Origin of the sequence: Paenarthrobacter sp. NEAU-H11, assembly GCF_050573415.1 — a bacterium.
In the GTDB taxonomy this organism is placed as follows: Bacteria; Actinomycetota; Actinomycetes; order Actinomycetales; family Micrococcaceae; genus Arthrobacter.
On sequence record NZ_JBNZGA010000008.1, the window covers coordinates 112,505 to 169,219 of the forward strand.

Below are 56,715 nucleotides of genomic sequence, written 5' to 3' on the forward strand. Positions count from 1 at the left end.
GAAGTAGGAGCTGAATTTTTCGCGTTCCAGGAACTCGCCAAGGGTCTGCTCAGGTGCGGCCAGTTCCGGGTTGACCGCGGAAACGGGTGTGGTCTCCAGGAGGGCCCGGGCCTTCCGGTAGAAGCGGGTGACCTCGAGCAGCATCAGCAGGTAACGGCCCCGCAGGAGGCTGGAGGGGCGGGCGATGATGCCGCGTCCGCCCCCGCGGGCCCCGGCGTACTCCAGGCCGCAGCCGTCGCACCGGATGGACATGCTCATTTCAGAATCCTGCGTCTCTACCCCCAGTTCGGCGAACAGCCGCAGCAGAGTGGGGTACGTCCGTTCATTGTGCACGATGAAGCCGGTATCGACGCCCAGGGAGGACCCGTCCGGCTGCGGCAGGTCATGCGTGTCCGCGTGCCCTCCCAGCCGGGAATCCGCTTCGAACAGCGTGACGTCGTCCTGCCGGTTGAGGACGTAGGCGGCAGTCAGGCCGGCCACGCCGCTGCCAATGACGGCCACCCGCCGTCGCCCGCCTCCGCTTACTGCTGGGTTAGGTGACAATGTATGCTCCTCTGCTGAACATTTGCCGCTGGGCTGGGTATGCAGAGGGCAATTCGGCACCAGGTGCCCCGCGGATGGGTGGGATGGGCGGCAGTTTTTTCGGCGGCCGCGGCGGAGTACTGTGGGCGGGTGGTAAACCCGGTACACCTGAAGACCCTCCTGGAGGTCACCCGGCTCGGTTCATTCGCAGCCGCAGCGGCAACCCTGGGCTACACGGCCTCGGCCGTCTCCCAGCAGATGTCCGCCCTGGAACGCGACACCGGCGTCGTCCTGTTCCAGCGCTCGGCGCGCCGCGTGGTGCCCACGGAAGCCGCCGTCGTCATGACCCGCCACGCTGCCAAGGTCCTCACGGACATTGAAGCCCTGATGGCCGCTGCTTCCAGGACGCAGGATTCAGCCAGCCAGGAACTAAGGCTGGGGATCTTTCCCAGCCTGGCCACCTATGTCCTGCCACGGATCCTGAAGAACCCGTCGTGGAAGAACCTGGGCATCGACCTGAAGGTGTCCGTGGCTGAACCCGGGCAGACCATCCAGGGGCTGCGCACCGGCGGTGACCTGGACCTCGCCGTCGTCTTTCAGGTTGGCCAGACCGGTTTTGCGTGGCCGAACACCATCAACCGGCAATGGATCGGCGACGACGACTTCCGGGTGGTGCTGCCCGCCGGATGGGGCTTCCGCTCCGATGCCAAGGTGGCGGCTGACCATCTCTCCGAGATGCCGTGGATCATGCACCACCCGGGCACCAGCGACGCCATGGTGATTGAGCGACTGTTCGCCGGCTGCAACCTGCATCCGCGGGTGGTGGCGCACAGTGACGATTTCCACGCGAGCCTGGAGATGGCCGCCGCGGGGCTGGGCGCGGCTTTGGTGCCGGAACTCGCGCTGCGGAACAAGCCGGCGGGCGTGGTGGTGCTGGACGTTCCCGAAATCCGGCTGGCCCGGAACGTCTTTGCGCTCCTGATCAATGAGCGGAAGACCGCCCGGGTCCAGCTGTTCGTCGACCTCCTGGCCGAGACGCTCGCCGGGATGCGCACCGCGGTGAATTAGGCCCGAACGCTGGAATGCACCGCTGTTCGGGTCTATGTTGAAACTATGAGCAAGGTAGCGAGCCGGCACTTTGGAGAGATTGAGCTCAACCACGGCAGGGATCACTTGATCGCCGCGAAGCATGAACTGCGCGGCCACCCGCTGGAACTCGACCTGAACGTGACCGCCCACGACCACTTCGACGAGGCCGCGCTGCACAAGGTGGACTACCGCCTGCGGTTCCTGCCCGAGCTCGTGGACGAGGTCCGGGACATGATCGCGGAAGAACTGGAGCAGGAAGGCACCAGCCCGCAGGAGTACCTGCACTTCCACTGCAACGCCCTCAAGGATGAGCACCTGCAGAAGGTCTTCGGGATATCAGACCGCAGCCAGCTCACCAACGAGGTGTTCCTGAAGGCCCTGAAACTCGGCCACGTGGGCATCTACCCCGGACAGCCCGAACGCTACTTCGTCCTGGACTTCACCCTGGGTGAGCATTTCACCGACGAGGTGCTGGTGGCCTCCGCCGACGAAGACGGCGTGGTGGACGACGAAATTGTGTGGGAGTCCTAGGTTTCGACGGGCTCGACCATCAAACAAAAGAACGACGTCGGCAGGTCACCTGAAGTGACCAGCCGACGTCGTTCTTTATGTACTTACTTCGCTGACTCCAGCAGGCCGGCGCGGACTGCCTGGGTTGCCTTGACCAGGTTGCGCAGGGACTCTTCGGTCTCGGCGTAGCCCCGGGTCTTCAGGCCGCAGTCCGGGTTGACCCAGAGCTGGCGGGACGGAACGTGCTTGACGGCGGTGGCCAGCAGTTCGGTGACTTCACCCTCACCCGGCACGCGCGGCGAGTGGATGTCATAGACGCCCGGGCCAACGCCGCGGCCGAAGCCGTGGGACTCGAGGTCGTGGACAACCTCCATGCGTGAGCGGGCTGCCTCGATGGAGGTTACGTCCGCGTCGAGGCCGTCGATCGCGTCGATGATCACGCCGAACTCCGAGTAGCAGAGGTGGGTGTGGATCTGGGTGGCGTCGGCTGCACCGGCCGTTGCCAGGCGGAAGGAATCCACGGACCACTTCAGGTAGTCCTCGTGGTCTGCCTTGCGCAGCGGCAGGAGCTCGCGCAGCGCGGGCTCGTCCACCTGGATGACCTTGATGCCGGCAGCTTCGAGGTCGGCGATTTCGTCGCGCAGGGCCAGGCCAACCTGGTTGGCGGTTTCGCGCAGCGGCTGGTCGTCGCGGACGAAGGACCAGGCGAGGATCGTGACCGGGCCGGTGAGCATGCCCTTCATCGGCTTGCTGGTCAGGGACTGTGCGTACTTGGCCCACTCCACCGTGATGGGCGCGCTGCGGGTGACGTCGCCCCAGAGGATGGACGGCCGGGTGCAGCGGGAGCCATAGGACTGGACCCAGCCGTGGACCGTGACGTCGAAGCCCTCAAGGTTCTCGGCGAAGTACTGCACCATGTCGTTGCGCTCGGGCTCGCCGTGCACCAGGACGTCGTAGCCCAGCTCTTCCTGGAGTTCAACGACGCGCTTGATCTCATCCTTCATGAGCTGTTCGTACTGCTCGTTGGTGAGGTCGCCCTTGTTGTTGCGGGCGCGGGCCGAACGGATCTCCGAGGTCTGCGGGAAGGAGCCGATGGTGGTGGTGGGCAGCGGCGGCAGGTGCAGCGCCTGTTCCTGGGCGGCCTCGCGGACCGGGTACTCCGAGCGGCTGAAGTCAGCGGCGGTGAGCGCCTCGGTGCGGGCACGGACGTCCGTGCGGCGGACCCCTGCGGCGGTGGCGCGGGAAGCAATCACGGCTGTTGCCTCGTCAATGGCGGCCTTCGCGGAAGCGGGGTCGGCCAGGTAGGACGCGAGGGTCCTGACCTCAACCGCCTTCTGGTCGGAGAACGCCAGCCAGCTGCGCAGCTGTTCGGAGAGCTGCGTCTCCTCGGCAACGTCATGCGGCACGTGCTGCGTGGAAGTGGAGGTGGAGACGGTGACCTTGCCTGCAGCTCCCTTCAGGGCGTCCAGCTTGGCAGCCGAAGCGGCGAGGTCGTTGCGCCAGATGTTGTGGCCGTCAACGACGCCGGCAACCAGGGTCTTGCTGCCCAGCCCGGCGAGTGCCGCGGCGGAAGGAACGGCGCCCTTGAAGACGTCAATGTGCAGGGCGTCGATGTTGGTGGCTGCGAGGGTGCCGAGCTGGCCGTCGAGCGAACCGTACGGGGTGGAGACGAGGATCTGCGGGCGGTTGGCTGCAGCGGTGAGGACCTCGTAGGCGCGGGCCACGGCTGCTTCGATTTCGACGGCCGGGGTGTCCTGGTCAACGACGAGTGCGGGTTCGTCCAGCTGGACCCAGCTGGCGCCGGCGGCGGCGAGCTTCTCAAGCAGCTGGACGTAGACGGGCAGGATGTCCTCGAGGCGGGACAGCGGCGCGAAACCGGCCGGGGCGCCGTCGGAAGCCTTGGACAGCAGCAGGTACGTGACCGGGCCAACGATGTACGGGCGGGTTTCGATGCCGTTGGCCAGGGCGAAGGCGAACTCGTCAACCTTCGCGGTGGAGGCCAGGCTGAACCCGGTCTCCGGGCCGATTTCCGGCACCAGGTAGTGGTAGTTGGTGTCGAACCACTTGGTCATTTCCAGCGGCTGCTGTTCCTTGTTGCCGCGGGCAAGGGTGAAGTAGCCGTCGATGTCCAGCTGTCCCTCGGCGTTGAGCAGCTTGCCGAAGCGGGCAGGCACGGCGCCGAGGTGAGCAGTGGTGTCCAGGACCTGGTCGTAGTAGGAGAAGGTGCCCGGCACGGCTGCGGCTTCCGTGAGGCCGAGTTCCTGCAGGCGCCTGGCGATGGACAGCTGAATGTCCTTGGCGGCGGTGTCCAGGGCGGCGGCGTCGATCTTGCCCGCCCAGTAGGCCTCGACGGCTTTCTTGAGCTCGCGGCGGCGGCCGATGCGGGGGTATCCCAGCAGGGAAGCAGCGGGAAAGGGCGTGGTGGCGTTGTTGATGTCAGTCATGGGAATCTCCTGGGGAGTTGGAATGTGTGCGGAAGGCCCGTTGGAGGGCGCACAGCTGAAGGGTGTTCAGCTAAAAAGCGTTCAGCTAAAAGACGTTGGGCTTTGGCGGGCTCAGCTGGCGAGCTGGCCGGCCACGGCTTCGCGGCGGCTGGAGCGGGTGCGCCGCGGGAGGGCCAGCTTGTCCAGCACGTCCAGGGCGCTTTGGTGTTCGTTGAAGGTGTAGAGGTGGATGCCCGGCGCTCCGGCTTCCAGGGCTGCGTTGGCAAGATCCACGGTGGCGCTGACGCCAATCCGCATGCGTTCCGCGTCGCTGTCCGCCGCGGCCATGCGTTCCAGCAGTTCGGGAGCTGGCTCCACGCCTGTCAGCTCGCCGAGCCGCTTCAGGCGCCGGAGGCTGGTGAGCGGCATGACACCGGGGATGATCGGGATGGTGACCCCGGCCCGGCGTGCCCTCGTCAGGAGGTCGGCATACTGCTCCGTGTGGAAGAAGACCTGCGTGATGGCGAAGTCCGCGCCGGACCGCTGCTTGGCGAGCAGCACCTCGACGTCGTGCGCTTCGCTCGGTGACTCCGGGTGCCGGGTGGGGTAGGCAGCGACGCCGACGGCGATCTTCCCGGCGCAGAGCAGGGCGGACCGGCGCTGTTCAACCCGGCGGATCAGTTCGATCAGGTCCTGCGCATAGCGCAGCGACCCTTCGGCCGGTTCGCCGCCGTCCCTGGGCAGGTCGCCGCGGAGGGCAAGGATGCCGCGCACGCCGGTATCCAGCAGCTCGCCGATGATTCCCGCAAGTTCCTGGGGCGTGTTGCCCACGCAGGTCAGGTGGGCCAGGGGCCGGAGCGTGGTTTCCAGGAGGAGGCGGTTGATGAGCTCGACGGCGGTATCCCGGTTGGAGCCGCTGGCACCGTAGGTGACGGAAACGTAGTCCGGTGCGGTGGTTTCCAGTTCCCTGATGGTGGTCCAGAGCGTTTCCGCGGCTGCCGGCGAACGTGGCGGGAACAGCTCGTAGGAAAGCGCCACCGGAGCGGCGTCGGAAAGATTCGGGTGCGTTTCAATAAGGCTTGGTGGCGACATTTGCGTCCTTGGCTTTGGGCCATTGACGGCTGCTGTCGGCAAATGCGACGGCGGGCCGGCAATGAATTGAGTTTGGGGAACACGGAAGGACTCCACGAGGACGCAGCCGCGGCTGGTACGCCCTGAAATGAAGTTGTCCGTGAGCAAATGTCAGGCCCACATGGGGGCACCCACACCCTCCACACGGAGGATCGCTGACACGTTACCGGGGTAACTTGTATAAGACTCTATGAGCGGCCGGGCACGTATTCAAGTTGGCCTCCGAATTAAGACTCAGTTTTACGCCCTCTTTTGGATCTTTACGGAATTTTGTTCGTTGCGCCCGGCGCTACCAGGGGCGCTCCGGGCCGGGCGCATATTCAGTGTCACTCAGGTATTCCTCCCGTTCGCGGCCGCTGTTGCGTTCGCGCTGGCCCTGCCGGGCGCTGTCCTCCAACTGCTGGAGCTGGCTCTGCAGCGGAGAATCCTGGCCGTCCTCACCGGGTGCCTCCTCCGCCGGTCCTGCGTCCGGGGCCGGCTTGTTGCCGGCGGCCGAGAGTTTTTGCTGCAGGCGTGCGTCAGCTCCCGCCAGCCGGTCCCCCGTCCCGCCGGGCTGTCCCTCGGAAAAGCATCTGTCCGGTGCTGCTTCCGCGGCTGCGAGTGCCTCCCTGAACAGGCCGGCCGCCGGTGCCGGTTCTCCTGCCTGCAGTTTTTCGTCGCCGAGGCGCTCGATGGCAAGGACCAGGTTCACCCTGATGACGCAGGCTTCGGCCGACTCGGACCGGGCCGGGGGAACAAGGTCCAGCGCTTCCTCGAAGCGGAGGCGCGCCGCGGCGAAATTGCCGTCAAGGACATCGGCATCCCCGGCGGCGAAGGGCGCCTTGTGGGGTTCGATGAGGTTTGCCGGCTGCAGGGCGTCCGCGGCGGCCCGGACGGATGCCGCGTCGGCGGCGTCGAAGGCGTCCGCTGCCCGGCCTCCCAGCAAGCCAAGGCTGAGCAGTTTGACGGCGATGCACACGGCCAGGACCACCGGCAAGGCGGACCACGCGAGGAGGCGGCGGCGCCGTGCCGGCCGGCTGCCCGCGTTGCGCTCGAGGGACGTCACCCGTCCTCCGCCTTTCCATCCTGGGATCGCCGGCCGGCCGAGGCCGGGACAAGGGCCCGCACTTCACGCAGCCGGCGAATAATCACGATGGCCTCCGCCAACCCCAGCACGAAGGCACCGGCCGCGAGGATCCAGTACAGCTCGGTCCGCCCCGCCAGGGATCCGTCACTGCCCGGGCGTTCGAGCGTGCCCCCGGATTCGGGCACCGCAGGGCGGGCATCCTGCATCATCGGCGCAACGGGGTCGCCGGACGACCGGTGGACATAGGGAACGCCCAGCTGCCCTGCGAGCTCCCGCAGCCGGGGCTCATCAATCCTGGACAGTGCATCCCGAGGCTGCGCCTCCCCGCCGGCACCGGCGGTGCTGTCCTGGACATAGGGGGCGTCCTCCCCTTCCGTGGAACCTCCGTGGTGCTCCTGCCCGGCGCTTTCCCGCCCGGTGTTTTCGCGCATCCTTCCGCCGCCTGGTGTGCCGTAGCCCAGCACTGCTCCCCCGGCCACCAGGCCATCCGCCAGGTCCAGGGCTTCCGGTTCCTTCGGGCTGGTGTGCTCGCCATCGCCAAGGTAGTAGACGAGCCGGGGCCGCTCAGGGTGGCTCTGCCGGGCTGCGGTGAGGCGTTCGGCCAGCACCTTCCGGGCTGCGGTGATGGTGCTTCCTTTGGCATAGGCCGTGACCTGCGGCTCCAGCACAGAGATGATGGTTTCCAGCGCCAGGGTATCGGTGGTCAGCGGCATCCGGACATGGGCTTTGGTGTCGAAGGTGATGACGGAAAAGCGGGCGCCGGGCAGTTCCTCGGCGATGGCCGCGATGTCCTGCCGCACTCCCTCCATCCTGGGTCCGGCGTTGCCGTAGTCCTCCGCGACCATGCTGGTGGTGGTGTCCACCACAAAAAACACGTTGAGGTCGGCGGTGGCTGCCTGGGCCGTGCCGCCCGGCAGTCCGGGCCGCAGCGCCGCGCCGAGGAGGAGCAGTACCAGTGCGCTTCGGGGCATCCAGGCGCGGACGTTGGCTTCCGCACTTCGCTCCGCAGCCGTCCGCACAGCAGTCCCCGCTCCCCGGTAAAGCCCCCATCCCAGGAACCCGAGGGCCGCCACCATGACGGGAAGCAGCAGCCACCAGGGAAGGATCGGTTGCAGGGTCATGGCCGCAACCGCCAGCCGGCGACGGCGAGGACCAGCCCGGAGAGGAGGGCCGCGGTGAGCGGCAGTCCCGGCTCGTCCGAGACGACCGCCCGCGGCGCGCCCTGAAGAGCCGACTTTTCCGTTTCCTCGACGCCCCGCACGACGCCCGGCACAGCTTCGGGGTTGTCCAGGGCGTAATAGGCACCGCCCGTGGATTCCGCCGCAGCCCGCAACTGCTCCCCTGGCTGATCCTTGCCTGGGCCGTAGTCAAGGTCACCCGGGTTCAGTGCATACAAGCGCACAGCCCTGTCCCTGGCAAGGGCGGCCGCTTCCCCGAGGGTCATGATGGGGTCTCCGGAGAGAAAATTGTCCGTTGCCAGGACCACTGACCGCGAGCGCGCCGGTTGGCCGGATGGGCGGTTGATGTCGGTGTCCCGGTTTCCGGCCTGTTCCGTCCCGCGGGGGAAGCTGGTGAGGCAGGACGCCAGGCCGTCGCCGATCAGGGAGGAGCCCCGGCCGCTCCACGTCCCGTCGAGGAATCCGGAACTGCCGGGTTTCCCGTTGAAGGCGTCCCGTGCGAGCTGCAGCTGCTCCCGGGCGTAGCCGTAGTCGTCGGTCAGCGGAAAAACCTGGATGGCCGTGCTGTCAAAAACGGTCAGGCCGATGCGTTCGCCGTCGAATTCGGCGGCCAGTTCCGAGAAGACGTCCACCACGGCGGCGTCGGCACTGCTCATGGAGCCCGAAACGTCGAGGCACAGCATGATGTCGCGGTTGTGCTGTTCCGGCCGGATGGTGGCCACCTCGGCGGGCCGTGCCGCCGCCACAGCCGTGGAAACCAGCAGGGACGCGCAGGCGAGCGCGGCCACTGCGAGCCAGCGGCGGTACCGCCGCACGGCTAACTGGTACTCCGGCAGCACGGTGAGCCGGTCCGCATGGGCCACCGGCCGGCGTCGTGCGTTGGCATTCCTGTCCGGCCGCAGGGCAGCCCATAGGGCAGCGCCGGCTGCCACGGCGGCCAGCGGCAGCAGCCACCACCACATCAGTTCCATGCCTGCACCGCCTTGCGTGCCGCGGCCGCGGAGCCAGCGACGGAGGGAAGGGGCTCGGGACCGAACTCGGCCGGATACAGCTGCCCGACGGCGGATGCGGCGGCCGGCAGCGGATGTTCCGCGAGGTCCTTCCGGGTCATGCGGGGCGCATCCACTCCGGTGGCGTCGCGGATGAATTTCCTCAGCAGGAGGCTGATTTCCTGGTGGGAGTCCCGGGCGCTCCGCTTTCCGGCGGCGGCGTCACGTTCCACGTCATCGATCCTCTGCAGGTACGCCGCCTTGAGTCCTGCCAGCTCCGTCAGGCGTGCAGGTCGGTGGCGGGCCTGCACGCCCAGTGGCTTGCGGGTGGCGGCAAACACGAACGCGTACCAGGCGGCAACCATCACCAGCAGTCCTGCACCGGCCCAGCCCCAGACGGGGGCATACTCCAGCGGTCCGTAGAACTCCGGTTCAGCCTGCACGTCGGTGCCTTTCCAGGAGGGCGAACAGGGCCGTCATCACGCCCCCGGTTCCGGCCACTTCGCCTTCCGTGATCCCGGCCTGGCGCAGCATGGCCCTGCGCCCGGCGTCCCGTTCTGCCACGGCGTTGGCATAGGCCGCGGCGACTGCCGGGTCCCGGGCAAGGTGCGCAAGAAGGGGGCGGGAACCGCTGACGCTGTAGGAATCAGGCAGGCCCTGCTCCGGCTGAAGGAGCGGGTCCCCAGGGGCCAGTCCTGCGTCCCGGACCGTGAGCCAGAGGACCTCGTGCTGGGCCCGAAGCCGGCGCAGCAACTGCCCCAAGGCCGGGCTGGCCGCAAGTTCGTCGGCAACGACGAACAGCAGGTTGCGCCCCTTCACCTTGCGCGCCACATGGTGGAGCTGGTCCTCGATCCTGCTGGGCGCAGCGTCCAAGGTAGCCGCCGAGTGCACCTGCCGCAGGAGGCGTTCCAGATGGGCCTCACCGCCTTTGGCGGGCAGTGACGTTGTGCCCCCGGAATCGCCGCACACCAGTCCCACCATGTCACCGTGCCGGTGGGCAAGGTACCCCATGACCCCCAGCGCCATCACAGCGATGTCCTTCTTGGTTTCCCCGCTGTAGGCTGCCGCGGCCATGTTGCGGCCCGAGTCCGTGACCAGGATGACGCTCTGCCGGCGGACCGCCACGTACCGTTTGATCAGCGGCGAGCCGTGCCGCGCCGACGCCTTCCAGTCGATGTCGCGGACTTCGTCGCCGGGAACGTAGGCACGGAGGTCATGGAAGTCCAGGCTGCGGCCGCGGAACACCGAGCCGTATTCGCCGTCGAGCATGCCGCGGGCCTTGCGGTGCGCGAAGATGGCCATGTTGGACTTCACCCGCTGCAGGAGGCTGGTCACGCCGGCCTAGGGGGTTTGGACGGCAGCGACGACGGCGTCAATCACCGTTTCCACCCGTACCTCTTCCGCCACAGCGTCAAAGTTCAGGATCAGGCGGTGGCGGAGGACCCGGTGGGCGAGCGTTCTGACGTCCTCTGGAATGACGTGATCCCTGCCGTTCAGCAGGGCGACGGCCCGCGCAGCCTGGCTGAAGGCGATGCTGGCCCGGGGGCTGGCACCGAACTCGATGAACCCGGCCAGCCGCGGGTCGATGTACTGCCCGGCGTTCCGGGTGACGAAGACCAGCCCCACGATGTAGTTGATGACGGCAGGGTCCACGTAGACGCGCCGGACGAGTTCCTGGACCGCCGTGACGGCCTCCAGCGAGGCTGCGGCGGGGGGCGCCTGCTCCGGCGTGTACACCCCCGCATCAATGCGCCGGATGATTTCCGCTTCCTCCGCCGGGGAGGGATAGTCCAGCACGTCCTTGAGCATAAACCGGTCCATCTGCGCCTCCGGCAACTGGTACGTGCCTTCCTGCTCGATGGGGTTCTGGGTGGCCAGGACAAGGAAGGGCGAGGGCAGCCGGTATTCCTGGCCGCCGATGGAGGTCTGGCGTTCCTGCATCGCTTCGAGCATGGCGCTCTGCGTTTTCGCGCTGGAACGGTTGATCTCGTCCAGGAGGACAATGTTGGCGTGCACCGGTCCCAGTTGGGTGATGAACGTGCCCTTGGCAGCGTCGTAAATCTGGGTTCCCACGATGTCGCTGGGCAGCAGGTCCGGGGTGCACTGGATCCGGCGGAACTCTGCGCTGACGGCTTCCGCCACCGTCTGCGCGGCGGTGGTCTTGGCAAGCCCGGGGACGCTTTCCAGGAGGATGTGGCCGCCGGTCAGCAGGCCAACCAGCAGTGATTCCCGCAGCCTTGCCTGCCCCACCACCTTGGCCTCGAAGCTTCTGGCGATGTTCGCCACAACCTGCTGCGCCCGGGCCAGTTCCGCGGGTTCAATTCTTGCGGACGCGCTGGTTGAAAGCACTCGGACTCCCCCTGGTGGCTGAACTGGGCTTTGCTGCCGGACCGGCTGCACTCCGCCGCCATCCTATCCAAGAACGGGGCTGCACTTTCGGCAATGGGGAGCCCTCCCCATCAAGGGCGCCCGGGTCTATCCTTTTGACATGAGCGAGCTTCCAGCCAGTTACAAGGAGTTTCTCGCCGACAAAAGCGAGATGTTCATCAGCACTGTCAGGCCTGTCCTGCTGCAGTCCGCGGCGGACAAGCTGCACGGGGTCCGGGTCATCTACAATCCCGGAGCCACAGGCCATCAGGCGCACTTGGACGAAAGCCTGCCGTACGGAGTGGTCATCGAGGACATCGACTGACTCCTCCGGCGCCGGGAAAGTCGCTTGGCAGGGGCCGCCATGGTCCGTGCCGGGCTGCAGCCGTTGCCGGCGGTGATGCGAAACCGCGCTGCCCGGCTACCCCCTGACGGCTCCGGACAAGGCAAAGGAACCGTCGGCGCCCCTGGCCACAATGACGTAGAGCACCAGCACCGGCAGGGAATACAGGATGGAGAACGCGGCCAGCTGGCCGTACGCAACAGCCCCGTGCTGTCCGAAGAAACTGAAGATGGATACCGCGGCGGGCTGCCGTGCCTCGGACAGGAGCAGCACGAACGGCACAAAGAAGTTGCCCCACGCCTGGATGAACACAAAGATGAACACCACGCCCAGCCCCTGCCTCATCAGCGGCAGCACGATGGTTCGGAGCGCAGCCATCCGCGTTGCACCGTCCACCCAGGCGGCTTCCTCTAGCGATGCCGGCACGCCGTCCATGAAGTTCTTGGTCATCCAGATGGCCATGGGCAGGGTGGTGGTGGCCATGAAGAAGATGGTGGCGGGCATCGAGTCGAGCAGCTCGAACTGGACGAAGAGGCCGTACACCGGGACCATGATGGCAGTGATGGGCAGGCATGTTCCGAAGAGGACGGTGTACATGAACGGCCGGTTGAACCGGGACTGGTAGCGGGAGAGCGGATAGGCCGCCAGGACGGCTGCAACCAGGGTCACGGCGGCCGTCCCCCCGGACAACACCACGCTGTTCCACAGTGGCCGGAACAGCAGTTCCGGGGTCAGGACGGCGGCGAAATTGTCCGCGCCGGCTTCGGCGGGAATCCTTAGTTCATGTCCGGCTTCGGCATCGAGGGACGCCAGGATGAGCCAGAGCAGCGGCAACAGGAAGCCGGCTCCGATCAGGAGCAGCACCACGTCAGCCGGAGTGCTGCCGGCCCGGCGCCGCTGCCGCCTTCCAGTGGTGGCCGGACGCGTGCGGGCTGTCCTGGCGGGAGCGCTCATGGATTCCGTTCCCGGAGCAGCCGGACGTACACCAGGCCGAAGACCGCGCCAATGAGGATAAGCACCGAGGCGACCGCTGTCCCGTAGCCAATGTCCCCGAATTTGAAGGCCTCCTGGTAGGCCAGGACAGGAAGCGTGGTGCTCGCGTTGGCCGGTCCACCGGCAGTCATCACCCACACCAGCGTGAACACCGCCAGCGTCTGCAGCGTGATCAGCATCAGGTTCGTGGTGATGCTTCCGCGGATCATCGGCAGCGTGATGAAGGCGAGCCGCTGCCAGCCGTGCGCGCCGTCCATCTGGGCCGCCTCTGTCACCTCGGCCGGAACATCGTTCAGGGCCGCACGGTACACCAGCATGGAAAACGCGGTTCCCCGCCACACGTTGGCGAGCGTTATGGCCACCATGGGAAAGGCGTAGAGCCAGTCCGGCCGGCCAAGCCCCAGGCTCCCCAGGAGCTGGTTCAGCGTCCCGTCGCCGCTGAAAAAGGCATAGGCGGCAAAGGCAGCAACGATCTCGGGAAGGACCCAGGCAGCCACCACCGTGGTGCCAACGACCGTGGACACCACCGGCCGGGCCCGGCGCATCAACACCGCCAGGGCGAGCCCCAGCAGGTTCTGGCCCAGTACCGCCGAACCACCGACAAACACCACCGTGAGGAAAAGCGAGAGCGGGAACACCGGGTCCGCCAGCAGCCGGCCGTAGTTGTCCAGCCCCACCCATAAGGGGTTGCGGGCGCTGCGCCCGGTCAGGCCGGCGTTGGTGAGGGACGCGTGGAAGGCCCAGAGCACGGGTCCGGCAAGAAAGACGAGGAGGAGCAGCACAGCAGGAAGGACCGGCAGGTATCGAAACAGTTGCCGTGCCGTGGCGGGTAGCTGCAACGGGCTACTTCCGGACGGTGTTGTCGCCGCCCACGATCCCGGCCACGGCGGCGTCGTACTCCGCCGCTGCCTCCTGGGGGGATTTGTTGCCGGTGATGACGGCTTCCGTGGCCTCCTGGACGGCCGCTGAAATCCGGGGGTAGTCAGCAGTTGCCGGCCGGTACCGGGTCACCGAGACAAGCTCGGATACATCCCTGACGAACGGGTTGGCATCCAGGTACTCCTTCTCGGCTGCCACGTCCTTCCGGACGGCAATCTGCGAGCTATCCACGGTGAAGGCCAACGAATTCTTCTTGTTGAGCGCCGTTGAGAGGAAGTTGAAAGCCAGTTCCGGTTCCTTCGTCCCCGCCCCGAGCGCCAGGGTCCAGCCGCCCGACATGCTCACGGCACCGGGCGCCTGGCCGTTTTGGGTGGGGAAAGGGGCCACGCCGATCTCCTGCTCGTAGCCGGGCCACTCGTAGGAACCGCCATCCTGCCAGAACGACGGCGCGTAGGAGCCTTCCACCGTGGCACCCATTTTGGCGTTCGGGAACCATTCACCGAAGACCTTTTTCCAGACATTCGCGTCCAGCGCTTCAGCCGGCGAAACCGCCAGTTGCTCTTCATACAGCGTTTCAAGGAATCCCAGCGAGTCCCGGAAACCGGCGGACCCAACCACCCATTTGCCGGCATCTTCGTCATACAGGGCAGACCCTGTCCCGTACAGCAGCTCGTAGAAGCTTTGCATCACAGAGCCCTCGCCGGTGCCCTTGCCCGCGTACATGTTGAACGGGATCACCGTGGGGTCGTTGGCCTTGATCTTCCGGGCGGTGTCCAGGATGTCCTGCCAGCTCCGCGGCTGCCAGGGAAGGCTGATCCCGGCATTTTCCAGGACCTTCCGGTTGTACCAAATGGCGCGGGTGTCCGTGCCCAGCGGCACCGCGTACGTCCCGCCGTCGTCCGCGCGCCCTGCCGCCTTGGCGCCGTCGTCGAACGTATCCCAGTCCGCCCAGCCCTCAAGGTGGCTGTCCAGCTTGAGGAGGTAACCGGCGTCCACGTCGGAGCGGACCTTGAAGGTGTCCTCGTAAAACACGTCCGGTGCCGTGGACGGCGACCGGAGGGCAAGCGCCAGTTTGGTGCCGTAGTCGTCGTCGTTCGCCTGGATGGGCTGCAGCTCGACCTTGACACCCTGGTTCGCCGCCTCGAACTCCTGCTTGGCGGCCTGGAGCATGGTATCCAGGGCGGTGAAGGAGTCAGTCTTCTGGTAAGCCACCTTCAGGGTCTTGGAAGCACCCGCCGGATCAGCCGGGTTGCACGCCGTGAGGACAATCATTGCCGAAGCGATGAGGGACATGGTCTTCAGCGACTGGCGACGCATGGTGCTCCATTCGGTCAATGGCTGCGGTCCCCGTTGTCAGCGGGCCCCCAGCCGCGGCAATAAGCAAATGCTAGATGGACGCCCTGACCCAGGCAAGGCACCGCCGGCGGCGCACCGGTCAACTCTCCAGGAGAAGCCGCTGGGCCCGGGGCGCCAGCGTATATTCCAGGACCAGGGAGGCCGCTCCGATGGCTCCGACGTCCTCTCCTACCCCGGTGCCCACCACCTCGATGGGATGGATGAGCCGGGTGTCGCTGTTGGCCTCGAGCAGCGCCGGAATCTTCTCGAGGTAACGTCCGGCCAGCCGGCTCCAGAAGGGCCCTCCGAACACCACGCGCTCAACGTCCAGCGTGTTGGTGACCACCGAGGCGGCACGCGCTACCCGCGCTGCGGACTTGTCGATGATGGCAAGGGCCTGTTCGTTTCCCTCGTCCGCAAGGTCGCACAGCCGGGAAAAGCTTTGCTGGATCTCCGCACCGCTGTTCCCGGACCGCGTGCCGTCCAAAATCCCGGCGGCCTCCGCTTCGGCCACCAACACCTGCGGGATGCAGGTGGACTTCACGCAGCCGCGCAGGCCGCAGTCGCAAGGGGGTCCGTCCGGGTCCACCACGATATGGCCGATCTCGCCGGCGTTTCCGGAAGTTCCCCGGACAACCTCGTCATTGAGGACAATGCCGCAGCCGATGCCGGTGCCCATGTACATGAAGACGAAGCTGCCGGAGCCGCTGGGGCCGCCGGCCCACGTTTCCGCGACGGCGGCGCTGGTGACGTCCTTGTCCATCAGGACGGAATAGCCCGTGGCTTCGGAAAGGGCGCTGCGCAGTTCCACCCGGTCCCAGCCGGGGAGCAGGGGCGGATCCACCACGGATCCGCTATCAAGGTCGATGGGGCCGGGAGCAGCGACGCCGAGTCCGGCGATCCTCTCCCGGTCCACGCCGGAGTCCTCCACCAACTGGGCGATTTCCTCAGCGATGGTGGAAATAACGGCCGACGGATCGTTGCCGCCGGGGGTTTTGATCCTCGAGTGCCGCACCACTGCGCCCACCAGATCCAGGACCACGAAGGTGGTGACAGCGGGATCCAGGTGGACACCCAGCGCGAACACACCGCCGGGGTTGAGCCGCAGGATGGTGCGCGGCTTGCCGGGTCCGCTGCCTTCCTTGCCCGCCTCCACGATGAGGTTCTGGTCAAGGAGGCGCCGGGAGATGTTGGAGATGGTCTGCGGTGAGAGGCCCACAATCTGGGCCAGCTCCACCCGGCTCAGCCCGGCGGAAGCCCTTCGGATGGCGTCCAGGATCACCGTGAGGTTGAAGTCCCCCATTTTGGGCAGGTTGGTTCCGCGCCTCGGTGAGGATTGGCGGATCTCAGTCACGGCTTCCCCTAAACGTCTTTGGCCACGTACTTGTGGTGATGCTTGAATCGTACGTTACGCGTGGTCACAGACCCATAGGGCGGGCACGACGGCGCGGCGCGGCAAGGGCGGTCCTCCCCCTGGGCGGAGTGGGGCCGGCCTGTTCGGCTTATCCATCGCCGCGGCGGGTGCTCAACGTCACCGTGAACTTGGGGTTCCTGCCTTTCACGGCGGTAGGCCCAACGTGCCGCTCCAGCGCGGGCAGGTAGGGCAGGTGGCGGTTGAAGACCGTCCACAGCTCGCCCCCGGGCGCGAGGACCCGTCCCGCTGCCTCAATCATCTTCAGGCCTGCTCCAGCATGGACCCCGGCGCCGACGTGGAACGGCGGGTTGAGCAGGACCAGATCCACGCTGCCTGCCGCCAGGCTGCTGAGGGCGTCATCCTGCAGGACGGTGATTCGGCCTTCCAGCCCGTTGGCTTGTGCCGTTGCCTGCGCGGAGGCCACTGCTGCGGCGGACTGGTCCGTGGCGGTCACTGCTGCCCCAGGGTGCTGCCGGGCGTACATGGCGGCAAGGATTCCCGTGCCGCAGCCCAGGTCGACGGCGTGCCGGGCCGCCTTCATGGCCGGGAGGAACGTCAGCAGGAACCTGGTACCGATGTCCAGTTTGGTGCCGGCGAACACTGCCCCATGGGCGGCGACGTCGAGGTCGAGCTCGGCGAGGTGTTCGACGACGGGATAGTTTCCCTTCCCGCCCCCTTGCGGACCGCATGCCAGGATCACGCGCGACTTCTGCCTGGCGAGCTGCGGCTGGACGGAAGAGAAGTGGCGTTCCAGCACGGCGTTCATGCCGAGTGACATGTGCTTGACCCGCCCGCCGGCCAGGAGCGTAACGTCCGGTGCCGCGTAGCGGGCCACCGCGGCGGCGATCTCGTCCAGCTCAGCCAGCGTCTTGGGCAACTGAAGCAGTACTGCCTGCGCCCCGGCCAGGAGTTCCGGGCCAAGCGGCAGCTGGGTGAACCCTGGCTCCCCGTCCGTGGAACCGGCGGGCATCCCCGCCGGGGCGGCCGGGAGCAGGCTGGCGCTACGGAGCCCGGCCGCGTTGAGCTGCAGGGCGCGCTCCCCGGTGATCAGGTCCTGGTGGACCCGTACGGAGCCCGGGTTGAGCGCGGCGATGGCCCCGAGCGTCAGCGCACCGTACCGGTCCCCGATGACGGCCACTGCGCTTCCGGAAGCCACCAGTCCCCCGGCTGCCTCAAGCAGGAGCCGGTCCGTGGCGTCCCACGCCTGCAGGTTGGGTGCTTCCACATCCGGCCTGCGCCGGAGTGCTGCAAAGAGATCCCCAAGACTGTTTGATGCCAACTGTTCCCGCTGCTTTCCGTTGTTCTGGTTGCACGTGCCGCTGCCCGGAACTGCTGCCGCTCATTCCAAAGCCGTCCGCAGGCTTTCCCGGCGGTCCCGCCGGGCGCCACCCGGGCCGTCCCCGGCGTCGAGCCTTACATAGCCGGAGCCACGGCGCTGAAGGTGACAGGCAGCGGAGAACCCGGCCGGCCCGCACCAATGACGATGACGTCGGTTCGGGCAGAATTCACCTCCCCAATGATAGTCGCGCGAGGTATTCCGGCCTTAGTGTTGGCCCATGGAGACGGGAGGAGCACCATGACCACAGCTACCGGGAATGCATCGCGGCTCGCCAGGGCCCTGGCAGTAGTGCTTGGCACTGAAGAAATACCCCTGCGCCTCCGCGCTTGGGACGGTTCCGAGGCAGGGCCGGCGGGAGCGCCTGTCCTTGAGTTCCGATCCCGCCGCGCCCTGCGCCGGATCCTGTGGTCCCCGGGCCAGCTCGGCCTGAGCCGTGCCTATGTGGCTGGCGAGATCGACTCTCCCGGGGACATTTTCGCAGCGTTCGCGGCCCTGAGCTCGGCGGGCAAGTTCGCGGAGCCGGGTCCGTTCCGGCCGCTCACCGCCGGTGAAGTCTGGACGCTGCTGCGCACCGCGGTCCGGCTGGGCGCCCTGGGCCCCAACCCTGCACCACCGCCGGAGGAGGCAAGGGTGGCCCGGAGAGGTCCCCTGCACTCGCGCCGCCGTGACTCCGCAGCCATTTCGCACCACTATGACGTGGGCAACGACTTCTACGCCTTGGTGCTGGGACAGTCCATGGTCTACTCCTGCGCCGTGTGGCCCGACGACAGTGACCACCCGGAGCAACCGGATGCCGGGAGCCGGCTCGCCGACGGCCTGGACGCCGCGCAGGAGGCCAAGCTGGACCTGGTATGCCGCAAGCTTGGCCTCCTGCCGGGCATGCGCGTGCTGGATGTCGGCTGCGGCTGGGGCAGTTTTTCCCTGCATGCGGCCGGGAAGTACGGCGCAACCGTTGTGGGCGTGACGCTGTCCAAGGAACAGGCCATCCTGGCCCGGAAACGGGCCGCAGACGCCGGACTGACCGAACGGGTGGACATCCGGGTCCAGGATTACCGGGACATCGGGGACGGTCCGTTCGATGCCATCAGTTCGATCGGAATGTCCGAGCACGTTGGGCGGGAGCAGACCCCCGGTTACGCCGCTGCCTTGTTCGGCCTGCTCCGGCCGGGCGGGCGGCTGCTAAACCACGCGATCTCCTGGAATGCCGGTCCCACCAAACCCGATCCGAATTCCTTCATCCCCCGTTACGTGTTTCCGGACGGGGAGATGATCAGCCTCGGCCAGATGGTTTCCGCCCTGGAGGCAGCAGGCTTCGAGATCCTGGATGTGGAGGCACTGCGGCGCCACTACGCGTTGACCCTGCGCGCGTGGGTCCACAGGCTGGAGGCAAACTGGGACCAGGCTGCGAAACTCAGCGGCCTCGGAAGGGCCCGGGTCTGGCGGCTTTACATGGCTGCAAGCGCACTGGGTTTCGAAGGCGGCCTGACAGGCGTCAACCAGGTCCTGGTACAGCGGCCCGGCGGCGACGAACCGCCGCTGCGGCGCACAGCGTGGCTTTGACTGCCCTGGCAGTGGGGCGACACAGGATCGTGCCCCCGGAACCGGGCTCATAAGCAAAAGGGACGATCCCGTGGGGACCGTCCCTTTTGTGCCGGTGGAGCTGAGGGGACTCGAACCCCTGACCCCCTGCATGCCATGCAGGTGCGCTACCAGCTGCGCCACAGCCCCGGACTTTGCCGCTCCCGGTTTACCACCTCGAAGCAACCTGTTCAGCTTAATGCACTTTCGCCGCTCACGCCAATCGGCCTGGTCCGCCTTGCGGCCGCATCGGCTCCCGGCCGGGGCAGGTAAATCACACAAAAAAATCCGCCGGAATCGCAGTGATTCCGGCGGACCGTCCGGTGGAGCTGAGGGGACTCGAACCCCTGACCCCCTGCATGCCATGCAGGTGCGCTACCAGCTGCGCCACAGCCCCGAACTATTGCCGCTCCTTCAAGCTTTTCGGCTTTCCCCGAAGCAACTCAAATATCTTAGAACAGCAATTCCGAAAATTCCAAATCGGGCATATTCCGCGTGGTTCCGCGGATTTACTCGCTCTCGGACACAGCAACAGCCTTTACGGAGGTGTCGTCACCGAGCTGCAGGTCAACGACGGGGCAGTCCTTCCAGAGGCGCTCCAGGGCGTAGAAAACGCGGTCTTCCTCATGCTGGACATGGATCACAACGTCCGAGTAGTCCAGCAGTACCCAGCGGCCGCCGGAACGGCCTTCACGGCGGACAGGCCGCAGGTCCTGCTTGGCGAGCTCTTCCTCGATCCCGTCCACGATTGCGTTGACCTGCCGCTCGCTGGGTGCGGAGGCAATGAGGAAGACGTCGGCCAGGGCGAGCCGCTCGCTGACGTCCAGGGCAACGATATCCTGCGCAATCTTGTCCGCGGCTGCCTTGGCGGCGGCGCGGGCTATGGTGATGGATGATTCTGATGCAGTCACGTGACTCCTTGTTGGGTGGAAACTCTAAGTGGCGGAACGCGGCTCAGCGGGACATGCCGCTGATGATGAGGATGATGCCCGAGACCAGGGCCACGATTCCGAATGCCAGGATGCAGAACTGCAGGACCCTGTTCCGCTGCGCCCGGGCCAGTCCGGCCGTGGCAGCGTCCAGGGGCTCCAGGCCGTAGGCCGACCTGGCGGGGATCCGCGGGAGGTCCTCAAAGAGGTCCTCCGACTGGTTCGCGTCGGTCATCACGGGCCGCGGACGGGCAGCCGCCCGGGCTGCGGCTTCCGCCCTGGCAATGACGTGGGAGCGGCCCGAACCGGCATCGGGTGCGGCCGGACGCTGAGGGCCCGCAGGGCGCCGTTTCTTGGTTCCGGGCGCCGTAACCTTCGACCCCGGACGGGTGGTGACCGGGACATGTGAGGTTGCGGGCGGCTTCATGACCGGCCGGTCGATGCCGGGAACCTGCACGAACTCCAGCGGGGTGACCATGGCAAGGTTGCTGGCCGTCGATGGCGCCGGGCGCTGGCTTGCCGGGCCGGCCTGGTCCCCGGCGCCGGGTTCCCGCGCCGGGCTCTTGGCAGGATCCCTCGACGGCGCAACCGGGGCTCCGGCCTGCTCGGCCAGCTTCTGCTTGGCAATGGCGCGGCGGTTCAGGATGGCCGCACGTTCGGCCAGGGCGATCTGCTCCGCCAGGATCTCCGGGTCAACCGCTTCCGGGTCCAGGGAGGCGATGTGCTCCATCTTGGCGATCTGGTTCTTGGCCTGCTCGGCGAGCAGTGCCCGTGCCGCCAGGGCCTGTTCAACCGTCATGCCCGCAGGGGCTGCAGGACCCGGCTCCGCACCGGAGGGTTTCTTGCCGTCCTGGGCAGCCCGCTCCCCCGCGCCCCGGCCCTCCTGCACCTGAGCGGCGGCATCGGTCTGGACGGACGACGGCGGCACAACGGGGTTGGCCGCGGTCAGCGCCTGTTCCTTGAGCTGCTGCAGGCGGAGCTGGCGCCGGGTGGGTGGCCCTCCGGCAGAGAGCTGGCCCTCTTTTTCCTCCAGCTCCTTAAGGGTGCGCAGGGCTGCGCGGTCGCGCGCCCGGATCTGGGACGACCGTTGAGTGGAGGTTTGCTCGGACACAGCAGCAGCGGGCCCGGGGGCCGAAGGGGTGGCAGCAGGCGGGTTCGCGGCAGGGGAAAGCTGCTCCGTGCCGGCGGGCACGGGCTGTTGGGCATCCCTGGCCTTCCGGAGTTCCCGGCGGCTGCGGATGGGGGGCTGTTCCTGACTCATTGAGAACTCATTCAGTACTGGCTGGTTCACGTGCTTGGGAAGTTGGGACATCGCCGGCTTCCACGGCGTCGGCGTACAGGCCGTACTTGGCGATGTACTGGACAACGCCGTCCGGCACCAGGTACCAGACCGGGTTGTTCGCCGCCACGCGCGTGCGGCAGTCCGTGGAGGAGATGGCCATGGCCGGAACCTCAAGGAGGCTCACGTCAGCGCGTCCCATCCCGTCGAGGACATGGCCCGGCCTGGTGACTCCCACAAAGTGGGCGAGCGACCACAGTTCGTCGATGTCCTTCCAGGAAAGGATTTGTGCCAGTGCGTCCGCTCCGGTGATGAAGAACAGATCAGCGTCGGGACGCTGGGCGCGGAGGTCCCGGAGGGTGTCGATGGTGTAGGTGGGACCTGGCCGCTCAATGTCTACCCTGCTCACAGTGAAGCGCGGATTGGAGGCCGTCGCGATGACTGTCATGAGGTAGCGGTGCTCGGGCTCGCTGACGTGCTGGTGGGACTTCTGCCACGGCTGGCCGGTGGGGACGAAAACCACCTCGTCCAGGTCGAATTCCGCCGCCACTTCGCTGGCTGCGACCAAGTGGCCGTGATGGATGGGATCGAACGTCCCGCCCATCACGCCAAGCCGCAGCCTGCCGGTGGCACCCGAGCGGTGCAGGGCGCGGGAAATGTTAGCGGCCCTGCCCGTGATCGTGCTTGTTGGGGTGCTGGCGGTGCGGGTCCGCGTGCTCCTCGGTTGCTGCGTGGCGGTTGCCCAGGTTGGAGTAGGACAAGGTGATGAACATCAGCACCAGCAGGAGGGCGAAAATAACCACCCCGAAGACCCACGGCTCAGCCCACAGCGGCGCGAGTTCGTGTTCTCCGCCTTCGGCGACGGACGTGGCAATCTGCTGGAACAGCATTTTCTCCCCTTGGGCTCAAACTATTGTGGCAGCGGAAAGCTCCGCCGTTTCTGACTTCTGGTCTATGTTACCGTGCGCTACCCGCGCACCTGGCCCTCGCCCTGCACGATCCACTTCGTGGTAGTGAGCTCGGTCAGCCCCATGGGGCCCCGCGCGTGCAGCTTTTGGGTGGAAATGCCCACCTCGGCGCCGAGGCCAAGCTCCCCGCCGTCGGTGAACCGGGTGGAGGCATTCACGATGACGGCAGCAGAATCAACCTCGGCGATGAACCGTTCTGCGTTACGGAGATCGTTGGTGAGGATCGCCTCCGTGTGGCCCGTGGACCACGTACGGATGTGCTGCACGGCCTCGTCCAGGCTGTCCACCATGGCCACCGCGAGGTCCAGGTCCATGTACTCCGTGCCCCAGTCCTCCTCAGTGGCAGGTTCGGACTCGATGGAGGCGGGCAGGGCCGCGCGGACCCGCTCGTCGGCATGCAGCCGGACCCCTGCCTGGCGGAGCGCGGCTGCCACGGCAGGAAGAACGGGGGATCCCGAGTGGACCAGGAGCGTCTCCACCGTGTTGCAGACGCTGGGCCGCTGGGTCTTGGCGTTGAGGAGGATCTCGACTGCCATGTCCTCGCTGGCCGATTCATCGATGAAGATGTGCACGTTCCCTTCACCGGTCTCGATCACAGGCACGGCCGAGTTGACGACAACGGTCTGGATGAGCTCCCGGCCGCCGCGGGGAATCAGCACGTCCACCCTGCCGCGCGCCTTCATGAGGACGTTGGCACCTGCGCGGCCGTACTGGTCGACTGTCTGGACGGCGTCGGCAGGCAGGCCTACGGACTCCAGCGCTTCACGCAGTACCCGCACCAGCACCTCGTTGGTGGCTTGGGCGGCAGTGCCGCCGCGCAGGATCACGGCGTTGCCGCTCTTGAGTGCCAGCCCCGCAATGTCCACGGTGACGTTCGGCCGTGCTTCGTAGATTGCCGCCACCACACCCATGGGCACGTTCACCTGCCGGAGGCGCAGGCCGTTGGGAAGCGTCTGCCCGCGGACCACGTTACCCACGGGATCGGGAAGGTTGGCCAGGTTTTCCAAAGCTGCCACGAGTCCCGAGATGCGGGTTTCCGTCAGGGTAAGGCGGTCCAGCATGGCGGCGGAGGTGCCATTGGCTTTTCCTGCCGCCACGTCCATGGCGTTGGCCGTAAGAATGGCCCCGGCGTTCTCCTCCAAGGCTGCGCCGACGGTACGGAGGGCGCGGTCCTTCCAGGCCCGGTTTGCCATGGCCATACGGCGCGCGGCGTCACGGGAGCGGTCCGCAATGGCATGGACTGCTGCCTCAATATCGCCCGAAGACAGCGGGGAGTCAGCCGGCACCTGCGCCACGGATGAATTAGCCGGCTGCGCCTCGGTGGCGGCAGTATCTCCGGGATTTTCAGCAGTCGTGTTGTGGATCAGGGCCTCAGTCATGTTCCAAGTTTAGGCGAGCGGGAAGCTCAAACCAGCACCAGGTCATCAACGTGAACAACTTCGCGGTCATAGCCGCTGCCCAGCGCCTCACCCAGGTCCCTGGTGGACCGGCCAAGCATCTGCGGCAACTCCGCTGACGAATAGTTCACCAGTCCCCGCGCAACCACGGTGCCGTCGGCAGCTGCTATCTCGACGGCGTCGCCCGCTTCAAATTCACCGTGGACGGCGGAGATGCCTGCGGGAAGCAGCGAGGTGCGGTGGTGCCGCACAGCCTTGACGGCGCCTTCGTCCAGCACCAGCCGCCCTTGGACGGAGGCGACGTGCGCCAGCCACAGGAGGCGGACGGGCTTGCGGGCACCGTTGACCGTGAACCAGGTGCCCACGTCCTCGCCGTTAAGGGCAGCCGCCGCGTTAGGGGTGGAAGTGACAAGGGCATGGATGCCGGAGCCGGCTGCCATGGTGGCCGCTTCCACCTTGGTCAGCATCCCGCCGGTGCCCACGCCTGCCTTGCCGGGCTTCCCGATGGAGACGCCATCCAGGTCCGCGGGACCCGCAACGAGCGGGATCCGCTTCGCGCCAAGTGACGGCGGGCCATCGTAGAGGGAGTCGACGTCGGACAGCAGCACGAGCGCATCGGCCCGGACCAGGTGGGCAACGAGGGCAGCGAGCCGGTCGTTGTCACCGAAGCGGATTTCATGCGTGGCCACGGTGTCGTTTTCATTGACCACCGGCACCACGCCAAGGTTGAGCAGCCGATCCAGGGCGCGGAAGGCATTGGTGTGCTGGCTGCGCCGCATGAGGTCTTCGGCGGTGAGCAGCACCTGGCTGACCGTCACACCGTGCGCCCCGAAGGCCTGGGTGTAGCGGGCCATCAGGAGGCCCTGCCCCACGCTGGCAGCTGCCTGCTGGGTGGCAAGATCGCGGGGGCGCTTGGCAAGGCCCAGGGGTGCCAGGCCCGCGGCGATGGCACCGGAGGAGACCAGGATGATTTCGGTGCCGGTGTTGCGTTTGGCCGCCAACGCGTCAGCCAGGGCAGTCAGCGCCTCTTCCGAGATGCCGCCCTTGATGCTGGTCAGCGACGACGAGCCAACCTTCACCACGATCCTGCGGGCGCTGGCGAGCACGCTCCTGTCCACGGACCGCGCCAGCGGCACCGCAGCTGCAGCCCTAGAACTCATCGCCTGCGTCCAGTCCACTCTCCTTGAGCGGCTTGGCGACCCGGCGGCTGCTCACGGACTCGGTCCAGATGCCGGCCTTGCGCTCGGCTTCAAGTTCGGCGCGGGCGGCCGCCCTGGCGTCCTTGCGTTCCTGCTGCTCTTCACGTTTCTGTCCGCGCGTGGGGCGGTCGCCGATATCGGCAAACCGGACGTCGGTGCCGCGCGGCGAGGCCAGCAGTTCCGCACCGGCCATCATGGTGGGCTCCCAGTCGAAGACAACGCCGTCATCCTCGCCAATAACAACTGTGTCGCCGGGCTTGGCGCCCTGCTTGAACAGCTCCGTCTCCACGCCGAGCTTTGCCAGGCGGTCAGCGAGGTAGCCGATGGCTTCCTCGTTGGTGAAGTCCGTCTGCTTGACCCAGCGCACCGGCTTTTCGCCCAGCACGCGGAACAGCGGCTCAAGGCCCTTCTCTTCCCGGCGGATCCGGAAGCCTGCTTCATTGACCGCGCGGGGCTTGATGACAACGGGCTGCACCTTGGGCGGCGCAGCAGCCACCGCGTCCCGGGCCGCCTGGACGATTTCGGCCATGGCAAAGCCCAGCTGGCGGAGGCCCTCGTGGCTAGTTGCCGAGATTTCAAAGACCCGGTAGCCGCGGGATTCCAGTTCGGGGCGGACGAACTCGGCCATGTCCTTGCCGTCCGGCAGGTCCACCTTGTTCAGTGCCACCAGGCGGGGGCGGTGGTTCAGCGGAACCACTTCACCGTCCTGGCCCGCGTAGCTCATGTCCACGGCGTACTTTTCGAGTTCGGCCTCGATGACGGCCAGGTCCGAGAGGGGGTCCCGGTCAGCCTCCAGCGTGCCGCAGTCCAGGACATGGACCAGCGCCGCACACCGCTCCACATGGCGGAGGAAGTGGTGTCCGAGGCCCTTGCCCTCACTGGCGCCTTCAATCAGCCCCGGTACGTCTGCAATGGTGAAGCGGACATCCCCGGCCTGCACTACGCCCAGGTTGGGAATCAGGGTGGTGAACGGGTAGTCGGCGATCTTGGGCCGCGCCGCGGACATGGCGGCGATAAGGCTGGACTTGCCGGCGGACGGGAAACCCACCAGGGCAATATCCGCAATTGACTTCAGTTCCAGCACAATGTCGCTGGACTCGCCTTCGATGCCGAGGAGGGCAAAGCCGGGAGCGCGGCGCTTCTGCGAAGAGAGCGCGGCGTTGCCCAGGCCGCCGATGCCGCCCGCCGCCGCCACGTACTCGGTGCCTTCGCCCACGAGGTCGGCGAGGACGGTGCCGTCCTTGGACTTGACCACCGTGCCGTCCGGAACGGGCAGGATGAGCGTCTCGCCGTTCTTGCCGCCGCGCCAGTCCCCCATGCCCGGGCCGCCGTTGGTGGCGTGGCGGTGGGGCGCGTGGTGGTAGTCAAGGAGCGTGGTGGTCTGGTGGTCCACGCGAAGGATCACGTCGCCGCCGTTGCCGCCGTTGCCGCCGTCGGGACCACCCAGCGGCTTGAACTTCTCACGGTGGACGGAGACGCACCCGTGGCCGCCGGTACCGCCGGATACGTGCAGTACTACCCGGTCTACAAAGCTGGCCACGTGGATCTCCTCAGTGCTGTTTCCTGGACACCCAAGGGCGCCAAGACGATTGTAATGCGGTTAAAAGAACAGTGGAGCGGACCACATGGCCCGCTCCACCGCTTCAGAACTGGTTGTTACTCTGCAGCTGCAGCAGCAACGATGTTGACGACGCGACGACCGCGGCGGGTGCCGAATTCAACGGCGCCCGGGGTCAGGGCGAACAGGGTGTCGTCGCCGCCGCGGCCAACGCCGGCGCCCGGGTGGAAGTGGGTGCCGCGCTGGCGGACGATGATCTCGCCTGCGGAAACTACCTGGCCGCCGAAGCGCTTGACGCCGAGGTACTGTGCGTTGGAGTCACGACCGTTGCGAGTGGAGCTCGCGCCCTTTTTATGTGCCATCTGAAATGCCTGCCTCTAAATTCTGGGGAATCTGCTGAAAAACCTGAACAGTAACGGAAGGTTACTTGATACCAGTGATCTTGACCTTGGTCAGTTCCTGGCGGTGACCCTGGCGCTTCTTGTAACCGGTCTTGTTCTTGAACTTCTGGATCACAATCTTAGGACCACGGAGGTCCTGGAGGATCTCAGCCGTAACAGTTACCTTGGCCAGGTCAGCAGCGGCGGAGGTGACCTTGTCACCATCAACCAGGAGCAGTGCGGGCAGCTGAATGGTGCTGCCAGCTCCACCGGCGACGCGGTTCAGGGTAACGAAGTCTCCAACGGAAACCTTCTCTTGGCGGCCGCCTGCGCGGACAATCGCGTACACCACTTGGGAACTCACTTCTCTCGACGTTTATTACAAATTTGCGTGCGGAACCCGGTTCCATAATTGGTTGGGCTCTCGCTGTGCCTCAACGCCGTGGGGTCATAACCCAAGTGTTGGCGTAAGCACCGAAGATCTAGAATACGCTAGTTTTGGCTTCGGCCGCAAATGAGGCTGGTTCCGGCGGGTTGTCTGTGATAGGTACCACAACACATTTCCCTGGCCGGGGGGGTGCCCCACCATAGTACCGGCGCGGCGGCCGTCCGGACGTCAGGAATGAAGGCGCGGCGCGTCGAAAAATTCAACTTCCAGGCGGCAGGACTGCCTGAATGCCGTGGCCATGGCATCCTTCTCATGCGCCGGAGCGGTGCGCCCCGCACTGTCCACAATGGCAACCGCCCTGCGGGTGGCCGCGGCGAAGTCCTCATCCGCGTATGTGCGCAGCCACTCCGCGTAGGGATGGCCCGCCGGCTCCCCGGCAGCCACGAACTGTGCGTGGAGCGTTTTGCCCACCTCCGCGTACAGCCAGAAGCAGGGCAGGACGGCTGCCGCCAGCACGGCATAACTGCCCGACGCCGATGCCGCCACCAGGTGGTCCACGTAGGACTTGGTCACGGGTCCCAGCTGCGGCTCAACGGTCCGGGTACTGAGCCAGGAGCGGTGCAGTTCAGACTCGACCTCCAGGCATTGCGCGGCGGAACGTGCCCAGAAGAGTTGCTCTGCCTCGGTGGGGGCCAGGGCACTTGTCCGCGCGAGCACCCGTGAATAACCGTTGAGGTAGATGGCGTCCTGGGCCAGGTAGTAGCCAAACTGTTTCTCGGCCAGGTCGCCGGAGGCCAGGTCCCGGATAAACGCCAGGGAGTAGATGGCTTCCAGGTGCTCCTCCGCTTCAGCCCACAGCCGCGCCGCGAAGCTGCCTTCAGCAGGCTCCGGCTGAAGGTGGTGGAAGTGGTGGACTGGTCCGTTGCCCGTACCCACCTCCAGCGACTCCGAGGCCTCCAGCGCGCCGGACAGCCAGGGCTTGACCTCCCGGAGGGCTGCCTCCCAGTCCCCCAGCCGCACCTGGACTGTGGCCATGGCTGATGACAGTGAACAACCGGTGCCGTGGCTGTTCAGCGTTGCCACCCGCTTGCCCGGGACCACCACCACGTCCTGGCCAAGCGTGCCTGCAGTGTCGACAAGGGCGTCGGGGCATTCGTCCCCGGCCAGGTGTCCGCCCTTCACAAGCACCGTCGCCCCGGTGGCGGAAGAGAGCTCTCGGCCCTGTTCCAGGGCGCCTTCCCAGCTCTCCTGCACGTTCCCGCCCACCAGCATGGCAAGTTCAGCCAGGTTGGGCGTGATGAGGTGCGCCAGCGGCAGCAGCTCGCGAAGTGCGGCTTCGGCGGATTCCTGCAGGAGCCGGTCACCGCTGGTGGCCACCATGACAGGGTCCAAAACCACGACGCCGGGACGGACTTTTTCGAGCCACGCCCGGACAGCTTCGATCACCGCGACATCACCCAGCATCCCGATTTTCACGGCGTCGATGCTGATGTCCTCACTGAGCGCGTCAAGTTGCCGGGTGAGGAAGGCAGCAGGGGGTACGTGGACGCCGCGTACGCCGCGGGTGTTTTGTGCGGTGAGGGCAGTGATGGCGGCCATTCCGTAGCCGCCGTGGGCCGCGATGCTTTTCAGGTCCGCCTGGACGCCGGCTCCGCCGGACGGATCCGAGCCCGCGATCGAGAGGACCCGGGGCACGTGCCGCCGCTGGCCGGACTGTGCTGCAGGGGCAGGGGCGCCCTGAGGGGTGGCAGCGGGCAATTCGAGAGTTGAAGACAAGAGACATCCCTTCGCCGGTGCTAGCCGGACAGGTTCAACGGGTGTGGATCTCAGCCCGCTCTGTGCGCGGCACCCCGTGTCGGTTCACCAGCCTAGCTTTTTTGCGGTACGCAGGGCGAAGGTGACGCAGTGCGACTGGTGCGGCCTTAAATGCCGGATGCCCGGCCGTCCACACGTGGTGGGCGGCCGGGCATCCAGCGTGTCGCGTGCGGTGGCCTAGAGTTCCGAAGCGGGAACCCCGACACCCAGGATGATGGGCTCCGCGGCAGGCTTGGCGTTGCCTGGCGCAGGGGCACCTGCCTGGTCAGCTTCCGGCGCCTTTGCAGAGTGTGAATGCCCTGCCGCCGCGGCGGGGACATTCTCGTGCTGCTCGACGGAGGTCTCGTTGGCCGCACCCTGGGCGCGGCTGGCGCTGCGGTTGCGGCGCGCCCGGCGCGGGCGGGACTGTTCCAGGGTGTGGTCGGAATAGTCCTTTTCGCGCAGCGCATGGGCAGCCTGCAGCGGCTCAGGCCGGACCTGCGGCGACTCCGCCTGCGGTGCCTGGACGTGCTGCGGTGCCTGGACGTGCTGCGGTGCCCGGACCTGCTCCGGTTCCCGCTGCTCCTTTTCCGGCGCCCGCCGTTCGGGCTGACCGGCTGTGGCTTCCGCGGCAGGGGCAGGCTCACCGAGGTGGGCGAAGGCTTCGGCGAGCCGGTCCAGCGTCAGGGCCGGCTTCGGCTGCTGCTCCTCCGCGTGCTCCACGAACGGCAGGGCAACCTTCTCCCCGCCAAAGGTGAGGACGGCGGCAGGCCGGGAGGCGTCGCCGTCGTGCTTCTCAGGTTCCGCCGGCTGGACCTGCGGAGCCTGCCGGGCCGCGGCTACCTCATCGTCGTGCAGGTGGGCGGCGTGTGCTGCCGCAGCAATATTGGCAAGGGCAAGCCTGGTGGCTTCGGCCTTCGCGTGCCGCTCGGCGTCCGTGGGGTCGGGGTGGACCGTGTGCACGTGGAGGGCGGCTGCAGGAGCAGCGTCCACCTGCTGGCCGCCGCGGCCACGGCGGCGCTTCCGGTCAGGACGGACGCCGGGCTGGCTGCTGTCCCCGCGCTGGGCCTCAGCGCGGTGGCTTTCATTCCGGACATCCGGGCGGGCGTCCGAGCGCTGAACGTGGTGTTCGGCCGCCACGATATTGGCCCGGCGGTGCTCCACGGGGTCATCGTGGGTCACCACGCCGCGGCCGGCGCAGGCCTCGCACTGCTCGCCAAACACTTCAAGCAGCCCGGTGCCCATCCGCTTGCGGGTCATCTGCACCAGGCCAAGGGACGTGACTTCGGCAACCTGGTGCTTGGTGCGGTCCCGTCCCAGGCACTCCACCATCCGACGGAGGACGAGGTCGCGGTTCGATTCCAGGACCATGTCGATGAAGTCGATGACGATAATGCCGCCGATATCGCGCAGGCGGAGCTGGCGTACCACTTCCTCCGCAGCTTCCAGGTTGTTCTTGGTGACCGTCTCTTCAAGGTTGCCGCCGCTGCCGGTGAATTTGCCGGTGTTGACATCCACAACAGTCATGGCCTCGGTGCGGTCGATCACCAGCGAGCCGCCGGAGGGCAGGAAGACCTTCCGCTCCAGTGCCTTGTGGATCTGTTCGTCGATCCGCCATGCGCTGAAGATGTCCTGGTCCTTGGTCCACTTCTCGAGGCGCCCCACCAGATCGGGAGCAACGTAGGTGACGTAGGCCTCAATGGTGTCCCAGGCTTCCTCGCCGGAGACGATCAGCTTGGAGAAGTCCTCGTTGAAGACGTCGCGGACCACCTTGATGGTCAGGTCCGGTTCGCCGTACAGCAGTTCCGGAGCAAGGATCTTGGTGGACTTCGACTGGCTTTCGATGCCTTCCCACTGGGCCCGCAGCCGGTTGATGTCGTGGGTCAGCTCTTCCTCGGAGGCGCCTTCCGCAGCGGTCCGGACAATAACGCCGGCCTGCTCGGGGAGGCGGTCCTTGAGGATCCGCTTGAGGCGGTTGCGTTCGACGTCGGGCAGCTTGCGGGAGATGCCGGTCATGGAACCGCCGGGAACGAAGACCAGGTAGCGGCCCGGCAGTGAGATCTGGCTGGTCAGGCGCGCGCCCTTGTGGCCCACGGGGTCCTTGGTGACCTGCACCAGGACGGTGTCGCCGGACTTGAGCGCGTTTTCAATGCGGCGCTGCTTGCCCTCGAGGTTCACGGCCTCCCAGTTGACTTCGCCAGCGTACAGGACGGCGTTGCGGCCGCGTCCGATGTCCACGAAGGCTGCTTCCATGGACGGCAGCACGTTCTGGACCTTGCCCAGGTAGACGTTGCCGATCAGGGAATCCTGCTGGGTCTTGGAGACAAAGTGCTCGGCCAGGACGCCGTCTTCCAGGACGGCAATCTGGATTCTGTCATCGCGCTGGCGCACGATCATCTGGCGGTCCACGGACTCCCGGCGGGCCAGGAACTCGGCTTCGGTGATGACGGTGCGGCGGCGGCCCGTGTCGCGCGATTCGCGGCGGCGCTGCTTCTTGGCCTCCAGGCGGGTGGAGCCCTTGACGCTGGTGACCCGGTTGCTGACCGCGGGTTCTCCCACGGGGCGCGGGGCGCGGACGCGGGTCACCGTGTTGGGGGGATCGTCGTCTCCCCCGCCCGTCAGTTCAAGGTCCTGGTCGCCACGGCGGCGGCGGCGCCGACGGCGGGACGTCACGCCTTCGTCGGCCTGCCCGGCGGCTTCCTCGTCGGCGTCATCGGCAGCATCGGTCTCGGCATCGGAGCCTTCGGCGTCTTCGCCGTCACGCTCGCCAGTCCTGCTGCGGCCGCGGCGGCCGCGGCCTCGGCGCCTCCTGCGGTTACCGGCATCGTCCGAGTCGTCCTCGGTGTCCTCTTCTTCAGCTTCTTCCGTGGCGGCCGGCGCGGGCCGGACAACAGCGCTGAGATCCGGGGCCTGGAACAGGACGGAAGTGGCGGAACCTGGCTCCAAAAAGAGGGAGCCGAAAGGGCTTGCCGGGGCGGTGGAAGCGGCAGGGGCGGCTACGGGTTCCGCCGCAGCATCGCCCTGGGCCGCTGCCTCGGAGGCGGGCGGGCCCTGCACGGGAGTGCCGTTGTCCTGCCCGGCTGCGGAAGGCAGGACCGCAGGTTCCGGTGCTGCCGCTTCGGCTTCGGCTGCGGCGACTGCCGGGTCAGCAACGGCTGGAGCTTCCGCGGCAGGTGCGGCTTCGGCGGGTGCAGCTTCGGCGGGCGCAGCTTCGGCGGGCGCACTCTCTGCCTGCGCAGCCGCAGCCTCCACCGCCGGGGCGGAGGTCTTGCGGGTGGCAACCCGCCGGCGTCGGACGGGTTTTACGTCCTCCGCGGCGGCTTCAGAAGGCGCGCCGGCCGACGCAGCCTGCGCGCCGGCGTCGTCGCCGGCAGCGGCGGCTGCCTCCTCAGCGAAGGCCGGAAGCGGCTCAGCCGGGTCAACCTTCTTCCTGGAGCGGCTCCGGCGGACGGGTGCCTTCGCCTCAGCGGCGTCGGTAACCGGCACTGTGTTTACTGCGTTCGCGCCGGATTCGGCGGCGCTGGCCCCTGCCTGCACGGAATCTGCGCCCGCGGTGCCTGCCGCAACGTCTGTTTCGGCGATCAGGGCGTCACTGGCCTTGGGAGCGGCTTTCCGCCTGGTCCTCGTGGCCTTCTTCGGCTCGGCCTCGGCACCCGTGGCGGCGGCTTCATCATTAACGGCTGAAACTTGTTCATTATCCATATGTGGCAACACTCCTGCCCCTGACGTACCGCCACATCCGGCACCCATTGGGGCACATATTGTCAAAACCCGCAGGCGTTGACAGAAGTCAAGTGGATACCCCCAGGTTCGCACCGGCAGTGGGGTGCGGCAGCCCGTGGGGGCCGGCAGGATGTTCAAAAACCCGTTGTTCCACGTGTCACAACCAGGTGCCGCCCAATGGAGTTGCGGGAGGCCGGATTGACAAATCCAAAGCCTGCGCTGCTCATCATTGGCGGTCTTGCGAACAAGCCACCGGACCGGAATCCGAATGTGGATCGGGTTCCAGCCACGTTCATTCTCTCATACCCGGACTATTCCACGGCGGAAGAGGCGCTGCCTGTTCCCTCCCTGAAGGGTCTTTCCAGCCGCCGGCGTTACAATCGGGCAAGGAGCACCCGATGAAAAGGACGCCTTGCCAATGCCCAGCATTTCCCCCGTCAGCGGCACCCACGCGCCGGAACGGACTCTTGACCCGGACACCAGTGCGGCTGGAGCCCGCCCGCCCATGACCCGCGACCGGCCCCTCGGCTGGCTGCTGGTGGTCACCGGGGTGGTTGGCTGGCTCGCGTCCGGAGCACTGGTCCTGGAGAAGCTGGAGGTCCTCAAGGACCCTAACCACACCACGGTGTGCGATGTGAACCCTTGGATCTCCTGCGGCCAGGTGATGCAGACGTGGCAAAGCTCGCTGTTCGGCTTCCCCAACATGTTCATCGGCATCGTGGCGTTCGCCATCACCATCACGGTGGGAATGGCGCTGCTGGCCGGCGCCAACTTCGCCCGGTGGTACTGGCTTGGCCTGCAGGCCGGCGCCACGCTGGGCTTCGCGTTTGTGGTGTGGCTATGGTCGCAGGCGCTGTACGTCATCCACATCCTGTGCCCGTTCTGCATGATTGTGTGGGCGGCAATGATTCCGCTCTTCGTGTGGGTGACCATCCGGAACATCAGCGCGGGCGTGATCCCGGTACCTGCCAAGGCCGCCCGCATCCTGGGCGACTCCGGCTGGATCATCACCGCACTGCTCTACGTGGCCGTTATCGCCACCATCTTCTTCGCCTTTATCCAGGTTTTCGCCGGCACGTCAGGCTTCTAGGCCTGCGGACGGGAAAAGCCCCTGGTTCCGAAGAACCAGGGGCTTTTTGCTGTCCCCGGGCGGTCAGCCCTGGAACCAGATCTTGATCTCGCGCTCCGCGGAATCGGTGGAGTCGGAGCCGTGCACCAGGTTCTGCTGGACCTTCAGGCCCCAGTCACGGCCGAAGTCGCCGCGGATGGTGCCCGGGGCCGCCGTGGTGGGATCGGTGGTGCCGGCAAGGGAACGGAATCCCTCAATGACCCGGTGGCCCTCGAAGATCGCCGCAACAACGGGGCCGCTGAGCATGAATTCCACGAGGGGCTCGTAGAAGGGCTTGCCGACGTGCTCCTCATAGTGCTGCTCCAGGAGTTCGCGCGAGGCGTCGACCTTCTTGAGTTCGGCCAAGGTGTAGCCCTTGGCTTCGATCCGGGCCAGGATGGCGCCGGTGAGGTTGCGGGCGACGCCGTCGGGCTTGATCAGGACGAGGGTGCGCTCAGTGGTCACGACTGCTCCAATGCGTTGGGATGGGTTTCGGGGACAAGTCTACGGGGACTTTGCCTACGGGGACTGCGGCTGCTGCCCCGGTCCAGCCGCCTGGTCCGGGTGCGCCGCCTCCCACTCCGCCTGCGCGCGGGCGCGCTCCCCGGCCTCGCGGTCCAGCCGGATTCCGGTGCGGATGCCGTACCACCAGGCCGCTGCGAACAGGGCGCCGACCAGGAACATGGCGGGCTCGAAGATGCCGGTCAGGACCAGGACGAGCTGCAGGATCCAGCCCAGCCCGATGCCCCAGGGCCTGGTGAGGAACGCGCAGGCCACGATCATCACGACACTGAGCCCGATCCCCACACCGAGGATGAGGGCCGGCGGGAACTCCCCGCGGCGAAGTCCGAACACTGCCAGGGTGGCGAAGAACATGACGAAGGCTTCCAGCAGCAGCACGGTGGATGCGAACATCACCTTGGTGGAGCGGCGCTTCCTGGGCATGCCCGGGCGCCACTCACGCTGGGCTTTGGTCAGCTTGGGCACTCAGGCCTCCGTCTTTCCGAGCAGGATCCGGGCCTCGGCAACGAGGGTGATGGAGCCTGTCACCAGGACTCCCCCGGACAGGTCGTCGTTGGCTTCGGCGCGTTCCACTGCCCACTCAAGGGCGTCGTCGAGCTTCTCCGCGATGTGCACGTTGTCCTCGCCGAAGCCAAGCTCAACCGCGAGTTCGGCCAGTTCCGCGGCAGGGACTGCCCGCGGGGAGTTCGACTGGGTGAAGCAGAATTCCTCCGCGATCCCGCCCAGCGACTCCTTGAGCTGCCGGAGGATCTCCTCGGCGTCCTTTTCCTTCAGCACCCCCACTACCGGAACCAGCCTGGTGAAGTTGAAGGCTTCCTGCAGGGCGGCAGCCGACGCCTTGATGCCATCCGGGTTATGGGCTGCGTCCACAATGATGGTGGGCGCGGTCCGGACCACTTCAAGCCGGCCCGGCGACGTCACGTTGGCGAAGCCTTCCTGCAGCACGTCGAAGTCGAGTTCCTTTTCGCCCCCGAAGAATGCCTCGATCGCGGCCACGGCCACCGCGGCGTTCTGCGCCTGGTGCGCGCCGTGCAGCGGGACCAAGAGTTCGGGGTACCGGCCGGCGATGCCCTGGATGCTCACCATCTGCCCGCCCACCGCCACGGTCCGGGACTCAACGCCGAATTCCACGCCTTCGAAGCGGAACGGCACGCCCACGTCCTTTGCCTTCTCCAGCAGGACCTGGGCCGCGTCCAGGGGCTGGGCGGCGCTGATGAGGTAGCCGCCCGGCTTGATGATTCCCGCCTTCTCGTGGGCGATGTCCTCCGTGGTGTCGCCCAGGAGGTCCGTGTGGTCAAGGGAAATGGGCGTGATGACGGAGACCTGCCCGTCGCCCACGTTGGTGGCATCGGTGATCCCGCCCAGGCCCACCTCGATGACGGCCACGTTGACCGGCTGGTCCGCGAAGATTGCGAAGCCCAGGATGGTGAGGCATTCGAAGTAGGTGAGCCGGGGCTGGCCCTCGGCTTCAAGCTCGGAGTCCACGATCTCCAGGTAAGGACGGATTTCGTCCCAGATCCGGACGAACGTCTCGTCGGAAACCGGGTGGCCGTCGATGCTGATCCGCTCAGTGACCTTGGACAGGTGCGGGCTGGTGTACCGTCCGGTGCTGAGGCCATGGGCCCTCAGCACCGATTCGATCATGCGGGCGGTGGAGGTCTTGCCGTTGGTGCCGGTCACGTGGATGATCGGGAACGCCTTGTTGGGCTCCCCCAGCACGTCCATGGCGCGGAACAGGGGCGCGAGGCGCGGCTCCATCTTGTTTTCCGGCGCCCTGCCCAGCAGTTCGGCGTAGACGCTCTCTACGGAAAATTCGTCAGTCATGGATCAGGCCTCTACTTTTTCGACGGCGACGGCCGGCTCGGCGGCGTCCGAAGGTTCTGCCGCCAGGTCAACGGTGAGGGTCTCACCCTTGACCAGGTCGGCGTTGGCGAGCAGGGCGTCCACGACGTTCTGCCGGGCAGCCACGGTGGTCCGGATCCGGTCGCTGACGTTCAGCCCGGCGTCCTTGCGGGCCTGCTGGATGGCGCGGATCATGTCCCGGGCCAGTCCCTCTGCTTCCAGTTCCGGGGTGATCTCGGTGTTCAGGACCACAAAGCCGCCCCCGGGAAGGACAGCGGCTGCACGTGACCCGGCACCCTCTGCGGCTTCAGCCACGACGGTTTCCAGGACGTATTCCTGCGGCTCGAGCTCGAGACCGCCGGCGGTGACCACCCCGGCGTCGCTGACGGACCAGTCACCGGACTTGGAGCCCTTGATGGCCTGCTGGACGTTCTTGCCCAGGCGCGGGCCGGCAGCCCGTGCGTTGACCACGAGCTTCTGCTCGATGCCGAACTCCTCCGGGGAGGCGGCCTCGGCGTCGAGCAGGCGGACCGAGCGCAGGTTCAGTTCATCGGCGACGACGGCGGCAAAGCCTCCCAGCGCGCCAGCACCGGGTGCCACGACCGTAAGTTCCTGCAGCGGGAGGCGCACGCGCAGGTTCGCGGCCTTGCGCAGGGAGGACCCGGTGGAGCAGATCTGCTGTACGCGGTCCATCGCCTCGACCAGCCCCGGGTTGGCCGGGAACAGCCCGGCGTCCGGCCAGTCGGCCAGGTGCACGGAGCGCCCGCCCGTGAGCCCGCGCCAGATCTCCTCGGAAACCAGCGGCAGCAGGGATGCGGCTACGCGGGCGACGGTTTCCAGCGCGGTGTAGAGAGCGTCGAAGGCGTCGACGCTCTCGTCGAAGAACCGCTGCCGGCTCCGGCGGACGTACCAGTTGGTGAGCATGTCCAGGTAACTGCGCAGTTCGTCGCAGGCGCCGGAGATGTCATAGCTGTCCAGCTGGGCGGTCATATTGCGGACCAGCTCGCCGGTGTTGGCGAGCAGGTACTGGTCCAGGGTGTCGGCGTAGCCGTCATAGCGCAGCTTCGCGTCGTAGCCCGCCCCGCCATTGGCCGCGTTGGTGTAGAGCGTGAAGAAGCTGTACACGTTCCACAGCGGCAGGATGACCTGGCGGACGCCGTCGCGGATTCCCTGCTCGGTGACCACGAGGTTGCCGCCGCGGAGGATGGGGCTGGACATCAGGAACCAGCGCATGGCGTCCGAGCCGTCGCGGTCCAGGACCTCCGACACGTCCGGGTAGTTGCGCAGGCTCTTGGACATCTTCTGCCCGTCAGAGCCCAGCACGATGCCGTGGCTGATGACGTTGCGGAAGGCCGGCCGGTCGAACAGTGCCGTGGAGAGGATGTGCAGCATGTAGAACCAGCCGCGGGTCTGGCCGATGTACTCCACGATGAAGTCGGCGGGGTTGTGGGTGTCGAACCAGGCCTCGTTCTGGAACGGATAGTGCACCTGGCCGTAGGGCATGGAGCCGGAGTCGAACCAGACGTCCAGGACGTCCTCCACGCGGCGCATGACGGACTGGCCCTCTTCGGGAGTTCGGGGATCGTCCGGGTTGGGCCTGGTGAGTTCGTCGATGAACGGGCGGTGCAGGTCCACCTGGCCGTCTTTGTTCAGCGGCAGGCGGCCGAAGTCCGCCTCGATCTCGGCGAGCGAGCCGTAAACGTCCGTGCGGGGGTATTCGGGATCGGTGGACTGCCACACGGGGATGGGGCTGCCCCAGTAGCGGTTGCGGCTGATGGACCAGTCGCGGGCGTTCTCCAGCCACTTGCCGAACTGGCCGTCCTTGACGTTGCCCGGGATCCAGTTGATCTCCTGGTTCAGCTCGGACATGCGGTCCTTGAACTTGGTGACTTCCACGTACCAGGAGGAGACGGCACGGTAGATCAGCGGGTTGCGGCAGCGCCAGCAGTGCGGGTAGCTGTGCTCGTAGCTGGCCTGCTTGACCAGCCGGCCCTGGGCACGCAGCACCTGCGTGATGGGCTTGTTGGCCTCGAACACCTGCAGGCCCGCGATGTCGTGCAGGTCCCCGTGCTTGAACAGCGGCAGGAACCTGGCGCCTTCGTCCACGGAAAGGATCACCGGAATGCCGGCCTCCTCGCACACCTTCTGGTCATCCTCGCCGTAGGCAGGCGACTGGTGGACGATGCCGGTGCCGTCACTGGTGGTGACGTAGTCGGCAACCAGGATCCGCCAGGCGTTCTCCATGCCGTACTTTTCGTTGTCTGCGAAGTCCTGCCACAGCGGCTGGTACGCAAGCCCTTCGAGTTCCGTGCCGGTGTGGGTGGAAACCACTGCGGCCTGGGCAGCCTCGAAATCCTCATAGCCCAGGTCCTTGGCGTAGTTGCCCACCAGGTCGGCCGCCAACAGGAAGCTTCCCGTGACGGGCGCCTCCGCGGAGGCAGCCTTGATGCCGTTCGGGCCGGCAGGCAGCACAGCGTAGGTGATGGAAGGGCCGACGGCGAGCGCCGCGTTGGTGGGCAGCGTCCAGGGCGTGGTGGTCCAGGCGAGGGCCTGGACGCCGGCAAGCTGCCGGGACAGCTCCGAATCCCCCGCGGTGATGGGGAAGGTCACCGTGACCGTCTGGTCCTGCCGGTTCTTGTAGACGTCGTCGTCCATCCGCAGCTCATGGTTGGACAGCGGCGTCTCGTCCTTCCAGCAGTACGGAAGAACCCGGTAGCCGTTGTAGGTCAGGCCCTTTTCGTGCAGCTGCTTGAAGGCCCAGAGGACGGACTCCATGTACTCCACGTTGAGGGTCTTGTAGTCGTTGTCGAAGTCCACCCAGCGTGCCTGGCGGGTGACGTAATTGCGCCACTCGTCGGCGTACTTCATCACGGAGGCGCGGCAGGCGTCATTGAACTTGTCGATGCCCATGGCTTCGATCTGGGTCTTGTCCGTCATGCCCAACTGCTTCATGGCCTCAAGCTCGGCGGGCAGGCCGTGGGTGTCCCAGCCGAAACGGCGCTCCACGCGCTTGCCGCGCTGGGTCTGGTAGCGGCCCACCAGGTCCTTGGCGTAGCCGGTCAGCAGGTGCCCGTAGTGCGGCAGGCCGTTGGCGAAGGGCGGGCCGTCGTAGAAGACGAACTCGTTGCTGCCGGGCTCGCCGCCGGGAGCGTCCGCGCTGCGCTGGTCGATGCTGGCCTGGAAGGTGCCGTCCTGGTCCCAGTACTTCAGGATGCGCTCTTCGATCTCCGGAAACTTCACGGAGGCGGAAACAGCGGCACCGCCGCTGGACGACGCGCTGGCAGAAGTGGAGGCTGAGGCCTTGGGGTAATACGTCATGTCGACATCCTGGGTTGAGCTTGGCGAACTGCCGGCCTGCGCCGTGCTGTTCCGTTCAGGATGCGAGGACGGCTTGCCGTGTTGTCCGCCGGACCCCACGCTCACCGCGGTACCACCTCACTTACCGTCGCTGCGTGTTCCCCGAAGGGAACTGGCGCCACGACGGCCGCTCATTGACTGCTGTGACGGGCTTACCCGTCCGGTTCTACTGGCGCGTACCCCGTAACGGCAGTATGCGTGTTCTTCCGGAAGCTCACCGGTGATTGCCGGGTCGACGCTGCTCGTTCCAGTTTAGGGTCCCGGGCCTGCGGATGTCGAAACACCTTCTGGTTCCCGGCCGGTGCGCTTCCCGGTGGACTCTGGACGCGGGGCTCGGCAAGGGAAATACTTCAGTTATCACGGTCCACTGGGAGGGCACCATGAGCGGCGAGAACAAGATGACGGATGCGGGTCCGGTCGGGTTGATTGTTTCCATCCAAGATGCCCGTCGCGAAGATGCGGTCAACGGCCATCTTGCCTGGGGTGAATTGTTGTCGCCGCAACTGGTGGCCGTGCGGGGCAGCACCGCCTGGGCCCGCGATCCCTTGGCCCGCTTTGAGGTCCTGCTGGCTGCACCGGAGGACATACCGCTGGATGCCGGAGCTATCGAACGGATTAAACCGAGGCGGATTGAACTCATCCCGCCGACTGTCGAGGGCACCGAACGCGGCGCGTTGATCTGGCTTGCCCAGTTTTCCGCCTTCCCTGCCCCTTACGCGGAGACGCTCGGCCCGCAGGATCCTGCCGAAGAGGCGGGCCCCGATGCTACGCAAGTTCCGCCCGCCTGGGATGCCGCTGCGGTCCTGGGACCGGTAGCTGCACGCGAACAGGAGTTGCGCCAGAACCTGGTCCAGCCTTCCCCGGACTCCGGGGAAGGGGAATTCCGAATGTGGTGGTGCTTCATCTTCGGCGGCTGCTGATGCCTCCTATCACAGGCTCCGCCCGCCGCAACTGGAAGGAGGCCGGTGATATTGCGGCCCTTCTCCTGTGCTTCGCGCTGGAGCTGTTGCTGTCATGGGACAAAGTAGCGGCACCTTTTCCGGGCGGCGCCTGGCTGGTGCCCTGGCTGGTGCTGCTCCTCTACGCACCGTTGCCGTTCCGCCGGAAACGTCCGGTGGCGGTTTTCACCGTCACGGCTGCGGGCAGCGCAGCATTGAGCCTGCTTGTGCCCGGTTTCGTGCCGCTGTTCGGCGTCTGGCTGGCTCTCTACACGGTGGCCCTGCTGTGCCCGCGGATCCAGGCAGCGGCGGCGGCCGCGGCGGCGTGCGGACTGATTCTCCTGAACGTCCTGGTGGAGGTTGGCAGGTCCGGCGCCGGACAGGAGTGGGACGTGGCAACGGTAGGCGCCGTGGGCGGCGCCGTCATTACGCTGGCCGTCTTCGGGCTGGGCCGGTGGGTGGCCTGGAGTGTTAAACAACGACGCCGGGCGGCCCGTTATGCCGCTGAACGTGCCATCCGTGACGAACGCTCCCGCATCGCCCGCGAACTGCACGATGTAGTGGCTCATGCCGTGAGCCTCATGGTGCTACAGACCGCCGGCGCCGCACGCATCATGCAGGCAAACCCCCGGCAGGCCGCCGAGGCGCTCGAGAATGTTTCGTTGCTGGGGCAGCAGGCTGTGGTCGAACTGCGAAGGATGCTCGGGCTGCTCTACGATGGCGCTCCGGCCGCCTCCGCGGATTCCTGGGGGCAGGGCGGCGGACCCGATGCCCGGGACCTGCCGAGCATCTCCAGGCTGGAAGAATTGGTCAAGGAATCGGAGCGGGCTGGACTGGCCGTGGAGCTACACGTGACCGGGGCGCCCGTCCTCCTGGAGCCCGGCGTTGACCTGTCCGCCTACAGGGTGGTCCAGGAAGCCCTCACGAATGCGTCAAGATATTCGGCGGCAGGGCATGGCGCTACCGTATCGCTCCACTGGCAGGCCTCCGGCGTGCAGCTGGAAGTCCGCAACCGGTGCCTTCCGGGGGCATTGCACCACCCGCTGTCGAGCGGTCACGGGCTGGTCGGGATGGCTGAACGGGCAAAGGCAGCGGACGGCTGGGTAAAGACTGGCAGGCGCGGCGACGAGTTCGTGGTCCAGGCAGGATTTCCCCCCGGCGCCCCTTCGCGACGCGGGACCCCGGCGGTTCACGGTGGACGCTGAGGACCAGCGGCAGATCCGCGTCCTGCTCGTGGACGACGAACCCCTGGTCCGCGGCGGCCTTGCGATGCTTCTGGGAGCCGAGCCCGGCATTGTGGTGACGGCCGAGGCAGGAAACGGCCGCGAGGGTGTGGCTGCCGCCCGGTGCGGCATCGCGGACGTCGTGGTCATGGACCTGCGCATGCCGGTGCTCGACGGCGTTGCGGCGACGCGGGAACTGGCATCGGACGGTTTCGTACCGGGAAACAACGCCCTGCCAGTGCTGGTGCTGACCACCTTTGACGGGGACGAGCAGTTGTACGCGGCGCTGCGGGCGGGCGCCTCCGGATTCCTGCTCAAGAGCGCAGCGCCAGGCAGCCTTGCGGATGCGGTCCGGTCCCTGGCCCGGGGTGACGGCTGGCTTGATCCCGCCGTCACCCGAATGCTGATAACGCAGTTCGCCGGCAGGACACCGGATGTCCTTCCGGCCCCTGCGGAGCTGTCCCGGCTTACCCGGCGCGAGCGGGAAATCCTGGCCATCATCGCCACTGGCCTGAGCAATACCGAAATTGCCGCCGCGCTGTTCCTCAGCGAGGGGACCGTCAAAACCCATGTGGGGCGCATCTTCGCCAAGCTCGGGCTGCGGGACCGCGCCCAGGCCGTGGCCTTCGCCTATGAAAGCGGCCTGGTGCGGCCCCGACTTGGGCCGTAATCGGAAGGCACCTGCGGGGACAGGCCCGGTCTGACCGGGCCTGTCCCCGGCCATAGGGATTTCCGGGGCCATACCCCTCAGGAGGTACTGCACAAATAAGGCAGGAGCCCGACGATCCCTGCTTCCGGAAAGCGCAATGTTGAGGCATCGAAGGGGCCTCAACCGGAGGCCCCCGGGAGCCCTAAGGAGCAGTCATGAACAGCACAGCAGCCGCCAACCCAGAATTCACCGCACCGCCTGCACGGAAGAGGCGCCGCGTCATCCGGAAGACAGTGGCCACGGCGGCGGTCGCCACAGCCCTTGCGGGCGCCGGAGTCGCAGCAGCACAGGCGGACGGCCTGCTGGCACCGGGCGCCTCCACGTTCGTCAGCACGAACCTCTGGGGAGCATCCAGGATCTGCGTGACCAACTACGGCGCCAACTGGGGCAGCTTTACGCTGTACGCCAGCTTCGCCAATCCCGAACAGAACTGGGTGCCCGCCTACAGCACGCGCTGCCGCGATGCCTGGTGGTTCGGACAGAACGTCCGTGTCCAGAACACCGGGTACACGATGGAATACGCGTACCGGGCGTTTTGACCAGGCGTCAGGCCCCCTTCCGGATCAGTTTGTAGTTTGCTGCCTGCGCCACCGGGCGGACCACAATCTGGTCGAGGTTGATGTGGTGCGGAACGCTCACTGCGTACCGCACCACTCCGGCCACGTCACCTGCAGTGAGCGGCTTCTCCACCCCTTGGTAGACCTTGTCCGCGGCCTGCCGGTCACCGAGCCGGTTCAAAGCGAACTCCTCCGTCTGGACCAGCCCCGGTGCCACCTCGATGACCCGGACGTTGTGCTCGGCTTCCTCCAGCCGAAGGGCCACGGTCAGGGCGTGCTGGGCGAATTTCGCCGCGTTGTACCCGCCGCCGCCCTCATAGGCTGCCAGCCCCGCCGTGGAGGTCAGGTTGAGCACCGTCCCTTCGCCGGAGGCGCGCAGCATCGGCAGGAACGCCCGGGTGAGCTTCATGGTGCCCAGCACGTTGACCCGGTACATCCACTCCCAGTCCTCCGTGTCGGCTGCTGCGATGGTATCGGCGCCCCTGGCACCGCCGGCGATGTTGATCAGCGTGTCGATGCCGCCCGCTTCGGCCACCTCCGCCACAAGCCGGGACACGTCGTCGTCCTCGGAAATGTCGGCGGGGACTGCGACGGCGCCGGTCTCCTGCGCCAGGGCGGCGAGGCGATCCGCGCGGCGGGCGACCGCAAACACGGTCCAACCCTCCGCCGCGAGGGCACGGACGGTGGCCTCTCCGATTCCGCTGCTTGCGCCGGTCACCAATGCTGCTTTTTTCTGCGAAATGTCAGTCATGGCACCACCCTAACCGGGGCTGCCGAACGGGCGCCTCCCGATGAGTCGGCGGATGAACCGCAGCTCACGGGGTGCCTCATGGACGCAGGGCGGGCGGAAGCGGCGGGACATGAAACAATTGGCAGATGGCTGAAGACAAACAGGGTACAGACACGCCCACCACCGCCCCCATCAACGTTCCGGACAAGCCGGCCCTCGAGGGCCTCGAAGCTGCGCTCACGCAGCGCTGGCTGGCCGAGGGGACCTACAAGTTCAATCGGGAGACCACCCGGGACCAGGTCTACTCGATTGACACTCCCCCGCCCACCGCTTCCGGTTCACTGCACGTGGGGCACATGTTCTCCTACACGCAGACTGACGTGCTGGCGCGCTACCAGCGCATGACCGGAAAGAACGTCTTTTACCCGATGGGCTGGGACGACAACGGCCTGCCCACCGAGCGCCGGGTCCAGAACTTCTACGGCGTCCGCTGCGACCCCTCCATCCCGTACAACCCTGACTACCGGCCGCCGGCGCAGCCGGCGAAGAACCAGCGGGACTTCGACGTCGTCTCCCGAAGGAACTTCATCGAGCTCTGCGAAGAGCTGGCGGTTGAGGACGAGAAGGTCTTCGAAAACCTCTTCCAGACACTGGGCCTGTCCGTCGACTGGGAGCTGACATACCGGACCATCGACGACAACTCGCGGGCGGTCTCGCAGCGCGCGTTCCTGGCCAACCTGGCGGCGGGCGACGCCTACATGGCCGAGGCACCCACCCTTTGGGACGTAACCTTCCGTACCGCAGTGGCCCAGGCCGAACTCGAAGACCGCGAGGTCCCCGGAGCCTACTACCGCTACCCGTTCTTCACCGAGGACGGACAGAAGATCCACATTGAGACCACCCGTCCCGAACTGCTGGCTGCCTGCGCCGCACTGGTGGCAAATCCCGACGACGAACGGTACCAGCCGCTGTTCGGCAAGAAGGTCACGTCGCCCGTCTTCGGCGTCGAGGTTGAGGTGAAGGCGCACCCGCTCGCCAAGGCGGACAAGGGCTCCGGCATCGCCATGGTGTGTACGTTCGGTGACCTGACCGACGTCACCTGGTGGCGCGAACTGCAGCTGCCCACCCGCGCCATCGTTGGCCGGGACGGCCGGATCGTCAGCGAGGCTCCCGAGTGGATCACCACCGATGCCGGCCGCGAGGCCTTCGCCGCGATTGCCGGCAAGACAGTCTTCAGCGCCAAGGAAGAAGTGGTGAAGCTCCTCACCGCCGCAGACCTGCTTGAGGGCGAGCCCAAGAAGATCATGCATCCCGTGAACTTCTACGAAAAGGGCGACAAGCCCCTGGAAGTGGTCACGTCCCGGCAGTGGTACATCCGCAACGGTGGACGCGACGAGGACCGCAGGGAGCGGCTCATCGCACGGGGCCGGGAGATCGACTTCCATCCTGCCTTCATGCGTTCCCGCTACGAGAACTGGATTTCCGGCCTGAACGGTGACTGGCTGGTTTCCCGCCAGCGCTTCTTCGGCGTGCCCATCCCCGTCTGGTACCCCCTGGACGCCGACGGCAACCCGGACTACGACTCCCCCATCGTGCCCTCCGACGGGCAGCTGCCGGTGGACCCGGCAGCGGACGCCGCTCCCGGCTTCGACGAAAGCCAGCGCGATGTTCCCGGCGGCTTCACCGGTGACGCGGACATCCTGGACACCTGGGCCACGTCCTCCCTGACTCCAAAGATCGTGGGCGGCTGGAAGCGCGACGAAGACCTCTTCGCCAAGGTCTTCCCCTTTGACGTCCGGCCTCAGGGCCACGACATCATCCGGACCTGGCTGTTCTCCTCGGTGGTGCGCGCGGACGCCTTGGAAAACAGCGCGCCGTGGAAGCACGCCGCCATCTCCGGTTGGATCCTGGACCCGGACCGCAAGAAGATGTCCAAGTCCAAGGGCAACGTGGTGGTACCCACCGATGTGCTGGAGGAATACGGCTCGGACGCTGTCCGGTACTGGGCCGCTTCGGCCAAGCTCGGTGCGGACACAGCCTACGAGATCGCCCAGATGAAGATCGGCCGGCGCCTGGCCATCAAGCTGCTCAATGCGTCCAAGTTCGTCCTGAACCTGGGCGCCACGGAGGACTCGGTGCTGTCCGCTGATCTCTCCGTCCTCACCAATCCGCTCGATCGGGCGGTCCTGGCACAGCTCGCCGACGTTGTGGCCCAGTCCACGAAGGCCTTCGAGAACTACGACTACGCACGGGCGCTGCAGATCACGGAAAGCTTCTTCTGGCAGTTCACCGACGACTACGTGGAGCTCATCAAGGACAGGGCCTACGGGGCTGCGGGCGAAGCCGAACAGGCCTCGGTGCTGGCAGCCCTCGCCACCACCCTGGACGCCCTGCTGCGGCTCTTCGCGCCGTTCCTGCCGTTCGCCACTGAAGAGGTGTGGAGCTGGTGGCGCAAGGGCTCGGTCCACCGCGCCGCGTGGCCGGCCGCCCTGGCGGTGCCGGGCGGCGACACCACCATGCTCGCAACGGTTGGTGTTGCCCTCAGCGGTGTCCGCAAGGCCAAATCCGAGGCGAAGGTGAAGCAGCGCACGGAAGTCCTGACTGCGACCATCACGGCTCCAGCTGGACTCGCAGGGCAACTGAATGCCGGCCTGGCCGACTTGAAGGCAGCCTCCAATGCCCGCGAAATTTCAATAGTGGTGGGCGAGGGCGAGCTGGCTGTCACCGGTGTGGAACTGGCCGTCACGGAGGAGCCGGCGAAAGCATAGCCGCAGCCTTGGGCCCTGTTTTCGGGCAAAGGGGAAGCCCCATCAGCGTTTTGCCGTTGGTGGGGCTTCGACTTTTCGGCCATCCGGTGACGTCTTGATGGTCTGGCAGAATCCGCCGATCTTCAGGTCTTCCTACGTTCGTCACTTGTAGCTTGCATCCTGACTTTGCCGATGGCTGCGTCGAATGCATATCACTGAATCTTTGGTTTCTGCGTCCCACTTCTTTCGAAGTGGGTAAGAACTATTGTTGTCCCGGCTACCGCGATGCGCAAGAGCCCCGGCTGAACTACAAACGAGTAGTTCAGCCGGGGCTCTGGACGCTCCCGCCGGGGCTTCCGGAGGGGCCGGGCCTAGTTGAATTCCGGACGTTCGGTCCTGCTCCGCTTCAATTCGAAGAAGTGCGGGTAGGAAGCAATCGCGGTGGTGGCATCCCACAGCTTGCCGGCTTCCTCGCCCCGCGGGATCCGGGTGAGCACGGGACCGAAGAATGCCGTGCCGTTGAAGGCCACAACCGGCGTTCCAACGTCCTGGCCCACCCGCGAGATGCCTTCCTCGTGGCTGGCCCGGAGCTGGCGGTCGTAGGCGTCGGTAGCGGCGGCTCCGGCCAGTGAAGCGGGAAGGCCGCATTCAGCAAGTGCTTTGGCGATCACCAGGTCGCGGTCCTTTTCGCCCTGTTCATGGATCAACGAGCCCATGGCGTCGTAGAGTGGCTTGACAGTGCCCCTGCCGTGTTCCTCCTGGGCCGCGATGATCACCCGGACCATACCCCAGGCGTTGTCCATCGATTCGCGGTAGGCAGGTTCCAGGTCCCGGCCTTCGTTAAGGACGGCCAGGCTCATCACGTGCCACTCCGTCCCGATGTCGCGGACGCCCTCCACTTCGCCTATCCAGCGCGAGGTGATCCAGGCGAACGGGCACAGCGGATCGAACCAGAAGTCGGCCGTGTTCTTAGCGGGCTCAGTCATAGGGAATTCCTTCGCTGGTCTCAGTGGCGCGGGGCAGCCACGACGTGTAAGGGCTCGGCGCTGTGCCGGGAAGTCAGGCAGACTTACGGCGCTTGGCGACGTGGGGAACGATGGTCGGTTCCGCACCCCTCAGCACGACGTCCTCGGTGATGATCACGCTGGCAACGTCTTCGCGGCTGGGGAGATCGAACATGACAGGAAGCAGCACTTCCTCCATGATGGCCCGCAGCCCCCGGGCGCCGGTGCCGCGCTCCAGCGCCTGCTCCGCAATGGCGTCAAGGGCTGTGTCGTCAAACACCAGTTCCACGCCGTCAATCTGGAACATCTTCTGGTACTGCTTCACAAGGGCGTTCTTGGGTGTGGACAGGATCTGGATCAGGGCATCGCGGTCCAGGTTGGAGACGGTGGTGATCACGGGAAGCCGGCCGATGAACTCGGGGATCAGGCCGAATTTCAGCAGGTCCTCGGGCATCACTTCACCGTAGGAATCCACCTTCTTGCTGGCCTCGTTCAGGGGGGCGCCGAAGCCTATGCCCTTCCGTCCGGACCGCGACCCGATGATCTCTTCCAGGCCGGCAAAGGCGCCCGCCACGATAAAGAGGACGTTTGTGGTGTCAATCTGGATGAATTCCTGGTGCGGGTGCTTCCGGCCGCCCTGCGGCGGGACGGAGGCAACCGTGCCTTCCAGGATCTTCAGGAGCGCCTGCTGGACGCCTTCGCCGGATACGTCGCGGGTGATGGAGGGGTTCTCGCTCTTGCGGGAAATCTTGTCGATCTCATCAATGTAGATGATGCCCTGCTCAGCCTTCTTCACGTCGTAGTCGGCGGCCTGGATGAGCTTGAGGAGGATGTTCTCCACGTCTTCACCGACGTACCCGGCCTCGGTCAGGGCCGTGGCGTCAGCTACGGCGAAGGGAACGTTCAGGCGGCGGGCGAGGGTCTGGGCGAGGTAGGTCTTGCCACAGCCGGTGGGGCCGATGAGCAGGATGTTGGATTTGGCAATCTCGACGTCGTCGTGGTGGCCGCCGTCGGCAAGGCTTCCGGATTTAGGGGCGTGGCCGGCCTGGATCCGCTTGTAGTGGTTGTAGACGGCTACGGCGAGGGAACGCTTGGCAGGCTCCTGGCCAATGACGTACTCCTGCAGGAAATCGAAGATCTCGCGCGGTTTGGGAAGTTCGAAGCTTCCCAGGTCAGCAACTTCCGCGAGCTCCTCTTCAATGATCTCGTTGCAGAGCTCAATGCATTCATCGCAGATGTAGACACCGGGCCCGGCTATGAGCTTGCGCACCTGCTTTTGGCTCTTTCCGCAGAAAGAGCACTTCAGCAGATCCGTGCTCTCGCCAATCCGAGCCATATGTGAACCCCTTAGTATCCTGCTGCCAGGCAGCCTTGCTCCGTTGCTGGAATCTCCACCCGGCCTGCACGGACCGGTTGTGACACCATCCACTCTAGGTCACATTCGCTTCCCAGGGTGGAAGGAAAAGGCCGGTGGAGCCAAATGATTGGCCCCACCGGCCCATTACTTTACCGTTACCGGCTGATCGCCTGCGGTTTGATCTTCCGTGAATCCAGGACCTGGTCGATCAGGCCGTACGTCTGCGCTTCTGCCGCGGTGAGGATCTTGTCGCGCTCGATGTCGTTGTTGACCTGCTCTGACGTCCGTCCCGAGTGGTGGGCGAGCGTGTCTTCCAGCCAGGAGCGCATCCGCATGACTTCGGCCGCCTGGATCTCCAGGTCTGAGGCCTGTCCGCCCTGGCCGCCGGACAGTGCCGGCTGGTGGATCAGGACGCGGGCGTTCGGGAGGGCCAGGCGCTTTCCGGGAGTACCTGCCGCCAGCAGTACGGCCGCGGCGCTTGCGGCCTGGCCGAGGCAGACCGTCTGGATCTCGGGGCGGATGTACTGCATGGTGTCGTAGATGGCCGTCATGGCGGTAAAAGAGCCGCCGGGCGAGTTGATGTAGAGGGTGATGTCGCGGTCCGGGTCAGTGGACTCGAGGACCAGCAGCTGGGCCATGACGTCATCGGCAGAGGCGTCATCCACCTGCACACCAAGGAAGATAATGCGGTCTTCGAAGAGCTTGGTGTAGGGGTCCTGGCGCTTGAAGCCGTACGGAGTGCGTTCCTCGAACTGGGGCAGGACGTAACGGCTGGTCGGAAGGTTACCGGCAGTCGATCCGAAGTTGTAGGTCATTTTTGTTGCTCCTGATCTAAGTTTTCTCTGTGCCGGATTACTGTTCGGACGCTGACTCGCCGGACGACCCGTTGGCTGTTCCGCCGCCACCGGATACAGAGCCGGCGTGGGCGGCGATCTTGTCGAAGAAGCCGTACTCCAGGGCCTCGGTTGCCGTGAACCACTTGTCCCGGTCGTTGTCCTTGAGGATGGTCTCGACAGTCTGGCCGGTCTGCTCGGCCGTCAGTTCCGCCATGACCTTCTTCATGTGCAGGATGAGCTCGGCCTGGATCTTGATGTCCGAGGCGGTGCCGCCGATGCCGCCGGAGGGCTGGTGCATCAGGACGCGGGCGTTGGGGGTGGCGTAGCGCTTGCCCTTGGTGCCGGAAGACAGCAGGAACTGTCCCATCGAGGCGGCCAGGCCGGTGGCTACCGTGACGACGTCGTTGGGGATGAACTGCATGGTGTCGTAGATGGCCATGCCTGCCGTCACCGAGCCGCCCGGGGAGTTGATGTAGAGGTAGATGTCCTTGTCCGGGTTCTCGGCGGACAGCAGGAGCAGCTGCGAGCAGATGGCGTTGGCGTTGTCGTCACGCACCTCTGAGCCCAGCCAGATGATCCGCTCTTTCAGGAGACGGTTGTAGATGTAGTTGTCCTGGGCTGCGGGATCGACAGTAGCCATCCGGGGGGACTCTGCGTGCTGTGACATGTGTACTTACCTCTCGCTGGTGACGGTGACATCACTGAAAATCACTACTTGGACACTAACCGGTTTCAGCGGTGTTTTGTTCGCGCATCCGCGGCTGTTCGCTGACGGCGCACGATCGGCAGGGCCGGTGCGACGCAGCAGGATCCAACGCAAACGGCCCCCGGATCCAATGATCCGGGGGCCGTCCACTCAGTGGCTCTTAGGCCTGGGCTTTGGCCTCTGCCGTGTCTTCCTCGACGGCTGCCTCGGCGGTCTCAGCCTCGGCCTCGACAGCTTCGGCTGCGGGAGCTTCCTCTTCGCCGCCGGGACGGACGAAGTCGCTCAGGTCCACGGACTTGCCCTCGGTGTCGGTGACCTCAGCCTGGCCCAGGACGACGGCCAGCGCCTTGCGGCGGCGGACCTCGGAAACCATCATGGGAACCTGGCCGCTCTGGTCGATGATCTGGGCGAACTGGTTCGGGTCCATGCCGTACTGGCTGGCGGTGGTCACGATGTAGTCGATCAGCTCGTTCTGGCTGACGTTGACTTCTTCCTTCTCGGCAATGGCGTCGAGGATGATTTCGTTCTGGAAGGCGCGGGCCGTGTTGGCACGAACCTCTTCGCGGTGCTCCTCGGTGTCGTGCTCGCCTTCACCGTGCCCGCTGCCCTCCTTGAAGTGGGCCTCGAGCTGCTCTTCAACGACGGAGTCCGGAACGGGAACCTCAACGAGCTCAACGAGCTTGTCCAGGACCTTGTCGCGGGCCTCGACGCCCTGCTCCACAACCTTGGAGTCTGCGGCCTGCTTGGCCAGGTCTTCGCGCAGTTCGGCGAGGGTGTCGAACTCGGAAGCCAGCTGGGCGAAGTCATCGTTTGCCTCGGGGAGTTCGCGCTCCTTGACGGCCTTGACGACGACCTTGACCTGGGCGGCTTCGCCGGCGTGGTCGCCGCCCACCAGAGTGGTGTCGAAGATGGCGTCTTCCTCGGCGCTGAGCCCGGTGACGGCTTCGTCGAGCCCGTCGAGCATGGTGCCGGCACCCACCTGGTAGGACAGGCCGGAAGCGGAGTCAACCTCTTCGCCGTCGATGCTGGCGGTGATGTCGATGGTGAGGAAATCGCCGTCCGCGGCGGGGCGGTCCACGGACTTGAGCGTGCCGAAGCGGCCGCGCAGTTCGTCGAGGGCCTTGTCCACATCCTCGTCGGAGGACTCGGCCGCAGCAACTTCAACCTTGATGCCGGAGTAGTCCGGGAGCTCGATCTCCGGGCGGACGTCCACCTCGGCAGCGAACTTCAGTCCGCCGTCCGTTGCGGAGGGGTCCGGGACCTCGGTGATCTCAACCTCGGGGCGGCTCAGGGGGCGGATGCCGGATTCCTGCACAGCGGCCTGGTACCAGCCGTTGAGGCCTTCGTTGATGGCAGTCTCCAGGACGTAGCCGCGGCCGACGCGCTGGTCGATGAGCTTGGCGGGGACTTTGCCCTTACGGAAGCCCGGGACCTGGATCTGCGAAGCAACGGTCTTGTAGGCCGAGTCGATGCTGGGCTTCAATTCCTCAAAGGGGACCTCAACATTGAGCTTGACCCGCGTGGGGGTGAGGTTCTCGACAGCGCTCTTCACGGTCTAAGTACTCCTGGGATTGTGGGATGGGTTTCTGCAAACGCAATGTTTTGTCCAGGCCGAGTGGTCCGGGCCGCAGAGTCGGGGTGACAGGATTTGAACCTGCGACTTCCTGCTCCCAAAGCAGGCGCTCTAGCCAAGCTGAGCTACACCCCGTTAGTGCACAGGCAAGTCTACGGTGATCCGCGCCCAGTTTGCACATTTGACACGTAGCCCATGGATTAGGTTTAGTTGTATCCGGCTTGAACAGCCAGCCCGGAGTTGCAGGCCTGCTAATATTGCAGATGCAGTTCTTCCGGGGACGTAGCTTAATGGTAAAGCCTCAGTCTTCCAAACTGATTACGCGGGTTCGATTCCCGTCGTCCCCTCCAAACAGACAGGCCCCTCCGAAGAGGGGCCTGTCTTTTTAATCCGTTGGGGCCCCAGCTCCGGCAAGCCATCGTGGGGGCTTTGCCGGCAGCCCCCGTTCACGCCTGCTGCTGGCAGAAGGGGCACCAATAGAGTTTGCGCCCCGCCAGTTCAGCAATCAGCACCGTGGTGCCGCAGACCCGGCACGGCATCCCGTCCCGCTTGTAGACGTAATGGGCATTGTCCCGCGCGGGGAAGGTCCCGTTTTTCAAGGCGGCGGCGGTTGCCTTGCCGTGTTCCGACCAGTACCGGGGCGTTGTGGTGATGATGCGGCCGTCGGCAACGCCGTCGTTCATGACGGTCACGACGTCGCGCCACAACTTGCGTGCCTCGGCGTCGGGCAGTGCGGTTCCCGGCAGCCAGGGATCGATACGCCGGCGGAAAAGGACCTCGGCGCGGTAGACGTTGCCGACGCCGGCGATGATCTTTTGGTCCATCAGGAGTGCAGCCACCGGAGTTTTCCGGCCCTGCAAATTGGCCGCGAACCGTCCGGCGTCGCCCCGCAGGTTCCGCAGCGGGTCCGGCCCCAGCCGGGCGAGGACGGCGTCAGCCTCTGCCGCGGTAATCGCCTCGCAGGTGGTGGCACCCCTCAGGTCGGCCCACCCGTTGCTGCTGGCCAGCCTGACCCTCACGGCCCCCACGGGGTCCGGCGGACCGGCATAGGCGCTGCCTCCGTTCGTGCCGGCGCCGTCGCCGTCGTTCGCGTCCGGGAACGTCTCCCGCTCCCCCACCCGGCGCGGGGCACCGATGCTGGAGGAGCCGGCGAACGTGCTGTCGCCGCCAAAACTCCAGGCACCGTACAGGCCCAGATGCACATGCAGCACCAAGGTGTTGTCGAAGTGCAGGAACAGGTGCTTGCCGTGCGCCTCGGCCACGAGCAGGGTGCGCCCGTCCAGGAGCGCGGCGCCTCCGCTGAACCGGCCCTGCGGGCTGGACACAGTGAGCCGCCGGCCGCCGAATACGTCCCCGAACTGCCGCGCCAGGCGGCGGACGGAATGCCCTTCGGGCACTACTCGATGACCTCGCCGGTTGCTTCGTAGGCGGCGATCTTGCCGATGCGGCGGACGTGGCGCTCGTCATTGCTGAAGGGCTCGGTCAGGAAGGCCTCGACCAGCCGGGTCGCTTCCTCCACCGTGTGCTGGCGGCCGCCGACGGCCACGACATTGGCGTCATTGTGCTCGCGGGCGAGTGTGGCGGTCGAGTGGTTCCAGGCCAGGGCAGCCCTGACGCCCTTGACCTTGTTGGCGGCGATCTGCTCCCCGTTGCCCGAGCCGCCCAACACGATGCCCAGGGCGTGGATGCCTGCCTGCTGGTCGGCAACCACGGCAAGGGCGGCATTGATGCAGAAAGAGGGGTAGTCGTCCTGGGCGTCGTAGGCCTTGGGGCCGTGGTCCACCACCTCATAGCCCTTGGCTGTCAGGTGGGACACCAGGTGGGCGCTCAGTTCCATGCCCGCATGGTCGGTGGCGATGTGGACCCGCGGGAAGGCAGGGGATGATGTCACGAGCAGAATCCGTTCGGTTGGGGGCGCAGGCAGCCGGCCGGGACGGCGCAGGCCAGGGTCAGGACAACACGGTCAAGAATACTAGGACTCCGGCTGGCCGGGAGTCGGCGCCGCCCCGCCGCCGGGCCGGGCCCTTTCAGCAACCCGCGTCAGTACCTCGGCCAGCCTCGCCGCCGAGGCAGTACTGCCCCCGCTCACCGCGAGGCGCTGGCCGTCGGTTTTGCTGACGACGACGGCGGGACCGCTGCTGACGAGCATGGCGGCAGTGCCGCCGTGGTGCCGGTAGCCCCACCCCCCATAGTCTGCGGCCTTCACCTCGGCGGCGGTAGCGCCCGAGATGGCTCCGGCCGGGACGTTCATGACCGGAACGATGCCGGCCAGCAGGACTTTCAGGCCGCGGCGGTCGGCTTTGATGCGCGCGAACAGGAACGCCGCGCCCGTCGCCGCGAGGAGCACGAGGAGCGCGCCGAGCCAGGGCACGGCAACGGCGATGAGGGCAGACGGAAGCAGCGATGCGATGGCGATCATGACGAATACCGAACTGCGGGCATGGACCCAGAGCCGGATGTCGTCCCGTGTCAGGTCGGGGTCAGCCTCCCTCGCGATGGCCAGTTGAAGGGCCCGGTCGTCGTCCGGTGACCACTGCTGGTCCGCTTTGAAGGTAAAGGCAACAATCACGCCGAGCGACAGGGCCGCCCCGCTTCCGAGTGCCAGGACGGTCATGTCCACATGGGATTCACGGGCGTCCGCCAGCCCTGCCTGTCCCACGATGCCGGCAGCGAGGGCGCTGGTGACGAAGAGCGTGAAGAACATCCCGGCGCCCATCATGATCCGGCGCATCAGCACGGGCCTGCTGACGGGCACGGCCTGAAAGAGGACCAGCCAGCCGCCGGCCAGGATCATTAAGGCTCCTGCCGTGACGTAGGCGCCGAAGGGCGCGAAGGAGGCGCCGCCGTCGTCCGTCCACCGGATGGCGAGCGGCTCCGGAAGGTCCGGCCGGATCAGGAAGGCGCACACCACGAAGGCCGCCGCCACCAGCAGCGGGAACCCCACCACAAACCGAAGGGCTTTCGTGTCCATCGACTCCATGAACTTTCCCATGATTTAACGCTACTCCCACGGCCGGCCGGCGGCCTTCCGCCTCACGCGGCAGCCATCCCGGGCCGTGCTACTTGCCAAGGCTGGCGGAATGCAAGAATGAACAATGCCGCCGCTGGGCACGCCAGCAGGCAGACGCAACCTTTCTGGAGGCCCCACTTTGCCAGGTATGAATCTGACGCGAGCTGAAGCCAGCGAACGTGCCGAACTGATCGCCGTCGAATCCTATGACGTCAGCCTGGACCTGACCCGGGGCGGAGAGGTCTTTGGCAGCACCACCACGGTGAAGTTCAGCGCGACGCCAGGGTCCTCAACATTCATAGACGCAATCACACGCGCGGTGCACAGCGTCACCCTGAACGGCAAGAGCCTTGATCCGGCCACAGTGGCGGACGGCGTCAGGATCCAGCTCCCGGATCTCAAGGAACACAACGAACTCACGGTGGTGGCCGATGCCCCTTATATGAACACCGGCGAGGGACTCCACCGCTTCGTGGACCCGGTGGACAACGAGGTCTACCTCTACACGCAGTTCGAGGTTCCTGATTCGCGCAGGATGTTCGCCGTCTTCGAGCAGCCGGACCTGAAGGCAACCTTCACGTTCACCGTCACGGCCCCCTCCCACTGGGACGTCATCTCGAACTCGCCCACACCGGCGCCCGTGGAAACCACCGCCGCGGACGACGGCGGTGCCCGCTCCGTGTGGGCCTTCTCCCCCACTCCCCGGCTCTCCTCCTACGTCACTGCGCTGGTTGCCGGCCCCTACCAGTCGGTGCGCAGCGAGGTGGCCAGCTCGGACGGCCGCGTCATCCCGCTCGGCGTCTTCGCCCGGAAGTCCCTGATGCAGTACCTGGACGCGGACAACATCTTCGAACTCACCCGGCAGGGCTTTGAGTTCTTCGAGGCGCAGTTCGGCTGCCCCTACCCGTTCGAGAAGTACGACCAGCTCTTTGTGCCCGAGTTCAACGCCGGCGCCATGGAAAACGCCGGCGCGGTGACCATCCTGGAGGGCTACGTCTTCCGGGGCAAAGTCACCGACGCGCAGGTGGAACGCCGGGCCATCACCGTCCTCCACGAACTCGCGCATATGTGGTTCGGCGACCTGGTGACGATGCGCTGGTGGAACGACCTGTGGCTCAACGAGTCCTTCGCCGAGTACATGTCCCACCTGGCAGCCGTCGAGGCGACGAAGTTCACCAGCGCCTGGACCACGTTCGCGTCCGTCGAGAAGTCCTGGGCCTACCGCCAGGACCAGCTGCCCACGACGCACCCCATTTTCGCCGAGATCAACGACCTGCAGGACGTGGAGGTCAACTTCGACGGCATCACCTACGCCAAGGGCGCTTCGGTGCTCCGCCAGCTGGTGGCGTGGGTGGGCCCGGACCAGTTCATGGCCGGCGTGCGCGAGTACTTCGCCAAGCATTCCTGGCAGAACACCGAGCTGGGCGACCTGCTGGTGGAACTGGAGAAGGCCAGCGGCCGCGACCTGGATGACTGGGGGCGGCAGTGGCTGGAAACCGCCGGCGTCAACACCCTGAAGCCGGAGCTCGAGGTTGACGGCGACGGCCGGCTCACGTCCTTCGCCATCGTGCAGTCCGCCGTGGACGATTGGCCCACCATCCGCCCGCACCGGCTCGCCGTGGGGTTCTACAACCTTAACGACGCCGGCAAGCTGGAGCGGGTGCACCGCGAGGAACTGGATGTCGACGGCGGGCGGACCGAAGTTCCGGCGCTGGTGGGGCTGGT

49 protein-coding genes, 4 tRNA genes and 1 riboswitch (2 of these 54 only partly in view) are annotated in these 56,715 nt (G+C 66.4%); of the genes, 12 read left to right on the plus strand and 41 right to left on the minus strand.

Going from position 1 to position 56,715, the window contains the following annotated elements:
• On the minus strand, positions 1–543 hold the 5' portion of the coding sequence (locus tag ACQ3DC_RS11980; RefSeq protein WP_430752321.1) for an NAD(P)/FAD-dependent oxidoreductase. The gene continues 858 nt to the left of window position 1, outside the view; only the first 543 of its 1,401 coding nucleotides appear in the window; its start codon is at positions 541–543; its stop codon lies beyond the left edge, outside the window.
• 129 nt (positions 544–672) lie between these two features.
• Between ACQ3DC_RS11980 and ACQ3DC_RS11985 the strand changes: the two genes are divergently transcribed.
• Both ACQ3DC_RS11985 and ACQ3DC_RS11990 read left to right on the plus strand, forming a co-directional pair.
• Positions 673–1,590 (plus strand): LysR family transcriptional regulator, encoded by a 918-nt coding sequence (locus ACQ3DC_RS11985; protein ID WP_104998187.1) that lies wholly within the window; start codon positions 673–675, stop codon positions 1,588–1,590.
• 45 nt (positions 1,591–1,635) lie between these two features.
• Complete coding sequence (locus tag ACQ3DC_RS11990; RefSeq protein ID WP_157241985.1) at positions 1,636–2,142, plus strand: DUF2004 domain-containing protein; 507 nt, start codon at positions 1,636–1,638, stop codon at positions 2,140–2,142.
• A gap of 83 nt (positions 2,143–2,225) precedes the next feature.
• On the opposite strand, the gene metE is transcribed toward ACQ3DC_RS11990, so the two are convergent.
• From metE to ACQ3DC_RS12030, 8 genes are all read right to left on the minus strand, one after another.
• Positions 2,226–4,565 (minus strand): 5-methyltetrahydropteroyltriglutamate--homocysteine S-methyltransferase, encoded by a 2,340-nt coding sequence (metE, locus tag ACQ3DC_RS11995; RefSeq protein ID WP_430752322.1) that lies wholly within the window; start codon positions 4,563–4,565, stop codon positions 2,226–2,228.
• 111 nt (positions 4,566–4,676) lie between these two features.
• Positions 4,677–5,636, minus strand: a complete 960-nt coding sequence (locus ACQ3DC_RS12000; protein WP_157241983.1) for a methylenetetrahydrofolate reductase — start codon at positions 5,634–5,636, stop codon at positions 4,677–4,679.
• Positions 5,637–5,964: 328 nt separating this feature from the next.
• Positions 5,965–6,720, minus strand: a complete 756-nt coding sequence (locus ACQ3DC_RS12005; protein WP_430752323.1) for a hypothetical protein — start codon at positions 6,718–6,720, stop codon at positions 5,965–5,967.
• Positions 6,717–7,862 (minus strand): vWA domain-containing protein, encoded by a 1,146-nt coding sequence (locus ACQ3DC_RS12010; protein ID WP_430752324.1) that lies wholly within the window; start codon positions 7,860–7,862, stop codon positions 6,717–6,719. The genes ACQ3DC_RS12005 and ACQ3DC_RS12010 overlap by 4 nt, the downstream gene beginning before the upstream one ends.
• Positions 7,859–8,890, minus strand: a complete 1,032-nt coding sequence (locus ACQ3DC_RS12015; RefSeq protein WP_323057051.1) for a vWA domain-containing protein — start codon at positions 8,888–8,890, stop codon at positions 7,859–7,861. Before ACQ3DC_RS12015 ends, ACQ3DC_RS12010 begins: the two co-directional genes overlap by 4 nt.
• Positions 8,881–9,351 (minus strand): hypothetical protein, encoded by a 471-nt coding sequence (locus ACQ3DC_RS12020; protein ID WP_323057050.1) that lies wholly within the window; start codon positions 9,349–9,351, stop codon positions 8,881–8,883. The genes ACQ3DC_RS12015 and ACQ3DC_RS12020 overlap by 10 nt, the downstream gene beginning before the upstream one ends.
• Positions 9,341–10,243, minus strand: a complete 903-nt coding sequence (locus ACQ3DC_RS12025; RefSeq protein ID WP_430752325.1) for a DUF58 domain-containing protein — start codon at positions 10,241–10,243, stop codon at positions 9,341–9,343. Before ACQ3DC_RS12025 ends, ACQ3DC_RS12020 begins: the two co-directional genes overlap by 11 nt.
• 6 nt (positions 10,244–10,249) lie before the next feature.
• Positions 10,250–11,257, minus strand: a complete 1,008-nt coding sequence (locus ACQ3DC_RS12030) for an AAA family ATPase (protein ID WP_370460690.1) — start codon at positions 11,255–11,257, stop codon at positions 10,250–10,252.
• A gap of 139 nt (positions 11,258–11,396) precedes the next feature.
• Between ACQ3DC_RS12030 and ACQ3DC_RS12035 the strand changes: the two genes are divergently transcribed.
• Positions 11,397–11,600: a hypothetical protein gene (locus ACQ3DC_RS12035; protein WP_157241980.1), complete on the plus strand. Its 204-nt coding sequence runs from the start codon at positions 11,397–11,399 to the stop codon at positions 11,598–11,600.
• 96 nt (positions 11,601–11,696) lie between these two features.
• Here the strand turns inward: ACQ3DC_RS12035 and ACQ3DC_RS12040 are convergent, their stop codons facing one another.
• From ACQ3DC_RS12040 to ACQ3DC_RS12060, 5 genes are all read right to left on the minus strand, one after another.
• Positions 11,697–12,572 (minus strand): carbohydrate ABC transporter permease, encoded by an 876-nt coding sequence (locus ACQ3DC_RS12040; RefSeq protein ID WP_430752326.1) that lies wholly within the window; start codon positions 12,570–12,572, stop codon positions 11,697–11,699.
• Positions 12,569–13,450, minus strand: a complete 882-nt coding sequence (locus ACQ3DC_RS12045; protein WP_421093401.1) for a carbohydrate ABC transporter permease — start codon at positions 13,448–13,450, stop codon at positions 12,569–12,571. Before ACQ3DC_RS12045 ends, ACQ3DC_RS12040 begins: the two co-directional genes overlap by 4 nt.
• Before the next feature lie 4 nt (positions 13,451–13,454).
• Positions 13,455–14,807, minus strand: coding sequence for an extracellular solute-binding protein (locus ACQ3DC_RS12050; RefSeq protein ID WP_430752327.1), 1,353 nt, complete (start codon positions 14,805–14,807; stop codon positions 13,455–13,457).
• A 118-nt stretch (positions 14,808–14,925) separates the two neighbouring features.
• The gene (locus tag ACQ3DC_RS12055) at positions 14,926–16,128 is read right to left on the minus strand and encodes an ROK family protein (protein ID WP_157243127.1); all 1,203 of its coding nucleotides are present in this window, start codon (positions 16,126–16,128) and stop codon (positions 14,926–14,928) included.
• Positions 16,129–16,327: 199 nt separating this feature from the next.
• Positions 16,328–17,518: a class I SAM-dependent methyltransferase gene (locus ACQ3DC_RS12060; RefSeq protein ID WP_430752328.1), complete on the minus strand. Its 1,191-nt coding sequence runs from the start codon at positions 17,516–17,518 to the stop codon at positions 16,328–16,330.
• Positions 17,519–17,815: 297 nt separating this feature from the next.
• On the opposite strand from ACQ3DC_RS12060, the gene ACQ3DC_RS12065 reads away from it, so the two are divergent.
• A complete protein-coding gene (locus ACQ3DC_RS12065; RefSeq protein ID WP_430752329.1) occupies positions 17,816–19,138 on the plus strand; it encodes a class I SAM-dependent methyltransferase in 1,323 nt (440 codons plus the stop codon).
• A 95-nt stretch (positions 19,139–19,233) separates the two neighbouring features.
• On the opposite strand, the gene ACQ3DC_RS12070 is transcribed toward ACQ3DC_RS12065, so the two are convergent.
• The 13 genes from ACQ3DC_RS12070 to ACQ3DC_RS12130 all read right to left on the minus strand — a co-directional run bounded on the left by ACQ3DC_RS12070 (position 19,234) and on the right by ACQ3DC_RS12130 (position 32,750).
• Positions 19,234–19,306: transfer RNA gene (locus tag ACQ3DC_RS12070), tRNA-Ala, on the minus strand.
• Positions 19,307–19,480: 174 nt separating this feature from the next.
• Positions 19,481–19,553: transfer RNA gene (locus ACQ3DC_RS12075), tRNA-Ala, on the minus strand.
• 112 nt (positions 19,554–19,665) lie between these two features.
• On the minus strand, positions 19,666–20,067 hold the full coding sequence (gene rsfS, locus ACQ3DC_RS12080; protein ID WP_430752330.1) for a ribosome silencing factor: 402 nt from the start codon (positions 20,065–20,067) through the stop codon (positions 19,666–19,668).
• Positions 20,068–20,110: 43 nt separating this feature from the next.
• The gene (locus ACQ3DC_RS12085; RefSeq protein ID WP_430752331.1) at positions 20,111–21,346 is read right to left on the minus strand and encodes a hypothetical protein; all 1,236 of its coding nucleotides are present in this window, start codon (positions 21,344–21,346) and stop codon (positions 20,111–20,113) included.
• A gap of 7 nt (positions 21,347–21,353) precedes the next feature.
• Positions 21,354–21,983 (minus strand): nicotinate-nucleotide adenylyltransferase, encoded by a 630-nt coding sequence (nadD, locus tag ACQ3DC_RS12090; protein ID WP_255428835.1) that lies wholly within the window; start codon positions 21,981–21,983, stop codon positions 21,354–21,356.
• A gap of 40 nt (positions 21,984–22,023) precedes the next feature.
• A complete protein-coding gene (locus ACQ3DC_RS12095) occupies positions 22,024–22,254 on the minus strand; it encodes a hypothetical protein (protein ID WP_157241972.1) in 231 nt (76 codons plus the stop codon).
• Between the two features lie 77 nt (positions 22,255–22,331).
• Positions 22,332–23,711 (minus strand): glutamate-5-semialdehyde dehydrogenase, encoded by a 1,380-nt coding sequence (locus ACQ3DC_RS12100; RefSeq protein WP_430752332.1) that lies wholly within the window; start codon positions 23,709–23,711, stop codon positions 22,332–22,334.
• Between the two features lie 26 nt (positions 23,712–23,737).
• Positions 23,738–24,889 (minus strand): glutamate 5-kinase, encoded by a 1,152-nt coding sequence (gene proB, locus ACQ3DC_RS12105; protein WP_321213742.1) that lies wholly within the window; start codon positions 24,887–24,889, stop codon positions 23,738–23,740.
• The gene (gene obgE, locus ACQ3DC_RS12110; RefSeq protein WP_323057040.1) at positions 24,879–26,468 is read right to left on the minus strand and encodes a GTPase ObgE; all 1,590 of its coding nucleotides are present in this window, start codon (positions 26,466–26,468) and stop codon (positions 24,879–24,881) included. Before obgE ends, proB begins: the two co-directional genes overlap by 11 nt.
• A 116-nt stretch (positions 26,469–26,584) precedes the next feature.
• Positions 26,585–26,848: a 50S ribosomal protein L27 gene (gene rpmA, locus ACQ3DC_RS12115; protein WP_009372867.1), complete on the minus strand. Its 264-nt coding sequence runs from the start codon at positions 26,846–26,848 to the stop codon at positions 26,585–26,587.
• A 61-nt stretch (positions 26,849–26,909) separates the two neighbouring features.
• Entirely contained in the window at positions 26,910–27,218 is a 309-nt protein-coding gene (gene rplU / locus ACQ3DC_RS12120) for a 50S ribosomal protein L21 (protein ID WP_066276623.1), read from the minus strand.
• A 264-nt stretch (positions 27,219–27,482) separates the two neighbouring features.
• Positions 27,483–29,030 carry a bifunctional hydroxymethylpyrimidine kinase/phosphomethylpyrimidine kinase gene (thiD, locus tag ACQ3DC_RS12125; protein WP_430752333.1) on the minus strand — a complete coding sequence of 516 codons (1,548 nt, stop codon included), beginning with the start codon at positions 29,028–29,030 and terminating at the stop codon, positions 27,483–27,485.
• Positions 29,020–29,117: riboswitch (TPP riboswitch) on the minus strand. Its footprint overlaps the gene before it by 11 nt.
• Positions 29,118–29,246: 129 nt before the next feature.
• Complete coding sequence (locus tag ACQ3DC_RS12130; protein WP_430752334.1) at positions 29,247–32,750, minus strand: Rne/Rng family ribonuclease; 3,504 nt, start codon at positions 32,748–32,750, stop codon at positions 29,247–29,249.
• A gap of 439 nt (positions 32,751–33,189) precedes the next feature.
• On the opposite strand from ACQ3DC_RS12130, the gene ACQ3DC_RS12135 reads away from it, so the two are divergent.
• A complete protein-coding gene (locus ACQ3DC_RS12135; RefSeq protein ID WP_430752335.1) occupies positions 33,190–33,861 on the plus strand; it encodes a vitamin K epoxide reductase family protein in 672 nt (223 codons plus the stop codon).
• Between the two features lie 63 nt (positions 33,862–33,924).
• Here ACQ3DC_RS12135 and ndk read toward each other — a convergent pair whose 3' ends face one another.
• From ndk to ileS, 4 genes are read right to left on the minus strand one after another with little or no spacing between them, the layout of a single operon-like run.
• Positions 33,925–34,344, minus strand: a complete 420-nt coding sequence (ndk, locus tag ACQ3DC_RS12140) for a nucleoside-diphosphate kinase (RefSeq protein WP_228403670.1) — start codon at positions 34,342–34,344, stop codon at positions 33,925–33,927.
• A 54-nt stretch (positions 34,345–34,398) separates the two neighbouring features.
• Positions 34,399–34,866, minus strand: a complete 468-nt coding sequence (locus tag ACQ3DC_RS12145) for a DUF4233 domain-containing protein (RefSeq protein ID WP_421093391.1) — start codon at positions 34,864–34,866, stop codon at positions 34,399–34,401.
• Positions 34,867–36,225, minus strand: a complete 1,359-nt coding sequence (locus tag ACQ3DC_RS12150; protein WP_157241967.1) for a bifunctional folylpolyglutamate synthase/dihydrofolate synthase — start codon at positions 36,223–36,225, stop codon at positions 34,867–34,869.
• Between the two features lie 3 nt (positions 36,226–36,228).
• Complete coding sequence (gene ileS, locus ACQ3DC_RS12155; protein ID WP_430752336.1) at positions 36,229–39,561, minus strand: isoleucine--tRNA ligase; 3,333 nt, start codon at positions 39,559–39,561, stop codon at positions 36,229–36,231.
• Positions 39,562–39,980: 419 nt separating this feature from the next.
• Between ileS and ACQ3DC_RS12160 the strand changes: the two genes are divergently transcribed.
• The 4 genes from ACQ3DC_RS12160 (at position 39,981) to ACQ3DC_RS12175 (ending at position 43,009) form a co-directional block, all read left to right on the plus strand.
• Positions 39,981–40,520 (plus strand): hypothetical protein, encoded by a 540-nt coding sequence (locus tag ACQ3DC_RS12160; RefSeq protein ID WP_430752337.1) that lies wholly within the window; start codon positions 39,981–39,983, stop codon positions 40,518–40,520.
• Positions 40,520–41,743: a sensor histidine kinase gene (locus ACQ3DC_RS12165; protein WP_430752338.1), complete on the plus strand. Its 1,224-nt coding sequence runs from the start codon at positions 40,520–40,522 to the stop codon at positions 41,741–41,743. The genes ACQ3DC_RS12160 and ACQ3DC_RS12165 overlap by 1 nt, the downstream gene beginning before the upstream one ends.
• Positions 41,733–42,431 (plus strand): response regulator, encoded by a 699-nt coding sequence (locus ACQ3DC_RS12170; RefSeq protein ID WP_430752339.1) that lies wholly within the window; start codon positions 41,733–41,735, stop codon positions 42,429–42,431. Before ACQ3DC_RS12165 ends, ACQ3DC_RS12170 begins: the two co-directional genes overlap by 11 nt.
• Positions 42,432–42,625: 194 nt before the next feature.
• Positions 42,626–43,009: a hypothetical protein gene (locus ACQ3DC_RS12175; RefSeq protein WP_430752340.1), complete on the plus strand. Its 384-nt coding sequence runs from the start codon at positions 42,626–42,628 to the stop codon at positions 43,007–43,009.
• Between the two features lie 7 nt (positions 43,010–43,016).
• Here the strand turns inward: ACQ3DC_RS12175 and ACQ3DC_RS12180 are convergent, their stop codons facing one another.
• Positions 43,017–43,778 carry an SDR family oxidoreductase gene (locus ACQ3DC_RS12180; RefSeq protein ID WP_430752341.1) on the minus strand — a complete coding sequence of 254 codons (762 nt, stop codon included), beginning with the start codon at positions 43,776–43,778 and terminating at the stop codon, positions 43,017–43,019.
• 125 nt (positions 43,779–43,903) lie between these two features.
• On the opposite strand from ACQ3DC_RS12180, the gene valS reads away from it, so the two are divergent.
• Positions 43,904–46,525 (plus strand): valine--tRNA ligase, encoded by a 2,622-nt coding sequence (gene valS / locus ACQ3DC_RS12185; protein ID WP_430752342.1) that lies wholly within the window; start codon positions 43,904–43,906, stop codon positions 46,523–46,525.
• A gap of 350 nt (positions 46,526–46,875) precedes the next feature.
• Here the strand turns inward: valS and ACQ3DC_RS12190 are convergent, their stop codons facing one another.
• The 6 genes from ACQ3DC_RS12190 to ACQ3DC_RS12215 all read right to left on the minus strand — a co-directional run bounded on the left by ACQ3DC_RS12190 (position 46,876) and on the right by ACQ3DC_RS12215 (position 52,115).
• Positions 46,876–47,490 carry a DsbA family protein gene (locus ACQ3DC_RS12190; RefSeq protein ID WP_157241962.1) on the minus strand — a complete coding sequence of 205 codons (615 nt, stop codon included), beginning with the start codon at positions 47,488–47,490 and terminating at the stop codon, positions 46,876–46,878.
• A 73-nt stretch (positions 47,491–47,563) separates the two neighbouring features.
• Positions 47,564–48,844, minus strand: coding sequence for an ATP-dependent Clp protease ATP-binding subunit ClpX (gene clpX / locus ACQ3DC_RS12195; RefSeq protein WP_157241961.1), 1,281 nt, complete (start codon positions 48,842–48,844; stop codon positions 47,564–47,566).
• 176 nt (positions 48,845–49,020) lie between these two features.
• On the minus strand, positions 49,021–49,680 hold the full coding sequence (locus ACQ3DC_RS12200) for an ATP-dependent Clp protease proteolytic subunit (RefSeq protein WP_157241960.1): 660 nt from the start codon (positions 49,678–49,680) through the stop codon (positions 49,021–49,023).
• Positions 49,681–49,717: 37 nt separating this feature from the next.
• On the minus strand, positions 49,718–50,341 hold the full coding sequence (locus tag ACQ3DC_RS12205; RefSeq protein WP_157243122.1) for an ATP-dependent Clp protease proteolytic subunit: 624 nt from the start codon (positions 50,339–50,341) through the stop codon (positions 49,718–49,720).
• A 226-nt stretch (positions 50,342–50,567) separates the two neighbouring features.
• On the minus strand, positions 50,568–51,959 hold the full coding sequence (gene tig / locus ACQ3DC_RS12210; protein ID WP_430752343.1) for a trigger factor: 1,392 nt from the start codon (positions 51,957–51,959) through the stop codon (positions 50,568–50,570).
• A gap of 81 nt (positions 51,960–52,040) precedes the next feature.
• A tRNA-Pro gene (locus tag ACQ3DC_RS12215) sits at positions 52,041–52,115 on the minus strand.
• 141 nt (positions 52,116–52,256) lie between these two features.
• Between ACQ3DC_RS12215 and ACQ3DC_RS12220 the strand changes: the two genes are divergently transcribed.
• Positions 52,257–52,330 (plus strand) — tRNA-Gly (locus ACQ3DC_RS12220).
• Positions 52,331–52,426: 96 nt separating this feature from the next.
• Here ACQ3DC_RS12220 and ACQ3DC_RS12225 read toward each other — a convergent pair.
• From ACQ3DC_RS12225 to ACQ3DC_RS12235, 3 genes are all read right to left on the minus strand, one after another.
• On the minus strand, positions 52,427–53,377 hold the full coding sequence (locus tag ACQ3DC_RS12225) for an Fpg/Nei family DNA glycosylase (RefSeq protein ID WP_430752344.1): 951 nt from the start codon (positions 53,375–53,377) through the stop codon (positions 52,427–52,429).
• Complete coding sequence (locus ACQ3DC_RS12230; protein WP_321213754.1) at positions 53,377–53,871, minus strand: ribose-5-phosphate isomerase; 495 nt, start codon at positions 53,869–53,871, stop codon at positions 53,377–53,379. The genes ACQ3DC_RS12225 and ACQ3DC_RS12230 overlap by 1 nt, the downstream gene beginning before the upstream one ends.
• Before the next feature lie 81 nt (positions 53,872–53,952).
• Complete coding sequence (locus tag ACQ3DC_RS12235; RefSeq protein WP_321213755.1) at positions 53,953–54,972, minus strand: hypothetical protein; 1,020 nt, start codon at positions 54,970–54,972, stop codon at positions 53,953–53,955.
• A 166-nt stretch (positions 54,973–55,138) separates the two neighbouring features.
• Here ACQ3DC_RS12235 and pepN point away from each other — a divergent pair, with 166 nt between their 5' ends.
• Positions 55,139–56,715, plus strand: the 5' portion of a protein-coding gene (gene pepN / locus ACQ3DC_RS12240; RefSeq protein WP_430752345.1) for an aminopeptidase N. It continues 1,003 nt past the right edge of the window; only the first 1,577 of its 2,580 coding nucleotides appear in the window; its start codon is at positions 55,139–55,141; its stop codon lies off the right edge, out of view.

Excerpts from the sequence above, each read along its gene's own strand:
- ACQ3DC_RS12010 (WP_430752324.1), bottom strand. The coding sequence starts at position 7,862 with ATGACCCTGCAACCGATCCTTCCCTGGTGGCTGCTGCTTCCCGTCATG.
- ACQ3DC_RS12160 (WP_430752337.1), top strand. The coding sequence starts at position 39,981 with ATGAGCGGCGAGAACAAGATGACGGATGCGGGTCCGGTCGGGTTGATT.
- ACQ3DC_RS12205 (WP_157243122.1), bottom strand. The coding sequence starts at position 50,341 with ATGGCTACTGTCGATCCCGCAGCCCAGGACAACTACATCTACAACCGT.
- ACQ3DC_RS12055 (WP_157243127.1), bottom strand. The coding sequence starts at position 16,128 with ATGGGGGACTTCAACCTCACGGTGATCCTGGACGCCATCCGAAGGGCT.
- ACQ3DC_RS12180 (WP_430752341.1), bottom strand. The coding sequence starts at position 43,778 with ATGACTGACATTTCGCAGAAAAAAGCAGCATTGGTGACCGGCGCAAGC.
- proB (WP_321213742.1), bottom strand. The coding sequence starts at position 24,889 with ATGAGTTCTAGGGCTGCAGCTGCGGTGCCGCTGGCGCGGTCCGTGGAC.
- ACQ3DC_RS12050 (WP_430752327.1), bottom strand. The coding sequence starts at position 14,807 with ATGCGTCGCCAGTCGCTGAAGACCATGTCCCTCATCGCTTCGGCAATG.
- valS (WP_430752342.1), top strand. The coding sequence starts at position 43,904 with ATGGCTGAAGACAAACAGGGTACAGACACGCCCACCACCGCCCCCATC.
- clpX (WP_157241961.1), bottom strand. The coding sequence starts at position 48,844 with ATGGCTCGGATTGGCGAGAGCACGGATCTGCTGAAGTGCTCTTTCTGC.
- ACQ3DC_RS12190 (WP_157241962.1), bottom strand. The coding sequence starts at position 47,490 with ATGACTGAGCCCGCTAAGAACACGGCCGACTTCTGGTTCGATCCGCTG.
- ACQ3DC_RS12095 (WP_157241972.1), bottom strand. The coding sequence starts at position 22,254 with ATGCTGTTCCAGCAGATTGCCACGTCCGTCGCCGAAGGCGGAGAACAC.
- ACQ3DC_RS12200 (WP_157241960.1), bottom strand. The coding sequence starts at position 49,680 with ATGACCTACAACTTCGGATCGACTGCCGGTAACCTTCCGACCAGCCGT.
- ACQ3DC_RS12150 (WP_157241967.1), bottom strand. The coding sequence starts at position 36,225 with ATGACTGACGAATTTTCCGTAGAGAGCGTCTACGCCGAACTGCTGGGC.
- rpmA (WP_009372867.1), bottom strand. The coding sequence starts at position 26,848 with ATGGCACATAAAAAGGGCGCGAGCTCCACTCGCAACGGTCGTGACTCC.
- metE (WP_430752322.1), bottom strand. The coding sequence starts at position 4,565 with ATGACTGACATCAACAACGCCACCACGCCCTTTCCCGCTGCTTCCCTG.
- ACQ3DC_RS12035 (WP_157241980.1), top strand. The coding sequence starts at position 11,397 with ATGAGCGAGCTTCCAGCCAGTTACAAGGAGTTTCTCGCCGACAAAAGC.
- ACQ3DC_RS12040 (WP_430752326.1), bottom strand. The coding sequence starts at position 12,572 with ATGAGCGCTCCCGCCAGGACAGCCCGCACGCGTCCGGCCACCACTGGA.
- ACQ3DC_RS12100 (WP_430752332.1), bottom strand. The coding sequence starts at position 23,711 with ATGACTGAGGCCCTGATCCACAACACGACTGCTGAAAATCCCGGAGAT.
- ACQ3DC_RS12235 (WP_321213755.1), bottom strand. The coding sequence starts at position 54,972 with ATGGGAAAGTTCATGGAGTCGATGGACACGAAAGCCCTTCGGTTTGTG.
- ileS (WP_430752336.1), bottom strand. The coding sequence starts at position 39,561 with ATGACGTATTACCCCAAGGCCTCAGCCTCCACTTCTGCCAGCGCGTCG.
- ACQ3DC_RS12135 (WP_430752335.1), top strand. The coding sequence starts at position 33,190 with ATGCCCAGCATTTCCCCCGTCAGCGGCACCCACGCGCCGGAACGGACT.
- ACQ3DC_RS12130 (WP_430752334.1), bottom strand. The coding sequence starts at position 32,750 with ATGGATAATGAACAAGTTTCAGCCGTTAATGATGAAGCCGCCGCCACG.
- ACQ3DC_RS12065 (WP_430752329.1), top strand. The coding sequence starts at position 17,816 with ATGACCACAGCTACCGGGAATGCATCGCGGCTCGCCAGGGCCCTGGCA.
- ACQ3DC_RS12015 (WP_323057051.1), bottom strand. The coding sequence starts at position 8,890 with ATGGAACTGATGTGGTGGTGGCTGCTGCCGCTGGCCGCCGTGGCAGCC.
- ACQ3DC_RS12085 (WP_430752331.1), bottom strand. The coding sequence starts at position 21,346 with ATGAGTCAGGAACAGCCCCCCATCCGCAGCCGCCGGGAACTCCGGAAG.
- ACQ3DC_RS12165 (WP_430752338.1), top strand. The coding sequence starts at position 40,520 with ATGCCTCCTATCACAGGCTCCGCCCGCCGCAACTGGAAGGAGGCCGGT.
- ACQ3DC_RS12175 (WP_430752340.1), top strand. The coding sequence starts at position 42,626 with ATGAACAGCACAGCAGCCGCCAACCCAGAATTCACCGCACCGCCTGCA.
- ACQ3DC_RS12000 (WP_157241983.1), bottom strand. The coding sequence starts at position 5,636 with ATGTCGCCACCAAGCCTTATTGAAACGCACCCGAATCTTTCCGACGCC.
- ACQ3DC_RS11990 (WP_157241985.1), top strand. The coding sequence starts at position 1,636 with ATGAGCAAGGTAGCGAGCCGGCACTTTGGAGAGATTGAGCTCAACCAC.